The organism is Pseudomonas sp. UMAB-08, assembly GCF_900095225.1.
In the GTDB taxonomy this organism is placed as follows: domain Bacteria; phylum Pseudomonadota; class Gammaproteobacteria; order Pseudomonadales; family Pseudomonadaceae; genus Aquipseudomonas.
Map to the genome: position 1 here is coordinate 1 of NZ_LT607432.1, position 57,265 is coordinate 57,265.

Annotated in this window: 52 protein-coding genes (1 of these 52 cut by a window edge); 26 read left to right on the forward strand and 26 right to left on the reverse strand. The window is 58.6% G+C overall.

The features are described from left to right. Positions 1-282 precede the first annotated feature (282 nt). Positions 283-597 carry a 3-phosphoglycerate kinase gene (locus tag K0F75_RS22210; protein WP_219064111.1) on the reverse strand — a complete coding sequence of 105 codons (315 nt, stop codon included), beginning with the start codon at positions 595-597 and terminating at the stop codon, positions 283-285. A gap of 48 nt (positions 598-645) precedes the next feature. Between K0F75_RS22210 and K0F75_RS22215 the strand changes: the two genes are divergently transcribed. The 4 genes from K0F75_RS22215 to K0F75_RS22230 all read left to right on the forward strand — a co-directional run bounded on the left by K0F75_RS22215 (position 646) and on the right by K0F75_RS22230 (position 5,058). Continuing rightward, positions 646-1,569 (forward strand): LysR family transcriptional regulator, encoded by a 924-nt coding sequence (locus K0F75_RS22215; protein WP_219064112.1) that lies wholly within the window; start codon positions 646-648, stop codon positions 1,567-1,569. A gap of 14 nt (positions 1,570-1,583) precedes the next feature. Beyond that, positions 1,584-2,384, forward strand: coding sequence for an alpha/beta fold hydrolase (locus K0F75_RS22220; RefSeq protein ID WP_219064113.1), 801 nt, complete (start codon positions 1,584-1,586; stop codon positions 2,382-2,384). A 157-nt stretch (positions 2,385-2,541) separates the two neighbouring features. Then, complete coding sequence (locus tag K0F75_RS22225) at positions 2,542-3,111, forward strand: peptidylprolyl isomerase (protein WP_219064114.1); 570 nt, start codon at positions 2,542-2,544, stop codon at positions 3,109-3,111. 114 nt (positions 3,112-3,225) lie between these two features. Then, positions 3,226-5,058 (forward strand): ABC transporter ATP-binding protein, encoded by a 1,833-nt coding sequence (locus K0F75_RS22230; protein ID WP_219064115.1) that lies wholly within the window; start codon positions 3,226-3,228, stop codon positions 5,056-5,058. A 27-nt stretch (positions 5,059-5,085) separates the two neighbouring features. Here K0F75_RS22230 and K0F75_RS22235 read toward each other — a convergent pair whose 3' ends face one another. From K0F75_RS22235 to fadD2, 7 genes are all read right to left on the reverse strand, one after another. After that, entirely contained in the window at positions 5,086-6,210 is a 1,125-nt protein-coding gene (locus tag K0F75_RS22235) for a GNAT family N-acetyltransferase (protein ID WP_219064116.1), read from the reverse strand. Positions 6,211-6,313: 103 nt separating this feature from the next. Continuing rightward, complete coding sequence (locus K0F75_RS22240; RefSeq protein WP_219064117.1) at positions 6,314-6,553, reverse strand: anti-sigma factor; 240 nt, start codon at positions 6,551-6,553, stop codon at positions 6,314-6,316. Continuing rightward, complete coding sequence (locus tag K0F75_RS22245; RefSeq protein ID WP_219064118.1) at positions 6,547-7,158, reverse strand: RNA polymerase sigma factor; 612 nt, start codon at positions 7,156-7,158, stop codon at positions 6,547-6,549. Before K0F75_RS22245 ends, K0F75_RS22240 begins: the two co-directional genes overlap by 7 nt. 6 nt (positions 7,159-7,164) lie before the next feature. Next, positions 7,165-8,286: a beta-ketoacyl-ACP synthase III gene (locus K0F75_RS22250; RefSeq protein WP_219064119.1), complete on the reverse strand. Its 1,122-nt coding sequence runs from the start codon at positions 8,284-8,286 to the stop codon at positions 7,165-7,167. A gap of 266 nt (positions 8,287-8,552) precedes the next feature. Further along, the gene (gene hrpA / locus K0F75_RS22255) at positions 8,553-12,464 is read right to left on the reverse strand and encodes an ATP-dependent RNA helicase HrpA (protein WP_219064120.1); all 3,912 of its coding nucleotides are present in this window, start codon (positions 12,462-12,464) and stop codon (positions 8,553-8,555) included. Between the two features lie 186 nt (positions 12,465-12,650). Further along, a complete protein-coding gene (fadD1, locus tag K0F75_RS22260) occupies positions 12,651-14,342 on the reverse strand; it encodes a long-chain-fatty-acid--CoA ligase FadD1 (protein ID WP_219064121.1) in 1,692 nt (563 codons plus the stop codon). A gap of 347 nt (positions 14,343-14,689) precedes the next feature. Further along, on the reverse strand, positions 14,690-16,378 hold the full coding sequence (gene fadD2 / locus K0F75_RS22265) for a long-chain-fatty-acid--CoA ligase FadD2 (protein WP_219064122.1): 1,689 nt from the start codon (positions 16,376-16,378) through the stop codon (positions 14,690-14,692). Between the two features lie 201 nt (positions 16,379-16,579). On the opposite strand from fadD2, the gene K0F75_RS22270 reads away from it, so the two are divergent. Both K0F75_RS22270 and K0F75_RS22275 read left to right on the forward strand, forming a co-directional pair. Beyond that, positions 16,580-17,524: an alpha/beta hydrolase gene (locus K0F75_RS22270; RefSeq protein ID WP_219064123.1), complete on the forward strand. Its 945-nt coding sequence runs from the start codon at positions 16,580-16,582 to the stop codon at positions 17,522-17,524. A gap of 64 nt (positions 17,525-17,588) precedes the next feature. Then, positions 17,589-18,059: a MaoC family dehydratase gene (locus K0F75_RS22275; protein ID WP_219064124.1), complete on the forward strand. Its 471-nt coding sequence runs from the start codon at positions 17,589-17,591 to the stop codon at positions 18,057-18,059. 112 nt (positions 18,060-18,171) lie between these two features. Here the strand turns inward: K0F75_RS22275 and ccoM are convergent, their stop codons facing one another. The 3 genes from ccoM to K0F75_RS22285 all read right to left on the reverse strand — a co-directional run bounded on the left by ccoM (position 18,172) and on the right by K0F75_RS22285 (position 19,081). Then, positions 18,172-18,282, reverse strand: coding sequence for a cytochrome c oxidase subunit CcoM (ccoM, locus tag K0F75_RS26085; protein ID WP_306823069.1), 111 nt, complete (start codon positions 18,280-18,282; stop codon positions 18,172-18,174). A 155-nt stretch (positions 18,283-18,437) separates the two neighbouring features. Then, on the reverse strand, positions 18,438-18,599 hold the full coding sequence (locus K0F75_RS22280; RefSeq protein ID WP_219064125.1) for a hypothetical protein: 162 nt from the start codon (positions 18,597-18,599) through the stop codon (positions 18,438-18,440). Positions 18,600-18,742: 143 nt separating this feature from the next. Beyond that, a complete protein-coding gene (locus K0F75_RS22285) occupies positions 18,743-19,081 on the reverse strand; it encodes an aspartate-semialdehyde dehydrogenase (protein WP_219064126.1) in 339 nt (112 codons plus the stop codon). Positions 19,082-19,299: 218 nt separating this feature from the next. Here K0F75_RS22285 and rapA point away from each other — a divergent pair, with 218 nt between their 5' ends. Continuing rightward, positions 19,300-22,146: an RNA polymerase-associated protein RapA gene (rapA, locus tag K0F75_RS22290; protein WP_219064127.1), complete on the forward strand. Its 2,847-nt coding sequence runs from the start codon at positions 19,300-19,302 to the stop codon at positions 22,144-22,146. A 74-nt stretch (positions 22,147-22,220) separates the two neighbouring features. On the opposite strand, the gene K0F75_RS22295 is transcribed toward rapA, so the two are convergent. Beyond that, positions 22,221-23,567: an MFS transporter gene (locus tag K0F75_RS22295; protein WP_219064128.1), complete on the reverse strand. Its 1,347-nt coding sequence runs from the start codon at positions 23,565-23,567 to the stop codon at positions 22,221-22,223. A gap of 309 nt (positions 23,568-23,876) precedes the next feature. Continuing rightward, on the reverse strand, positions 23,877-24,182 hold the full coding sequence (locus K0F75_RS22300) for a DUF2288 domain-containing protein (protein WP_219064129.1): 306 nt from the start codon (positions 24,180-24,182) through the stop codon (positions 23,877-23,879). A gap of 339 nt (positions 24,183-24,521) precedes the next feature. Between K0F75_RS22300 and K0F75_RS22305 the strand changes: the two genes are divergently transcribed. From K0F75_RS22305 to K0F75_RS22325, 5 genes are all read left to right on the forward strand, one after another. Further along, positions 24,522-25,649, forward strand: coding sequence for a branched-chain amino acid ABC transporter substrate-binding protein (locus K0F75_RS22305; protein ID WP_219064130.1), 1,128 nt, complete (start codon positions 24,522-24,524; stop codon positions 25,647-25,649). Positions 25,650-25,874: 225 nt separating this feature from the next. After that, positions 25,875-26,804 (forward strand): high-affinity branched-chain amino acid ABC transporter permease LivH, encoded by a 930-nt coding sequence (gene livH, locus K0F75_RS22310; RefSeq protein WP_219064131.1) that lies wholly within the window; start codon positions 25,875-25,877, stop codon positions 26,802-26,804. Beyond that, the gene (locus K0F75_RS22315; protein WP_219064132.1) at positions 26,801-28,057 is read left to right on the forward strand and encodes a high-affinity branched-chain amino acid ABC transporter permease LivM; all 1,257 of its coding nucleotides are present in this window, start codon (positions 26,801-26,803) and stop codon (positions 28,055-28,057) included. Before livH ends, K0F75_RS22315 begins: the two co-directional genes overlap by 4 nt. Next, positions 28,054-28,821, forward strand: coding sequence for a high-affinity branched-chain amino acid ABC transporter ATP-binding protein LivG (gene livG, locus K0F75_RS22320; protein ID WP_219064133.1), 768 nt, complete (start codon positions 28,054-28,056; stop codon positions 28,819-28,821). The genes K0F75_RS22315 and livG overlap by 4 nt, the downstream gene beginning before the upstream one ends. Then, positions 28,822-29,523 carry an ABC transporter ATP-binding protein gene (locus K0F75_RS22325; RefSeq protein WP_219064134.1) on the forward strand — a complete coding sequence of 234 codons (702 nt, stop codon included), beginning with the start codon at positions 28,822-28,824 and terminating at the stop codon, positions 29,521-29,523. It abuts the gene before it with no gap. An 83-nt stretch (positions 29,524-29,606) separates the two neighbouring features. Here K0F75_RS22325 and K0F75_RS22330 read toward each other — a convergent pair whose 3' ends face one another. Continuing rightward, positions 29,607-30,515 carry a LysR family transcriptional regulator gene (locus K0F75_RS22330; RefSeq protein WP_219064135.1) on the reverse strand — a complete coding sequence of 303 codons (909 nt, stop codon included), beginning with the start codon at positions 30,513-30,515 and terminating at the stop codon, positions 29,607-29,609. 106 nt (positions 30,516-30,621) lie between these two features. On the opposite strand from K0F75_RS22330, the gene K0F75_RS22335 reads away from it, so the two are divergent. From K0F75_RS22335 to K0F75_RS22345, 3 genes are all read left to right on the forward strand, one after another. Further along, positions 30,622-31,221, forward strand: coding sequence for a short chain dehydrogenase (locus K0F75_RS22335; RefSeq protein WP_219064136.1), 600 nt, complete (start codon positions 30,622-30,624; stop codon positions 31,219-31,221). 59 nt (positions 31,222-31,280) lie between these two features. Continuing rightward, complete coding sequence (locus tag K0F75_RS22340) at positions 31,281-31,952, forward strand: COG3650 family protein (protein ID WP_219064137.1); 672 nt, start codon at positions 31,281-31,283, stop codon at positions 31,950-31,952. Positions 31,953-32,048: 96 nt separating this feature from the next. After that, positions 32,049-33,659, forward strand: coding sequence for an NAD(P)/FAD-dependent oxidoreductase (locus K0F75_RS22345; protein ID WP_219064138.1), 1,611 nt, complete (start codon positions 32,049-32,051; stop codon positions 33,657-33,659). A gap of 27 nt (positions 33,660-33,686) precedes the next feature. On the opposite strand, the gene K0F75_RS22350 is transcribed toward K0F75_RS22345, so the two are convergent. Further along, complete coding sequence (locus K0F75_RS22350) at positions 33,687-34,781, reverse strand: PLP-dependent cysteine synthase family protein (RefSeq protein WP_374029179.1); 1,095 nt, start codon at positions 34,779-34,781, stop codon at positions 33,687-33,689. Positions 34,782-35,081: 300 nt separating this feature from the next. On the opposite strand from K0F75_RS22350, the gene nhaA reads away from it, so the two are divergent. Beyond that, positions 35,082-36,263, forward strand: a complete 1,182-nt coding sequence (gene nhaA, locus K0F75_RS22355) for a Na+/H+ antiporter NhaA (RefSeq protein ID WP_219064139.1) — start codon at positions 35,082-35,084, stop codon at positions 36,261-36,263. A gap of 84 nt (positions 36,264-36,347) precedes the next feature. Here the strand turns inward: nhaA and K0F75_RS22360 are convergent, their stop codons facing one another. Beyond that, positions 36,348-36,812: a glycine zipper 2TM domain-containing protein gene (locus K0F75_RS22360; protein WP_219064140.1), complete on the reverse strand. Its 465-nt coding sequence runs from the start codon at positions 36,810-36,812 to the stop codon at positions 36,348-36,350. Positions 36,813-36,985: 173 nt separating this feature from the next. Between K0F75_RS22360 and K0F75_RS22365 the strand changes: the two genes are divergently transcribed. Continuing rightward, complete coding sequence (locus K0F75_RS22365) at positions 36,986-37,252, forward strand: hypothetical protein (protein WP_219064141.1); 267 nt, start codon at positions 36,986-36,988, stop codon at positions 37,250-37,252. Here the strand turns inward: K0F75_RS22365 and pdxH are convergent. The 5 genes from pdxH to dinG form a co-directional block, all read right to left on the reverse strand. After that, entirely contained in the window at positions 37,249-37,896 is a 648-nt protein-coding gene (gene pdxH / locus K0F75_RS22370) for a pyridoxamine 5'-phosphate oxidase (protein ID WP_219064142.1), read from the reverse strand. The two genes, K0F75_RS22365 and pdxH, sit on opposite strands and share 4 nt — an antisense overlap. Before the next feature lie 39 nt (positions 37,897-37,935). Continuing rightward, the gene (locus K0F75_RS22375; protein ID WP_219064143.1) at positions 37,936-39,057 is read right to left on the reverse strand and encodes an OmpA family protein; all 1,122 of its coding nucleotides are present in this window, start codon (positions 39,055-39,057) and stop codon (positions 37,936-37,938) included. 126 nt (positions 39,058-39,183) lie between these two features. Next, on the reverse strand, positions 39,184-40,329 hold the full coding sequence (locus tag K0F75_RS22380) for a serine hydrolase domain-containing protein (protein ID WP_219064144.1): 1,146 nt from the start codon (positions 40,327-40,329) through the stop codon (positions 39,184-39,186). A 131-nt stretch (positions 40,330-40,460) separates the two neighbouring features. Further along, positions 40,461-42,794, reverse strand: coding sequence for a beta-galactosidase (locus K0F75_RS22385; RefSeq protein ID WP_219064145.1), 2,334 nt, complete (start codon positions 42,792-42,794; stop codon positions 40,461-40,463). A gap of 119 nt (positions 42,795-42,913) precedes the next feature. Further along, the gene (dinG, locus tag K0F75_RS22390) at positions 42,914-45,058 is read right to left on the reverse strand and encodes an ATP-dependent DNA helicase DinG (protein WP_219064146.1); all 2,145 of its coding nucleotides are present in this window, start codon (positions 45,056-45,058) and stop codon (positions 42,914-42,916) included. Positions 45,059-45,169: 111 nt separating this feature from the next. On the opposite strand from dinG, the gene K0F75_RS22395 reads away from it, so the two are divergent. Beyond that, complete coding sequence (locus tag K0F75_RS22395) at positions 45,170-45,634, forward strand: CopD family protein (RefSeq protein ID WP_219064147.1); 465 nt, start codon at positions 45,170-45,172, stop codon at positions 45,632-45,634. Between the two features lie 76 nt (positions 45,635-45,710). Here the strand turns inward: K0F75_RS22395 and K0F75_RS22400 are convergent, their stop codons facing one another. From K0F75_RS22400 to K0F75_RS22410, 3 genes are all read right to left on the reverse strand, one after another. Then, positions 45,711-46,469, reverse strand: a complete 759-nt coding sequence (locus tag K0F75_RS22400) for a collagen-like protein (protein WP_219064148.1) — start codon at positions 46,467-46,469, stop codon at positions 45,711-45,713. Continuing rightward, positions 46,462-46,737 carry a DUF1145 domain-containing protein gene (locus K0F75_RS22405; protein ID WP_219064149.1) on the reverse strand — a complete coding sequence of 92 codons (276 nt, stop codon included), beginning with the start codon at positions 46,735-46,737 and terminating at the stop codon, positions 46,462-46,464. Before K0F75_RS22405 ends, K0F75_RS22400 begins: the two co-directional genes overlap by 8 nt. Positions 46,738-46,899: 162 nt before the next feature. Continuing rightward, positions 46,900-47,604, reverse strand: coding sequence for an OmpA family protein (locus K0F75_RS22410; RefSeq protein ID WP_219064150.1), 705 nt, complete (start codon positions 47,602-47,604; stop codon positions 46,900-46,902). Between the two features lie 170 nt (positions 47,605-47,774). Between K0F75_RS22410 and K0F75_RS22415 the strand changes: the two genes are divergently transcribed. Further along, positions 47,775-48,272 carry a DUF6231 family protein gene (locus K0F75_RS22415; protein WP_219064151.1) on the forward strand — a complete coding sequence of 166 codons (498 nt, stop codon included), beginning with the start codon at positions 47,775-47,777 and terminating at the stop codon, positions 48,270-48,272. A 3-nt stretch (positions 48,273-48,275) separates the two neighbouring features. Further along, complete coding sequence (locus K0F75_RS22420; RefSeq protein WP_219064152.1) at positions 48,276-48,749, forward strand: YchJ family protein; 474 nt, start codon at positions 48,276-48,278, stop codon at positions 48,747-48,749. 7 nt (positions 48,750-48,756) lie between these two features. On the opposite strand, the gene K0F75_RS22425 is transcribed toward K0F75_RS22420, so the two are convergent. Beyond that, positions 48,757-49,293 carry a hypothetical protein gene (locus K0F75_RS22425; protein ID WP_219064153.1) on the reverse strand — a complete coding sequence of 179 codons (537 nt, stop codon included), beginning with the start codon at positions 49,291-49,293 and terminating at the stop codon, positions 48,757-48,759. Positions 49,294-49,362: 69 nt separating this feature from the next. Further along, positions 49,363-50,322, reverse strand: a complete 960-nt coding sequence (locus tag K0F75_RS22430) for a cation diffusion facilitator family transporter (RefSeq protein WP_219064154.1) — start codon at positions 50,320-50,322, stop codon at positions 49,363-49,365. A 491-nt stretch (positions 50,323-50,813) separates the two neighbouring features. Here K0F75_RS22430 and K0F75_RS22435 point away from each other — a divergent pair, with 491 nt between their 5' ends. From K0F75_RS22435 to K0F75_RS22460, 6 genes are all read left to right on the forward strand, one after another. After that, entirely contained in the window at positions 50,814-51,011 is a 198-nt protein-coding gene (locus tag K0F75_RS22435) for an SEC-C metal-binding domain-containing protein (RefSeq protein WP_219064155.1), read from the forward strand. A 230-nt stretch (positions 51,012-51,241) separates the two neighbouring features. Next, positions 51,242-53,707 (forward strand): penicillin acylase family protein, encoded by a 2,466-nt coding sequence (locus tag K0F75_RS22440; protein WP_219064156.1) that lies wholly within the window; start codon positions 51,242-51,244, stop codon positions 53,705-53,707. A 311-nt stretch (positions 53,708-54,018) separates the two neighbouring features. Further along, complete coding sequence (locus K0F75_RS22445) at positions 54,019-54,801, forward strand: transporter substrate-binding domain-containing protein (protein ID WP_219064157.1); 783 nt, start codon at positions 54,019-54,021, stop codon at positions 54,799-54,801. Between the two features lie 81 nt (positions 54,802-54,882). Next, positions 54,883-55,611, forward strand: a complete 729-nt coding sequence (locus tag K0F75_RS22450) for an ABC transporter permease (protein WP_219064158.1) — start codon at positions 54,883-54,885, stop codon at positions 55,609-55,611. Then, entirely contained in the window at positions 55,608-56,318 is a 711-nt protein-coding gene (locus K0F75_RS22455; RefSeq protein ID WP_219064159.1) for an ABC transporter permease, read from the forward strand. The genes K0F75_RS22450 and K0F75_RS22455 overlap by 4 nt, the downstream gene beginning before the upstream one ends. A 10-nt stretch (positions 56,319-56,328) precedes the next feature. Further along, positions 56,329-57,265, forward strand: the 5' portion of a protein-coding gene (locus K0F75_RS22460; RefSeq protein ID WP_219064160.1) for a succinylglutamate desuccinylase/aspartoacylase family protein. It continues 182 nt past the right edge of the window; the window shows 937 of its 1,119 coding nt (coding positions 1-937); it begins with the start codon at positions 56,329-56,331; its stop codon lies beyond the right edge, outside the window.

Below are 57,265 nucleotides of genomic sequence, written 5' to 3' on the forward strand. Positions count from 1 at the left end.
CCACTTCAATTTAGGTGGACACCATCGCCTTTGGCTCTGGGGTCAGGAAGATGTGTTGGCCGGACGCATACGTCTTGCTGGCGGGCGCTGCTTTCAATGATCAGTACGCGGGACATAGGATGTTGCCTCCATCTAAGAGTGTCTTGAATCGATGGAGTTGAGGTTAGACAGGAACGTATCGATTAAAAAGCGTAAAAATCTGCTACAAACCATCTAATAAATTGTTTTATCGAAAACGGGGCACTATTCTCGTTTGAGAGCGAATCCGCCCCGCCCCGTCATTTATTTAGGCTCGCAGGTCAGCTTGATCCGCAGCTTGATGATGCTGCGACTGAACTTGGCGGAGACGTCCACGCTCTTTTTTGCAAGAACGCTGACCCGCCGGGTACGCGGGGCTTCAGGGCCATTGCTGAACACCACCACACACTGAGCATCAACGGTGCCGTAGTTGTTCAGCGTGATGGCGCCCATGTCGTAGTCGGTATCGTGGCTGGTGTAGTCGATCTGAACACCGGTGTATTCCTTTTCCACGTCAATCGGATACGCGAACGCACTGACGGGCAACAACGCCAACAACACACAACAGAATTTTTTCATTCGGCAGTCTCCAATTTGGAGTGCCAGCTTAGACAAGAGGAGCGAGTGATGAAAGCGCCCCGCGTGACCCTGGATCAATGGCGGACACTCCAAGCGGTGGTCGACCACGGTGGCTTCGCCCAAGCGGCCGAAGCGTTGCACCGCTCGCAGTCTTCCGTGAGCTACACCGTGGCCCGGATGCAGGACCAGCTTGGCGTGCCGCTATTGCGTATCGACGGGCGTAAAGCGGTGTTGACCGACGCTGGCGGGGTGCTCTTGCGTCGCTCCCGGCAGTTGGTCAAGCAGGCCAGTCAACTGGAGGACCTGGCCCACCATATGGAGCAAGGCTGGGAGGCAGAGGTACGGCTGGTGGTCGATGCTGCCTACCCTAACGCGCGACTGGTGCGCGCCTTGACCGCGTTCATGCCGCAAAGCCGTGGCTGCCGCGTGCGGTTGCGCGAGGAAGTGTTGTCCGGGGTCGAAGAAGTGCTCCTCGAGGGCGTCGCCGATCTGGCCATTAGCGGCTTCAGCATCCCAGGGTATCTGGGGACAGAAATGAGCGCCGTCGAGTTCGTCGCCGTCGCCCACCCGGAGCACCCGCTGCATCAAATGAATCGCGAGTTGAACTTCCAGGATCTGGAAAGTCAGCTGCAAGTCGTGATCCGCGACTCCGGCCGTCAACAGCCCCGCGACGTCGGCTGGCTGGGCGCTGAGCAACGCTGGACGGTAGGCAGCCTGGCAACCGCCGCAACCTTCGTCAGCAGCGGTTTGGGCTTCGCCTGGCTGCCACGGCACGTGATCGAGCGCGAACTCCAGGAAGGCACACTCAAAGCCCTGCCGCTGGACCAAGGCGGCAGCCGCCATCCGGTGTTCTATCTTTACTCGAGCAAGGACAAATCGCTGGGCCCCGCGACGCAGATTCTGATCGACCTGATCCGCACCTTCGACACGGCCCCGCTGAGCGCCGCATTTGCGGCCCCACAACAAGCCTGACAGGGAAATCGACCATGGCCTTTTTTGAGCATGACGGCTGTTCATTGCACTACGAAGAATATGGTCAGGGTTCGCCGCTGCTATTGGTGCACGGCTTGGGTTCAAGCTGCCAGGACTGGGAATACCAGATCCCGACCCTGGCCGCGCACTACCGCGTCATCGCCATGGACATGCGCGGCCACGGTCGCTCCGACAAGCCCAATGAGCGCTACAGCATTCCCGGTTTTGCCGCCGACGTCGAAGCGTTGATTGAACACTTGCAGCTGGGGCCGGTGCACCTGGTCGGGCTGTCGATGGGCGGGATGATCGGCTTTCAATTGGCGGTCGATCACCCGACCTTGCTCAAAAGCCTGTGCATCGTGAACAGCGCGCCACAAGTCAAACTCAAAACCGCCAACGACGGTTTGCAATGGGCTAAACGCTGGGGCCTGGGGCGGCTGTTCAGCATGTCCGCCATCGGCAAGGGCCTGGGCCAGACCCTGTTCCCCAAACCCGAGCAAGCCGACCTGCGCAACAAAATCGCCGAGCGCTGGGGGCAAAACGACAAACGCGCTTATCTCGCCAGTTTCGATGCCATCGTCGGTTGGGGCGTGCAGGAAAAACTGTCACGAATCAGTTGCCCGACCCTGATCGTCAGCGCCGATCACGATTACACCCCGGTGGCCTTGAAAGAAGCTTACGTGGGCCTGATCCGCCAGGCTCGACTGGTCGTGATCAAAGACTCCCGGCACGCGACGCCGCTGGATCAACCTGAAGCATTCAACCGGGAACTGCTGGCATTTGTCGATGACGTTGAAGCGGCTTCAGGCCGATGAATGAATCGTAGGGGGCACCTCCATCCGGGCGCTATCCGTTCGGACAGTGCGCCCGGCACTGTCCAAAAAAACCCAAACGTGCTTACCTTGTGCCCTTGATCGCACCCGCATGAATTGCTTTTTTGCAGTCGAAACCACTACCCAGGATCACTGACCCATGCTGAAAAAAATCGTCCTCGCCGCCTGTTCCGTGCTGTTCGCCGCCAACCTGATGGCCGCACAACCGCCCGCCAAGCCGACCCACGTCCTGCTGACCACCGACATGGGCGAGATCGTCATCGAGCTTGAAGACACCAAGGCGCCGATCAGTACCCAGAACTTCCTGGGCTATGTCGACAGCGGCTTCTACGCCAACACGATCTTTCACCGGGTCATTCCGGGCTTCATGATTCAGGGCGGTGGGTTTAATCAGTACATGGTACAAAAACCGACCAAAGACCCGATCAAAAACGAAGCCAACAATGGCCTGCATAACGTGCGCGGCACGATCGCAATGGCGCGGACGTCGGACGTAAACTCGGCCACTAGCCAGTTCTTCATCAACCACAAAGACAATGACATGCTCGACAACGGCGCTCGCGACTTCGGGTACGCGGTGTTCGGTAAAGTCATCAAAGGCATGGACGTGGTCGACCAGATCGCCCAGACGCCTACCGGCACCCAAAAAGGCATGCAAAACGTACCCTCAACCCCTGTGTTGATTAAGTCAGCCAAACGTATCGACTAAGTCGATGCACATCGGGCCGCCTGCAACCGCCGTGAGCAACGTCGGAGACAGGCGGTGTGATGAGGGAAGTTTTTCACCTGCAAGGAGAGCCTGCTGCGGCGGGCGTCAGAACCAATGTTCTATCGTCGTTTTGAACAACTGATCGATATTTTCCGCGACGCCCCCACTGCCGCCCCACCGAACAAAGTCCTGCCGTTTTATATCTATTACCTGCGTCAGGTGTGGCCGAGCTTCGTCGCGTTGCTGGTGGTCGGGCTGATTGGCGCCCTGATCGAAGTCGCGCTGTTCAGTTACCTGAGCCGGATCATCGACCTGGCCCAAGGCACGCCCAATGCCGATTTTTTCAGTGTGCACAGCACTGAGCTGATCTGGATGGCGGTGGTTGCGCTGGTGTTCCGACCGATCTTCGTCGGCCTGCATGACCTGCTCGTGCACCAGACCATCAGCCCCGGCATGACCAGCATGATTCGCTGGCAGAACCACAGCTACGTGCTCAAACAGAGCCTCAATTTTTTCCAGAATGACTTCGCCGGACGCATCGCCCAGCGGATCATGCAGACCGGTAACTCGCTGCGTGATTCAGCGGTGCAGGCGGTGGACGCGTTGTGGCATGTGCTGATCTACGCTATCGGCTCACTGGTGCTGTTCGCCGAAGCCGACTGGCGCCTGATGATCCCGCTGTTGGCCTGGATCGTCTGCTACATCCTCGCCCTGTGCTACTTCGTGCCACGAGTCAAAGAACGCTCGGTGGTGTCGTCGGAGGCCCGCTCCAAGCTGATGGGGCGTATTGTCGACGGCTACACCAACATCACCACCCTCAAACTGTTCGCTCACACTAATTTCGAGCAGCAATACGCTCGGGAAGCGATCAGCGAACAGACCGAAAAAAGCCAGCTGGCCGGTCGCGTGGTCACGGCCATGGACACGGTGATCACCTCCATGAACGGGGTGTTGATCGTCAGCACCACCGGCCTGGCCCTGTGGCTGTGGACCCAATCCTCGATTTCGGTGGGCGCCATCGCCCTGGCAACCGGGCTGGCGATCCGCATCGTCAACATGTCCGGCTGGATCATGTGGGTGGTCAACGGCATCTTCGAGAACATCGGCATGGTCCAGGACGGCCTGCAAACCATTGCTCAACCAGTCAGCGTCACCGACCGCGAGCCAGCGCCTGCATTGAAGGTCGAGCGCGGCGGTGTGAAGTTCGAGCATGTCGATTTCCACTACGGCAAAAGCAGCGGAATCATCCACGGCCTGAATCTGGACATCAAACCCGGCGAAAAAATCGGCTTGATCGGGCCGTCCGGCGCGGGCAAATCAACGTTGGTCAACCTGCTGCTGCGCCTGTATGACCTGCAAGGCGGACAGATTCTGGTCGATGGGCAGGACATTTCTCACGTTGCACAGGAGAGCCTGCGCGAACGCATCGGCATGATCACCCAGGACACCTCGCTGCTGCACCGCTCGATCCGTGACAACTTGCTCTATGGCAAACCCGACGCCACCGATGCCGAACTGTGGGAAGCGGTGCGCAAGGCCCGCGCCGATGAGTTTATTCCGCTGCTGTCCGACGCTGAAGGCCGCACAGGCTTCGACGCGCATGTCGGCGAGCGCGGGGTCAAGCTGTCGGGTGGTCAACGGCAGCGGATCGCTATCGCTCGCGTACTGCTCAAGGACGCGCCCATCCTGATCATGGACGAAGCGACCTCAGCTCTGGATTCGGAGGTTGAAGCGGCGATCCAGGAAAGTCTGGAGACACTGATGCAAGGCAAAACGGTGATCGCCATCGCCCACCGGCTCTCGACCATCGCGCGCATGGACCGTCTGGTGGTCCTTGAAAAAGGCCAGATCGCCGAGAGTGGCACCCACGCTGAACTGCTGGCCCATGGCGGTCTGTATGCGCGGCTATGGCAGCATCAGACCGGTGGGTTTGTCGGGATTGATTGAAGATGGCCCGATCAGGTGCCTTAAATCTCAATCCTGCCGATACGGCAACGCGGCCCGCGCCTCTTCGGCGTAGGCCAGGATGCCTTCGCGCTCCTGGTCGAGGAAATCGCTGACCGCCGCCTTCAACCCTGGATGCGCCAAGTAATGCCAGGAGTGGGTGATGACCGGTTCAAAACCCCGAATCAACTTGTGTTCGCCCTGAGCGCCGGCATCGAAACGCTGCACCCCATGGGCGATCGCGTAATCCATGCCTTGGTAAAAGCAGGTCTCGAAGTGCAACCGGTCGAACTCGGCCAGGCACCCCCAGTAGCGCCCATAGAAACTGTCGCCGCCGATCAGGCTGAACGCCATCGCCACCGGCCTTGAGCCCTGCTTGGCCAAGACCACACGAATCGCTTCAGGCATGCGCTCTGCCAGGAGGCTGAAGAACTCGCGAGTCAGGTACGGCGTTTGTCGGCGTACTGCATAGGTGTTGGCATAACAGGCATACACGAAGTCCCATTGCGCTTCGCTCAGTTGATGGCCTTCGAGCCATTCGAACTCAATGCCCTGCCCCGCCACTTGTTCGCGCTCTTTGCGCATCTGCTTACGCTTGCGCGAACTCAAGGCGTCGAGAAAGTCCTGGAAGTCGCGATAACCGCGATTCTGCCAATGAAACTGGCAACCCAACCGCTGCAACCAACCCGGCTGTTCCGCCAGCAGGGCGTCGGCCACCGGATCGGTGAAGTTGATGTGCGCGCTCGACAGCTTTTCGATGTCGATGTAACCGGGCAGGCACGCCAACAGCTCAATCCCGGCCTCCGGGGTCGCCGACAGTAAACGCGGCCCGCTCACCGGGCTGAACGGCACGGCGACCAACAGCTTCGGGTAATAGTCGATACCGGCGCGTTTGCAGGCATCAGCCCACGCGTGGTCAAACACGTACTCGCCATAGGAATGCCATTTACGGTAGCTGGGCAGCGCCGCAATCAGCTGGCCGTTTTCGTAGTGCAGCAGGTGTTCTGCTCGCCAACCTGAATGTGGCCCGAGGCTGCCGCTGTCTTCCAGTGAGCTGAGAAAGGCATGGCGTAAAAAAGGCTGGGCAGTGGGCACCAAGGCGTCCCACAGCTCAGGTGCCAGCGCTGAAAGGCTGTCCAAACGTTGTAGCGGCATCAGCATTCCCCACGCGTTATCGCACACAAGCCTGGCGAGTATCGCGCATCCGCCGAGTAAGCCGAAATAAAAAACCCCGACGAGGCGAGGCCTTTGCTATGTGCTAATCCTTGCCGAACACCTGCTGCTCATGCGCCAGGCGCAGGGCGATCTCATCCAGATCGGCAATCGGCGGTTCGGGCATCGCCCGCAACGTGGCGCGCATCAAGCGCATTTGCTTGATGAAACGTCGGCAATTAGGGCAGAACAGCAGATGATGGCGCGCCTGAAATCGCTCACGAACGCTCAACTGGCCGTCGAGAAAATCGCTGGATCGCGCTACCTGTTCCTTACACGTCAACATTCGCCCGTCTCCTCAAAATGCTCGACGGTCGCAAACACCTTCAAGCGCGCCCGATGCAGCAGGACTCGCGCATTAGAGAGCGATATCTCCAAAAGATTACAGATCTCTTCCACTTCCAGGCCCTGTCGCTCACGCAACAGCAATACGCTGCTCTGCAATTGGGGCAAGGTGAGCAAGGTGTGTTCGAGGCATTCGCGCAATTCGTTTTCGGTCAGCAGCGCTTCGGGCGTGTCCTCATGCCAGGCGAAGGGCGCCACGCGCCAGTGCCCGTCGCTGGCAAAACGCTCATCGCCAAGGGTGCCGTGAGGCGATGGCAGGTCGTCCAGCAGCACTTCGCGGCGGTCGTGTTTGTAGCGGGTTTTTGCCGCATTGGCAGTGATGGTCAGCAACCAGGTTTTCAGGCTGGAGCGCGCCTGAAATTTTGCCAGATTGCGCACCACGGCAAGCCAGGCTTCCTGCACCACCTCATCAGCGTGACGACTGCCGGCAATGGCGTACGCCACGGCCCGCATCGCACTCTGATAGGTGCTGACCAATTCGCGATACGCCCGCTGTTCGCCAGCCAGCAGGCGTTGAATCAGTAACGCGTCGTCAGCAGCAGACATCGTCGATCAATGCTTACGCAGGATTACGCTGCCGATTGAGTAGCCGGCACCGAACGAGCTGAGCACGCCCAGCGCGCCGCTCGGCAAGTCGTCCTGATACGTGTGCAGCGCGATCACTGAACCGGCCGAACTGGTATTGGCGTACGTGTCGAGAATCACCGGCGCTTCTTCCAGCGAGGCTTCGCGACCCAGCAGTTTCTTCACAATCAAGTGGTTCATGCTGAGGTTGGCTTGATGCAACCAGAAACGCTTGATATCGCTGACGCTCAGGTTGTTTTCCTGCAAATGGGTGCCGATCAGCTCAGCCACCATCGGGCACACGTCACGGAACACTTTGCGGCCTTCCTGCACGAACAGTTTGTCCGGGGCACCGATGCCCTCTTCCCCTGCGCGGTTGAGGAAGCCAAAGTTGTTGCGAATATTGTTGGAGAATTTGGTCAGCAGTTTGGTGCTGACAATGTCGAACTGATGCGGCGAGGTCGCGAGGTCTGCGCGCTCGATGACCACGGCCGTAGCGGCATCGCCAAAGATGAAGTGGCTGTCGCGGTCACGGAAATTCAAGTGGCCGGTGCAGATTTCCGGGCTTATGACCAATACCGCGCGGGCCTGACCCAACTGAACGGTGTTGCACGCTTGCTGGATACCGAACGTCGCGGACGAACAGGCAACGTTCATGTCAAAGCCGAAACCCTGAACACCCAGCGCGTCCTGAATTTCGATAGAGATCGCCGGATAAGCACGTTGCAGGTTGGAGCAGGCGACAATCACGCCGTCGATATCGGCAGCGGTTTTGCCTGCGCGTTGCAAGGCTTGTTCGGCGGCAGCGACGCCCATCTGGCAGAGGATCGACCACTCGTCATTGGAACGTTCTGGCAAACGCGGCGTCATGCGCAGCGGATCGAGTATGCCTTCCTTGTCCATGACGAAGCGGCTTTTGATGCCGGAGGCTCTTTCGATAAAAGCAGCGCTCGATTCTGTCAGCGCCTGAACGTCTCCGCGCTCAATCGCTGACGCGTTTTCGGCATTGAACAGGGCGACATAGGCATTGAAAGACTGCACCAGCTCATCGTTGGAAATGCTGTTGGCCGGGGTATACAGGCCAGTGCCACTGATGACGACGTTATACACGGTCGTTCCTCTCTTATTGATCGTTGCAAGCAACGACTTGCTGGGCTTGAAGATTGGCACAAACGTACCAATACGTACGGAAAGTTATCCCGTTAAGGCACGGGTTTCAGGTTGGATTACTTGGCAGGCGGGCCGATCTCCGGCACCTGGGCTGGCGTCTTCGCGAATTCAATCGCGAAGACGTCGGCGCTGTCAGCGACAGCTCTATCAGACAGTCTGCGAACAATGGCGCGAAGTGTGCCATATCGGCCCGATTTTCGCGCTATTCAGCCATCCACCTGGCTCCATTGCTTACTCAGACGCTTGTCCGAGACCGGAATTTTTGTCCCCAACTGCTGGGCAAACAGCGACACGCGATACTCCTCCAGCCACCAGCGATACAGCACCAACTCCGCGTCGCGCTTACCTTCCTGGGCATGCTTGCCGGCGCGGGCCTGATACTGAGCCCACAAGCCCGCCAGTTCGATGCTCCAGACCCGGTCTTTCTGCACTTGGCCGGGCAGTTTTTCCAGGCGCATTTCGATGGATTTCAAATAGCGCGGCAACTCCTTGAGCCACTGCGCAGGCGTTTCGCGGACAAAGCCCGGATACACCAGATACTTCAGCTGCGACTTGATGTCGTTGAGCGCTACCGCCTGCGCCAGATCAATCTTGCCCTTGAAGCGCTTTTGCAGGCCATGCCACAGGGTAAGGATATCCAGTGTCAGTTTCGCCAGGCGCTCAGCATGCTCGGTCCAGCCGGCACGTTTGCGTTCGGCCAGTGCCGCCAGCCCGGCACCGTCACGCGGCAGGCTGTCTTCGCCATCAAGAATGCAGCTGTCGAGGCTGGCCAACAGAATGTCTTCGATCAACCCATCGACCCGGCCCAGTTCGCGGTGGAGCAACGCCAGTTCGGTCTGCCCCGGCAATTTGCTGCGCAGGAACTTGGCGGGTTCGGCGAGTTGCTGCAACAGCAGGCGCTGCAAGGCCCGACGGTGTTGATACTCCGCTTCAGCAGGCGTCGAGAAGCGCCCTTCCTTGACCGTGCCAGACTCTTCGACCAGCGCCGGGTAAACCGTCATCGACAGGCCCGCGATGTTTTGTTGGGTTTTTTCGGCCACAGGGGCGAAGATTTTGGCCTCGACAGGCAGTTGGCTTTTCGAGGTTTGCGGCGCGGCCAATGCCGCTTGGCTGGCCTCGGCGAAACGCGCCGTCAACTCGGCCAGCTCACGTCCTTCACCGAGGAACTTACCGCTGCCGTCGAGGATTTCCAGGTTCATCTTCAGGTGGTTTTCAAGCTGCTGGGCCGCTTCAACCCAGGCTTCGTCCGTCACCCGTGCGCCGGTCATGCGCAACAATTCACGACCCAGCGCATGGGGCAACGAGCCCTCGCCGAAGGTGATGCGCTGCAGGGCGGCCTTGATGAAGTCAGGCACCGGCACAAAGTTTTTGCGAACCACCTTGGGCAGGTTGCGCACCAACGCGATGCATTTGGTTTCCAGCAACCCCGGTACCAGCCATTCCAGACGCTCGCCAGGCAATGCCGGCAGCAATGGCGCGGGCACCCGCAGGGTCACGCCGTCGCGCGGATGATTGGGCTCGAAGTGATAACTCAGCGCCAGGGTCAGATCGCCCAGGCGCAGGGTGTCCGGGTAATACGCTGCCGTGATTTCGCTGGCTTCGCGGGCCAGCACGTCTTCTTCGCGCATGATCAGAAGCTGTGGGTTTTTCTGGCTTTCGACCTTGTACCAACTGTCGAAGGTCGCGGTTTGATGAATCTCCGCCGGGACCCGTGCTTCGTAGAAACTGAACAGCGTGTCTTCGTCGGCCAGAATGTCACGACGGCGGGCCTTGGCCTCCAGCTCGTCGAGTTGCTCCAGTAGCTGAGTGTTGGCGGTCAGGCATTTGGCCCGCGAAAGAATCTCGCCGCGCACCAGCCCCTCACGGATAAACAGCTCACGGGACACCTGAGGATCGATCGGACCGTAATGCACCGGACGCCGACCGACCACGATCAGGCCGAACAAAGTGATCTGTTCGAACGCCACGACCTGGCCGCGTTTTTTCTCCCAATGCGGCTCGAAATGGTTCTTCTTGATCAGATGCCCGGCCAACGGCTCGATCCAGTCCGCATCGATCTTGGCCACCATGCGCGCGTAGAGCTTGGTGGTTTCCACCAGCTCGGCGGCCATCAGCCATTGCGGGCGTTTCTTGCCCAGGCCGGACGACGGATGAATCCAGAACCGCCGCTGGCGCGCGCCCAGGTAATCACCGTCTTCGGTCTTCTGCCCGATCTGACTGAGCAAGCCCGACAGCACGGCCTTGTGCAACTTGGTGTAATCGGCCGGTTCCTGGTTGACCGTCAACTGCAGGTCGCGACAGATCAGGCTCAATTGCCGATGGGAATCGCGCCACTCGCGCAGGCGCAGGTAATTGAGGAAGTTTTTGCGGCACCAGTTGCGCAGCGGGCTGGCAGTCAGGGCCAGGCGTTGCTCTTCAAAACCGCGCCACAGATTGACCAGCCCGGCGAAGTCGGAATCGATGTCCTTCCATTGCGCGTGGGCCTGATCCGCCGCCTGTTGCCGCTCGGGCGGACGTTCGCGAACGTCCTGCACCGACATGGCACTGGCAACGATCAAGACTTCCTGCAAGCTGCCTTGTTTGGCCGCCTCCAGCAACATGCGCCCCATGCGCGGGTCCACCGGCAAGCGCGCCAACTGGCGACCCAGCGGCGTCAGCTGGTTCTCGCGGTTGACCGCCGACAACTCTTGCAACAGGTTGAAACCGTCGCTGATGGCCTTGCCGTCGGGTGGCTCGATAAAGGGGAAGTCGGTGATCTCGCCCAGACGCAAATGCAGCATCTGCAGAATCACGGCCGCCAGGTTGGTCCGCAGGATTTCCGGATCGGTAAATTCCGGTCTGCCGTTGAAATCTTCCTCGCTGTACAGGCGCACGCACAGCCCCGGCTCGACCCGGCCGCAACGACCCTTGCGTTGGTTGGCGCTGGCTTGGGAAACCGCTTCGATGGGCAGGCGCTGAACCTTGGCGCGATAGCTGTAACGGCTGATCCGTGCAGTACCGCTGTCAATCACGTAGCGAATGCCGGGCACCGTCAACGAGGTTTCGGCAACGTTGGTCGCCAGCACCACACGCCGTCCCGGATGGGACTGGAAAATCCGCTGCTGTTCGGCAGGCGACAGGCGTGCGTACAACGGCAGGATTTCAGTGTGTTTGAGTTGAGCCTTGCGCAGCATCTCGGCGGCATCGCGGATTTCCCGCTCGCCCGGCAAAAACACCAGCACATCGCCGGGGCTCTTGCGTTCACTGCGCTCGAACGCCTCCAGTTCATCGAGGGTCGCCAGAATCGCCTGATCGACCGTCAAGTCATCCTCGACCGCATTGCCCTCTTCGTCCTGCTGGGACGTCAGTGGGCGATACCAGGTTTCCACCGGGAATGTGCGGCCAGAGACTTCGACAATCGGTGCATCATTGAAATGCTCAGAGAAGCGCTGCAGGTCGATGGTCGCTGAGGTGATGATGAGTTTCAGGTCAGGGCGACGCGGCAGCAGGGTTTTCAAGTAGCCGAGCAGGAAGTCGATGTTCAGGCTGCGTTCGTGGGCTTCGTCGACGATGATCGTGTCGTAGCGTTCCAGGTAGCGGTCGTGCTGGGTTTCAGCCAGCAGAATACCGTCGGTCATCAGCTTGATCAGGGTGTTGCTGTCACTTTGATCTTCGAAACGCACTTGATAGCCAACCAGCGCGCCCAGCGGCGTCCCCAGCTCTTCGGCGACCCGGCTTGCCACGCTGCGGGCAGCGATCCGGCGCGGCTGGGTGTGGCCGATCAGGCCGTGCTGGCCACGACCGATTTCCAGGCAGATCTTCGGCAACTGCGTGGTTTTGCCTGAGCCGGTTTCGCCCGCAATGATCAGCACCTGATGCTTGAGCAACGCCGCTTTGATCTCGTCGCGCTTGGCGGCAATCGGCAGGCTGTCGTCGTAGCGAATCACCGGCAGGCTGTCGCGCCGGGCCGTGACCTGGGCAAAAGACGCCTGCACGCGCGCCGACCACTGCGCGAGCTTGGCCTCGTCGGGCTTCTTTTGAAGCTCATGCAACTGACGACGAAAGCGATGACGATCAGAAATCATCGCGTGGTCGAGGTTTCTCAGCAATTGGTCGATGGAGGGCGATTCGTCAGTCATCAGGTGCGCAGAGTCTTTTGATGGGTGCAAAGGCGGGGATTGTCGCACAACACAATCCCTGTAGGCGCTGCCGGAGACTGCGATTGGCCGCGAAGCGGTCATACGGACCTTATCGCGGGCAAGCGCGCGCCTGCAAAAACAATCAAGCCCCGCATCGGCGGGGCTTGGGGTGTAGCGCTGCTTGGCTTATTTTTTCAGGCCAAGTTTTTTCAGTTCTTCATCACGCAGTTCCCGGCGCAGGATCTTGCCGACGTTGGTCGTCGGCAACGCGTCGCGAAACTCAACCGACTTCGGCACTTTATAGCCGGTGACATTGGCACGCATGTGTTCCATGACCTGGTCTTTGGTCAGGGTCACACCCGGTTTGACGACGATGAACAGCTTGATCGCCTCGCCAGATTTTTCGTCAGGGATACCGATGGCGGCGCACTGCAGGACGCCGGGCAACATCACCAGCACGTCTTCAAGTTCGTTGGGGTAGACGTTGAAACCGGAGATCAGAATCATGTCTTTCTTGCGATCGACAATGCGCAAGTAACCGTCTGGCTGGATGATCGCGATGTCGCCGGTTTTCAACCAGCCCTCAGCGTCGAGCATTTCATCGGTGGCTTCCTGATTGTGCCAGTAGCCTTTCATGACTTGCGGGCCTTTGACACACAACTCACCAACCCCGCCCAATGGCAACTCATTGCCTTCGTCGTCGATCACGCGGCACAACGTGGATGGCACCGGAATGCCGATGGTGCCCACCTGAATCTTCTGGATCGGATTGACCGTGGCCACCGGGCTGGTTTCGGTCATGCCGTAACCTTCACAGATCGCGCAACCGGTCACTGCTTCCCAGCGCTCGGCTGCGGCCAATTGCAGGGCCATGCCGCCGGAGAGGGTGACTTTCAAACCAGAGAAGTCGAGCTTGCGGAACGCTTCGTTATTGCACAGCGCCACGAACAAGGTGTTGAGGCCGACAAAGCCACTGAACTTCCACTTCGACAGTTCCTTGACCATCGCCGGCAGGTCACGCGGGTTGCTTATCAGGATGTTGTGGTTGCCGATCAGCATCATCGACATGCAGTGAAAGGTGAAGGCATAGATGTGATACAGCGGCAGTGGCGTGATCAGAATCTCGCACCCTTCATGCAGGTTGGAGCCCATCAGCGCCTTGCATTGCAGCATGTTGGCGATCAGGTTGCGGTGGGTCAGCATGGCGCCCTTGGCCACACCGGTGGTGCCACCGGTGTACTGCAACACCGCAACGTCGCTGCTGACAGGCGAAGCGTCCTTCACCGGCTGACCATGGCCCTTGCTCAGCACGTCATTGAATTTGATCGCCTTGGGCAAGTGATACGCCGGGACCATTTTCTTCACGTACTTGATCACGCTGTTGATCAGCAGACGCTTGAGCGGTGACAGCATATCCGCCACTTCGGTAACGATGACGTACTGAACCTCGGTCTTGGGCACCACTTTTTCGGCCAGATGCGCCATGTTCGCCAGGCACACCAACGCCTTCGCGCCAGAATCGTTGAACTGATGCTCCATCTCCCGCGCGGTGTACAGCGGGTTGGTGTTGACCACGATCAAGCCGGCGCGGATAGCTCCGAACACAGCGATCGGGTATTGCAGCAGATTGGGCAACTGCACGGCGATACGGTCGCCCGGTTGCAGGTTGGTGTGTTGCTGCAGATAAGCCGCAAACGCACCCGACAATTCATACAGCTCACCGTAAGTGAGGGTCTTGCCCAGGTTGCTGAAAGCCGGTTTGTTGGCGAAACGCTCACAAGACTGCTTCAATACCGCCTGAATATTTGGATACTCGTCAGGATTGATATCGGCAGCAATGCCAGACGGATATTTATCCTTCCAGAAATTTTCGATCATGGAAGCCGACTCCTCAGCGACAGCGAATTCTACACACCGCTTGAATGCGATTATTTTTTTGTGTTTTGTTGCGGGCTTTTTGCTTACCAATGGGGCAAAAAGCGGGCCGAGAGTAGCAGCTTTGCCAGGGGTCGACTAGAGCCAATAGTGGCCCGTACAGTCATAATAGTGACTTATAAACATATATTGGTCACATTTAGAGTAAAAATACTACTCGGCGGAAAATGGGGTGTCGGTGACTCCGTGTGGAGCCATTCGCAGACACGTCAGCGCCTGAAAATTGATCAAGGCGCTGACGTGTCTGCGAGAGCGGTGTGTCTGGCACAACGCTCTACAGAACTAATGACTCAGGCGATATCACGCAACTCACGGCGCAGGATTTTGCCCACTGGGGTCATTGGCAATGAGTCGCGCAGCACGATGTGTTTGGGCACTTTGTAGGCGGTGAAGTTTTCTTTGCAGTAGGCCTTGAGCTCTTCAACACTCACGCCCGACTCGCGCGCCACCACGAACAGCTTCACCGCTTCGCCCGAGCGATCATCCGGCACGCCGATCACCGCGCAACTGGCGACCTGGGGGTGTGCCATGACGACATCTTCGATTTCATTGGGGTATACGTTGAAGCCGGAGACGATGATCATGTCTTTCTTGCGGTCGACGATGCGTACAAAGCCGTCCGGATCAATCACGGCGATGTCGCCGGTCTTCAACCAGCCGTCAGCATCCAGCACTTCGGCGGTGGCATCAGGTCGGTGCCAATACCCCTTCATCACCTGTGGGCCCTTGATGCACAGCTCGCCACGCTCTCCAATCGCCAGCTCGACACCGTTGTCATCGATGATTTTCAACGCCGTACCGGGTACAGGAATCCCCACCGTGCCCAGCCGCGCCTGATCGCCGTATGGGTTGGTGCAGGCCACCGGGGAGGTTTCGGTCAAGCCGTAACCCTCAACAATTCGGCAACCGGTGAGTTGCTGCCAGCGTTCGGCCGTGGCCTTGACCAGCGCGGTACCTCCGGAGTTGGTGAGTTTGAGGTTGGAGAAGTCCAGGCTTTTGAAATCCGGGTGTTCCATCAAGGCCACGAACAATGTGTTCAGCCCCAATAATGCAGAGAAGCGCCACTTTTTCAGCTCTTTGATGAAGCCGCCGATGTCCCGTGGGTTGGTGATCAGCACGTTATGGTTGCCGCTGACCATCATGCACATGCAATTCGCGGTGAAGGCATAGATGTGGTAAAGCGGCAACGGCGCGATCATCACTTCGCTGCCCTGCTTGAAGAGTTGGCTACCGTCCGGGCCATGCTGCGACATGCAGGCATAGACCTGCTGCATGTTCGCCACCAGGTTGCCATGGGTGAGCATCGCGCCTTTGGGCAAACCGGTGGTGCCGCCGGTGTATTGCAACACCGCAATATCGTCACTGCCGACCTTGACCCCTTGCAAATGATGGCCGCGCCCCAGCTTCAATACGCTCTTGAACGACACGGCCTGTGGCAGGCTGAACGCAGGGACCATCTTTTTGACTTTGTCGACCAGGGTATTGACCAGCCAGCCTTTGGCCGCAGGTTGCATATCGCCCATCTTTACTTCGATCAGGTACTGGATATCGGTGTCGGGCAGAACGTCCTGCACCAGCTTGCCGAAAATATTCAGGTAGACCAGTGCACGGGCACCTGAGTCCTTGAACTGATGGCGCATTTCGCGAGCGGTGTACAGTGGGTTGGTGTTAACCACGATCAGGCCGGCACGCAACGCACCAAACACCGCAATCGGGTATTGCAGCAGGTTGGGCATTTGCACCGCGATGCGATCACCCGGCTGCAAGTCGGTCTGTGTTTGCAGGTAGGCGGTGAACGCCGCCGAGTAACGTTCCAGCTCGGCGTACGTGAGGGTTACCCCCATATTGCTGAAGGCCGGGCGATCAGCGAACGTCTTGCAGCAGCGTTCGAATACCTCGTTCACTGACCTGTAAGCGCCGAGGTCCACCTCAGAGAGCACGCCTGCGGGCCGTTTGTCGTTCCAGAATTCAGGTTGCATTGTTTTTTTGTCCTTTTACCTGAGTGTGTCTGGCCCGCTGCATTAAAAGCGGGGCTTGCCGGACGTTAGCAGCTAACACCCACAAGGCAAATAGCGCGCAGTGCGTCATCAACAACGTGAATCTTACTGCTGGTCGGACTGCAATTTGTCGATGCGCTATACACTGCAAACAGTAGGTCACGCAGGGCATAAGGAATCGCCATGAGTCATGATGCTTTCTGGCTTGATACCCACGATCACAGTCGCCTCTACGTCAGCCATTGGCAGCCCTCTGTCACGCCCAGGGCGGTGATGATGCTGTCGCATGGCATGGCCGAGCACAGCGCTCGCTACGAGCGGTTCGGCACAGCCTTGACTGCCGCGGGTTTCGAGCTCTATGTCCCTGATCAGCGGGGGCATGGTAAAACCGCCGCCCACGGCGTGCTCGGGCACTACGCCGATAAAAACGGCTGGAACAAAGTGGTGGGTGATCTGGCCTGTCTGAGGCAGTACATTGCCCAGACGCATCCAGGCCTGCCGGTATTCCTGATGGGCCACAGCATGGGCAGCTATATTGCCCTGGCGTATTTGTTGCTTCACAGCGCCGGCCTGCAAGGCGCAATTCTCAGCGGGTCGAACTTTCAGCCGGTTTCGCTTTATCGCAGCGCCCGCCTGATCGCCCGGCTGGAGTCCTGGCGCCAAGGGCCTACCGGGCGCAGCGCGCTGATCGAATGGCTGTCGTTCGGTTCGTTCAACAAAGCGTTCAAACCCATGCGTACCGCGTTCGACTGGCTCAGCCGCGACCCGCAAGAAGTCGACCGCTACGTGAACGATCCGTTATGCGGCTTCCGCTGCACCAACCAATTCTGGCTCGACATGCTGGCCGGATTGCAGTACATCAGCAATCCGGAGAACCTCGAACAGATTGACCCGGGCATGCCGCTGCTGGTGATGGGTGGCGAATGTGATCCAGTCAGCAATGGCACGCGTCTCAAAGACCTTGCCGACGCCTTGATTTCGGCGGGCAATCTAGCGGTAGAGCTGAAAATTTACCCACAGGCGCGGCACGAACTGCTCAATGAAACCAACCGCGATGAAGTCACTCGTGATTTACTCACGTGGCTGGAGCACGCTCTGGCCAATCCACGACCACCGCGCACCGAATGAATGAATCGGTTTTTTCAAAACATCGATACGTAAATCGTCAACCAACACGCCACAGGATTATTCAATGACTCAAGTCACCAATACGCCTTACGAAGCTCTCGAAGTCGGCCAGACCGCCAGCTACAGCAAAACTGTCGAAGAGCGTGATATCCAGTTGTTCGCTGCGATGTCGGGCGATCACAACCCGGTGCACCTTGATCCTGAATTCGCAGCCCAAAGCATGTTCAAGGAGCGTATCGCTCATGGCATGTTCAGCGGCGCACTGATCAGCGCGGCAGTCGCGTGTGAGTTGCCAGGACCGGGCACTATTTATATCGGTCAGCAAATGAGCTTTCAGAAGCCAGTGAAAATTGGCGACACCCTGACCGTACGCCTGGAAATTCTGGAAAAGCTGCCAAAGTTCCGCGTGCGCATCGCTACCCGTGTATTCAACCAGCGGGATGAACTGGTGGTAGATGGCGAAGCCGAGATCCTCGCCCCTCGCAAGCAACAGACTGTCACCCTGCCGACCTTGCCGCCTATCAGCATCGGCTGAGGTCACCGCGCCCGCACTTTGGTGCGGGCACGACTAAAGTCGAGACGAAAAAAAGGCGACCGAAGTCGCCCAAAGTGCCTTGCGTGCTCATGTACCGAAACGACTCTCAGCCTTACTTGCGCTTGTGCGAGTCCTTCCAGATAAAAACTCCCAGGCCTGCGAAAAACAACACCATCAAGCCCACGGTGACAACACCGGCGATAACCACATTATCGAGAAACATAACCGCCTCCCCTGACCTGCCTTGTTCGATAGGGCTAGGTTAGCCAAGGTGACGTTGGGGGAAATTGACCCAGATCAAGCGCCACCGCGACAGCGCGCGGCAGGTGGCTAATAACTGATCTGTGTCAAATAACGGAAGGGGGGGGAAGCGAGCGATCAGGGCTTTTTCGGTTTGCCCTTGGGCTTTTTCTTGGCTTTGCCCATCGGCAGCGCCTGCTCGAAAGCCTTGCGCACTTCGTTGAGGCGCTTGTCATTGAGGTCATGCGTGCGCTTGGCGCGTTCAGCGCCCAAGTCTATCAATTTGTCGTCTTCGCTCATGGTCTGCACGTCTTGACTACGGGAGTGCTGTCAATAATGCGGGGTGACGGCGGCCATGACCAGTGGTGATCTGCCTTCTTACACGACAAAAACATTCAGCGCGACCAGGCATGCAGAGAACCTGTGAAGGACGCCTGAACAACTCATACCTCGACATCCACCCATAAGCCCTGCCTTGGCTCATCATCCATCAACGCCACCACCGGCACGGTGTTGTCGGCGTTCAATGAATCGCCTGGAACGGCCAAGGGTTCGTCCTGCACATCCTGATGACCCTTGCCACGTTGCCGTTCGTGCTGACGCCGCTGCTCTTCACGCAACATGATCGCGGTCTGTTCGGGGTCGCGCTTGCGCAGGTCGATAGTGCTTTCGTTGGAACTCGGCTGTACCGGCACCACAGGCGGGATTTCCGGCCTTTGCTTGACGGGGTCGAGTTGCGAGGTGACTGGCACTGCACTCAGCGGAATCATTGGTGGCAGCATGGTGGTTGTTCTCCTTATCAGCAGGCTGTCGGCTGCCAGTTCGTCGACTTGAGCCGCTTGACGCAGGACTTTCGACTCTGTTCTGGCCAACAAGTGCCTTGCACGGCCCTGTGCGAGGGCCCGTATCCAATGAATACGGGCTGATTTGACGGGGCCCTTTGGTTTGGGTGCCCTGATCCGTTAATATAGTCGGCTTTTCACGGCGGGAGTCAGGCAGCATGGCGCAGCAGTATCAACCGGGGCAACGCTGGATTAGTGACAGCGAAGCCGAGCTGGGTTTAGGCACCGTTCTGGCGCAAGACGGCCGCTTGTTGACCGTGCTCTACCCGGCCACTGGCGATACCCGCCAGTACGCACTGCGCAATGCACCGCTTACACGCGTGCGTTTTTCGCCAGGTGACGTGATTACGCACTTCGAAAGCTGGAAAATGACCGTGCGCGAAGTCGACGACGTCGACGGCTTACTGGTTTACCACGGCCTCAACGCCCAGAATGAACCTGTCACCCTGCCGGAAACCCAGCTGTCGAACTTCATTCAGTTCCGTCTGGCCTCTGACCGCCTGTTCGCCGGGCAGATCGACCCGCTGGCCTGGTTCTCGCTGCGTTACCACACGCTTGAGCACACCAGCCGTCAGTTGCAGTCCTCACTTTGGGGCCTGGGCGGTGTCCGTGCGCAACCCATTGCTCACCAATTGCACATCGCCCGCGAAGTGGCTGACCGTATCGCGCCACGGGTTCTGCTGGCCGACGAAGTAGGCTTGGGTAAAACCATCGAAGCCGGTCTGGTGATCCATCGTCAATTGCTGTCTGGCCGTGCCAATCGGGTGCTGATCCTGGTTCCGGAAAACCTCCAGCACCAATGGCTGGTGGAGATGCGTCGCCGTTTCAACCTGCAAGTGGCATTGTTCGACGCCGAACGCTTTATCGAAAGCGATGCCAGCAACCCCTTCGAAGACACGCAACTGGCGCTGGTCGCGCTGGAGTGGCTGGTCGACGACGAAAAGGCCCAGGACGCGCTGTTTGCCGCGGGCTGGGATCTGCTGGTGGTCGACGAAGCTCACCACCTGGTCTGGCATGAAGAACAAGCCAGCCCTGAATACTCGCTGGTCGAGCAACTGGCAGAAGTCATACCCGGCGTTCTGCTGCTGACCGCCACCCCGGAACAACTGGGTCAAGACAGCCACTTCGCTCGTCTGCGCCTGCTCGATCCGAATCGTTTCCATGACCTGCACGCATTCCGCGCCGAAAGCGAAAACTATCGCCCGGTGGCCGAAGCCGTGCAGGAATTGCTCGATCAGGGCCGCCTGTCGCCTAAGGCACACGAAACCATCCACGGATTTCTGGGTGCCGAAGGCGAAGCCCTGCTGGGCGCGGTGGCTGATGGCGATACCGAAGCCAGCGCACGCCTGATCCGCGAGTTGCTTGACCGCCATGGCACCGGCCGCGTGCTGTTCCGCAATACCCGGGCTGCCGTGCAAGGCTTCCCGGAGCGCAAACTGCACCCGTATCCGCTGCCCTGCCCGGCCGAATACCTGGAATTGCCGGTGGGCGAGCATGCCGACCTGTACCCTGAAGTCAGCTTCCAGTCGCAGCCAGACGTCACTGAAGAAGAACGCTGGTGGCGCTTTGACCCGCGCGTCGACTGGTTGATCGACACCCTGAAAATGCTCAAACGCGTCAAGGTGCTGGTGATCTGCGCCCACGCCGAAACCGCGATGGACCTCGAAGACGCGCTGCGCGTGCGTTCCGGGATCCCGGCCACCGTGTTCCATGAAGGGATGAACATCCTCGAACGTGACCGCGCCGCTGCGTATTTCGCCGATGAAGAGTTCGGCGCACAAGTGCTGATCTGTTCGGAAATCGGTAGCGAGGGCCGCAACTTCCAGTTCGCCCACCATCTGGTACTGTTCGACCTGCCGGCGCACCCGGACTTGCTGGAACAACGGATCGGTCGTCTCGACCGGATCGGCCAGAAGCACATCATCGAGCTGCATGTACCGTATCTGGAAACCAGCCCGCAAGAGCGCCTCTTCCAGTGGTATCACGAAGCGCTGAATGCCTTCCTTAATACCTGCCCGACCGGTAACGCCCTGCAACACCAATTCGGCCCGCGCCTGCTCCCGCTTCTGGAAAGTGGCGATGACGACGAGTGGCAAGCCCTGGTCGACGCGGCACGCGAAGAACGCATCCGCCTGGAAGGTGAACTGCACAGCGGTCGCGACCGTTTGCTGGAACTCAACTCTGGCGGTGCTGGCGAAGGCCAGGCACTGGTTGAGGCGATTCTTGAACAGGACGATCAGTTCACGCTGCCGATCTACATGGAAACCCTGTTCGACGCCTTTGGTATCGACAGTGAGGACCATTCGGAAAACGCGCTGATCCTCAAGCCGAGCGAAAAAATGCTCGACGCCAGCTTCCCGCTGGGCGATGACGAAGGCGTGACCATCACCTACGACCGCAATCAGGCGCTCGCGCGTGAAGACATGCAGTTCATCACCTGGGAGCACCCGATGGTCCAGGGCGGCATGGACCTGGTATTGGCCGGTTCCATGGGCAACACCGCAGTGGCACTGATCAAGAACAAGGCGCTGAAACCCGGCACCGTATTGCTGGAACTGCTCTACGTCAGTGAAGTGGTTGCGCCGCGCTCGTTGCAGCTGGGTCGCTACCTGCCTCCTGCGGCACTGCGCTGCTTGCTCGATGCCAATGGCAACGATCTGTCGGGCCGTGTTTCGTTCGTGACCTTGAACGAGCAGCTGGAAAGCGTGCCGCGTGCCAGCGCCAACAAATTCATCCAGGCACAGCGCGATGTGCTTAACCCGCAGATCAATGCGGGCGAAGCCAGGATCGCGCCGAAACACGCCGAACGCGTGGCTGAGGCGCAACGTCGACTGGCCGCCGAGACCGACGAAGAGCTGGCACGCCTGACCGCTCTGCAAGCGGTCAATCCGACCGTGCGCGACAGCGAACTGGTCGCGCTGCGCAAACAACGCGAACAGGGCCTGGCCATGCTTGAGAAAGCAGCGCTGCGCCTGGAAGCCATTCGGGTGCTGGTAGCCGGTTGATCTGCTGACTGCTTGACCGACAAAGCCCGCTGATGCGGGCTTTGTTGTTTCCAGCGCATCACTAACGGGGGGTGTCAGGCCGTCACCGCAGGCATATCCGGCTCATCCGCCGCCATCCCCACTTTCATCCGCTCGGCATCTCGAGCAAAGCAGCGCGACGCCTGGAGCAGGAACAACAGCGTCAGGAACAGCGCCACCGGAATCAGATACATCGCGTCGTGCAAGCCATCGGCCTTGAACACTTCGCTCATCTGCCCTGCACCTGCCGACAACATCGCCGAATGGGCAAAATAATCGGACAGCAGTCCGACTACCACCGGCCCAAGCCCTCCTCCCAACAGATACAACCCGGCGAAGAACAACGCCATGGCCGTGGCCCGCAGGCGCGGCTCGACCACATCCTGAATCGCCGTGTAGACGCATGTGTAAAAGTTGTAGGAAAACAGCCAGCCCACGCTGAACACGACGACGAACAGGCCGATTTCAATGCGTCCTGAATGCAGCGCGTACCCCGTAGCGATAGCCGCTATCAGCATGCTGACGGCGGCAAACAACAGGCGTCCATTGGCAACGCGCTGATGAATCTTGTCGGCAACCCAGCCGCCAAGAGTCAGGCCGAACAACCCCGTCACACCCACAATCAGCCCGGTCGCCATGGCGGCGTCCTGCAACGGCAGCAGAAAATAGCGCTGCAGCATGGGCACCATGAACGAGTTGCAGGCGTAGGTGGCGAAGTTGAACGTCAGGCCCGCCAATACCAGCCAGCCAAAGGTAGGAATCGATAACACTCGACGAATCGGTTTGTCGATCTTCTCTTCAGAGATCCGCATGCTTTCGGCCGCGCCGCGCTTGGGCTCGCGGATAAAAAACATGAATATCGCCAGGAGCAAACCGGGCACTGCCGCGATGAAGAACGGCGCACGCCAACTGCCGAATGCCTGGACCAACGCACCGGTGGTGAAGAACGCCAATACCAGCCCAAGCGGCAGACCGAGCATGAAAACGCCCATGGCCCTCCCGCGACGGTGGGCCGGGAACAGGTCCCCGATCAGCGAGTTGGCCGCCGGTGCGTAGCTGGCTTCACCGATACCGATGCCCATGCGCACCAGCAGGAACGCCCAAAAACTCCCCACCAGGCCGTTGGCCGCTGTCAGCCCGCTCCATATTGCCAGGCCCCAGCCCATTAATTTGCGCCGCGAACCGGTGTCGGCGATGCGACCTAACGGCAGCCCGGCAATGGCATAAACCACGGTGAATGCGGTACCGATGATGCCGATCTGAAAATCGCTCAGGTGCCATTCCATACGGATTGGCTCGATGATGATCGCCGGAAGGGTGCGGTCAAAAAAATTGAACAGATTTGCCAGGAACAGCAGGAACAGAATGCGCCAGGCATTCTCCGCTTCGGTCGAGGTCTGCATGTGGGGTCCGTCTCTTTTATTGTTATTCAATTGGCTTTCAACACACCCAACCGACAACGAGCTTGCGAACTTCAAGCCTGCCGCAGCCGAGCCTGGAAGCTCCAATCTAGAACCCGCAAACACACCTGTCTGTAAACATTCGTCACGCTGATAGGGGGTAATGGGAAAACATCTCAAGGCCTGCTTTCCTCAACGAAGAAGCCACCATCTGGCGTGGGACTTTTCGCTACGGCACAGCGCCAACTGCCGGCTTGCAGGTTACCTACCTACTCATCTCACACTTGCCGCGCACCAATATGGCGCACACAATCAGGCCTGCGCCCTGTCCTGGATCAACACCCAAGGTGCCACGACAACCGCCCACAGAGGTGGATCTCGCTCAAGAAGATCCAACGCCCGCGATTCAGCTACCTTGCTGACGTCCCCCGCAGCAAGCCAGGCAGCTACTTTATCGGCCTGATTTTCGGCCACTGCGTGCGCCACTTCGATCAAATCCAAGGGGGCTTCGACCCACAACAGGGCACCCCTCGCAAAGAATGGTTGCAATTCACTCCAGGTGATTGCGGCGGTTTCGCCAAGCAGTTTGGCATAGAGGGTGCTAGCTTCTTTCGTCATGGGTTTCACCAAAGAGAAAATCGGCGCAATCATAACGCCGCAATTTCGACAGACAAACCCAGATTTAAGTGGTTGATTGCACGAAAGGTTCAGAAACGATCGGGGGTGCGGACGGACATGTGCAGCTCACATGCTCAAGAAGCTGGTTAGATTCTGTATCTTTCTTTCAATTAAGCGACATCATGCGGTTTTCCCCCCAGTAGCCAGCTTTTCAAGCGACAAACCGGCGCTCTACACTGTACCGGTACAGTTGCCAGGGGGATGACCGGGCGTTTCTAATCCGGTCCTGCAGCTTTGGCCGCCAGGATTATAAAAATTAAAACACAAGAGTGGAGCATCATGACTAAGGGTACTAAGCAGATTTCCAAGCTGTTTGCCGCATTGGTTCTGGCAGGGGTTGCCAGCCATTCGTTCGCTGCAGATACCATCAAGATCGGTATCGCCGGCCCTAAAACAGGTGCTGTTGCCCAATACGGCGATATGCAGTTCAGTGGCGCAAAAATGGCCATCGAGCAAATCAACGCCAAAGGCGGCGTTGACGGCAAGAAACTCGAAGCTATCGAATACGACGATGCCTGTGATCCGAAGCAAGCGGTCGCGGTTGCCAACAAAGTCGTCAACGATGGCGTGAAGTTCGTTGTGGGCCACCTGTGCTCCAGCTCGACTCAACCGGCTTCGGACATCTACGAAGACGAAGGCATCATCATGGTGACCCCGGCCGCTACCAGCCCGGAAATCACCGCACGTGGTTATAAAATGGTCTTCCGCACCATTGGTCTGGACAGCGCTCAAGGCCCTGCGGCCGGTAACTACATCGCCGATCACGTCAAACCGAAAGTCGTTGCTGTCATCCATGACAAGCAACAATACGGTGAAGGCATCGCGACCGCAGTGAAGAAAACCCTCGAAAGCAAAGGCGTGAAAGTCGCCCTGTTCGAAGGCATCAACGCTGGCGACAAAGACTTCTCGTCGATGATCGCGAAGATGAAGCAAGCCAATGTCGACTTCGTTTACTACGGCGGCTACCACCCGGAATTGGGTCTGATCCTGCGTCAGGCGAAAGAGAAAGGCCTGAAAGCCGGCTTCATGGGTCCAGAAGGCGTGGGTAACGCGTCGATCTCCCAGATCGCTCAGGATGCGTCCGAAGGCCTGCTGGTGACCCTGCCTAAATCTTTTGACCAGGACCCTTCCAACAAGGCACTGGTAGAAGCATTTGCGGCGAAGAAAGAAGACCCAAGCGGTCCGTTCGTATTCCCGGCTTACGCAGCGGTTGAAGTGATCGCAGACGGCATCAAGAACGCCAAGAGTGAAGACACCGCCAAAGTCGCTGCAGCGATCCGTGCCGGTACCTTCAAGACCCCGACTGGCGACCTGAGCTTTGATGAAAAGGGTGACCTGAAAGACTTCAAATTCGTGGTCTACACCTGGCACAAAGACGGCACAAAAACAGAAGCTCCGCTGAAATAACCGGCACGCTTGTGACTCACCCAAAGCCCACTGCATCCACAGTGGGCTTTGTTTTACAAGGTAACGGGAAGAGCGCTGCGCTATAGCAACTCTTCCTCCCTGAAAATCTTGAAACCGTCACCAGTGATTCACTGGGCTCACGTGAAACGTGGACAAATACCACGACGCGCGGGCGGGAAACGACTTCACCAGTGGAACACTCAGTAGGTTTTTAGGAGCGCTGTAATGCCTGAGATAGATGTCTATCACTTTTTCCAACAGCTGATTAATGGCCTGACCATTGGCAGCACCTATGCCTTGATCGCCATCGGCTACACCATGGTTTACGGGATCATTGGCATGATCAACTTCGCCCACGGCGAGGTGTACATGATTGGCTCGTACGTGGCGTTCATCGCCATCGCCGGCCTGACCATGCTCGGTCTGGACAGCTTGCCGCTGCTGATCACCGCCGCATTCGTCGCAAGCATCGTCGTCACCAGTGCTTACGGCTACGCCATCGAGCGTGTTGCCTACCGCCCTTTGCGCGGCAGCAACCGGTTGATCCCGCTGATCTCGGCCATCGGGATGTCGATCTTTCTGCAAAACACGGTCTTGCTCGCTCAAGACTCGAAAGATAAATCGATCCCCAACCTGATCCCCGGCAACTTCGTGTTCGGCACCGCCAGTACCCATGAGGTGGTGATTTCGTACATGCAGATTCTGATTTTCATCGTCACCCTGGTCGCCATGCTCGCACTGACCTGGTTCATCTCACGCTCTCGTCTGGGCCGCGCCTGCCGGGCCTGTGCCGAAGACATCAAGATGGCCAACCTGCTCGGCATCAACACCAACAACATCATCGCCCTGACCTTCGTCATCGGCGCCGCGCTGGCTGCGGTCGCTGCGGTATTGCTCAGCATGCAATACGGCGTGATCAACCCCAACGCCGGCTTCCTCGTCGGGATCAAGGCATTTACCGCCGCAGTACTGGGCGGCATCGGCAGTATTCCCGGCGCGATGCTGGGTGGATTGGTATTGGGCGTAGCTGAAGCCTTTGGTGCCGATATTTTCGGCGACCAATACAAGGATGTGGTGGCCTTCGCTCTTCTCGTCTTGGTGCTGTTGGTCCGGCCGACCGGCCTGCTTGGCCGTCCGGAGGTTGAAAAAGTATGACCAGGAATCTTAAATCGGCGTTTTTCAGCGCCTTGCTGGTGCTGGCAGTCGCCTACCCGATTCTCGGCCTCAAGCTGGAAATCGTCGGCGTTAATCTGGCCGTCATTGGCACCAGCAACACAACGTTGTTCGCTATTTTCGCCTGCGCTGTGGCGATGTTCCTGCGGGTGTTGTTCCACGAACCTATCGCCGCGGCCTGGCGTTCGACGCCAAGCATGCCGCTGATTCCAGCCAAGGCCAGCAACTTCCTGACCCTGCCTTCGACTCAGCGCTGGATCATCCTTGGCTTGATTCTGGTGGCACTGGTCTGGCCGTTCTTCGGCTCGCGCGGCGCGGTGGATATCGCCACACTGATCCTGATCTACGTGATGCTCGGCCTCGGCCTGAACATCGTGGTCGGTCTGGCCGGCCTGCTCGATCTGGGTTATGTCGGCTTCTACGCCGTCGGCGCCTACACCTATGCCCTGCTCGCGCATTACTACGGACTCGGTTTCTGGATCTGCTTGCCGATTGCCGGGATGATGTCAGCGCTGTTCGGCTTTCTCCTCGGTTTCCCGGTGTTGCGTCTGCGCGGTGACTACCTGGCGATCGTGACCCTCGGTTTCGGCGAGATCATCCGTCTGTTGCTGCGTAACCTGACAGGCCTTACCGGTGGCCCGAACGGCATCAGTAACATCCCGAAACCAACCCTGTTTGGCCTGACGTTCGAGAAAACGGCGGCTGAAGGCATGCAGACCTTCCACGAGTTCTTCGGCATTGCCTACAGCTCGGTGAACAAGGTGATTTTCCTGTATCTGGTCGCGCTGTTGCTGGCCCTATTGGCGCTGTTCGTCATCAACCGCTTGCTGCGCATGCCCATTGGTCGTGCCTGGGAAGCGTTGCGTGAAGACGAAATCGCCTGCCGCGCATTGGGTCTGAACCCGACCATCATCAAGCTCTCGGCCTTCACCCTTGGCGCCTGCTTTGCCGGTTTCGCCGGTAGCTTCTTCGCGGCTCGCCAGGGTCTGGTGACCCCGGAATCATTCACCTTCATCGAGTCGGCGATCATCCTCGCCATCGTCGTGCTGGGGGGTATGGGCTCGCAACTGGGGGTAATCCTCGCCGCCGTGGTGCTGATCCTGATGCCTGAATTGATGCGTGATTTCAGTGAGTACCGAATGTTGATGTTCGGCGCCTTGATGGTGCTGATGATGATCTGGCGTCCACAAGGTCTGCTGCCCATGCAACGTCCCCATATGGAGCTGCAGCGATGACCCGTCCGATTCTGCAAGTCAGCGGCCTGTGCATGCGCTTTGGCGGCTTGTTGGCGGTCAATGGCGTCGGCCTGACCGTTAATGAAAAACAAGTGGTGTCGATGATCGGCCCGAACGGTGCTGGCAAAACCACCGTGTTCAACTGCCTGACCGGTTTCTACAAACCCACGGCGGGCAGCATCCTGCTCGACGGCGAAGCGATCGAAGGCCTTGCTGGCCATCAAATCGCCCGAAAAGGCGTGGTACGTACCTTCCAGAACGTGCGGTTGTTCAAGGAAATGACGGCTGTGGAGAACTTGCTGGTTGCCCAGCATCGCCACCTCAACACCAATTTCCTGGCAGGCCTGTTCAAAACCCCGGCGTTCCGCAAGAGCGAGCGCGAGGCGATGGAATACGCAGGGCATTGGCTGGAGCAGGTCAATCTCAAGGAGTTCGCCAACCGCCCTGCCGGCACCCTGGCCTACGGTCAGCAACGCCGTCTGGAAATCGCCCGCTGCATGATGACCCGCCCGCGCATCCTGATGCTCGACGAGCCGGCAGCCGGTCTGAACCCACGTGAAACCGAAGACTTGAAAGCCCTGATCGGCGTGTTGCGCAATGAGCACAACGCCACGGTGTTGCTGATCGAGCACGACATGAAGCTGGTCATGAGCATCTCCGACCATATCGTTGTGATCAATCAGGGCTGTCCCCTGGCGGACGGCACGCCTGCACAGATCCGTGACAATCCTGAAGTGATCAAAGCCTACCTGGGGGAAGCGTAAATGCTGCAATTCGAAAACGTTTCCACCTTCTACGGCAAGATCCAGGCCCTGCACTCGGTCAACGTCGATATTCGTCAGGGCGAGATTGTCACCCTGATCGGTGCCAACGGTGCTGGCAAATCCACCTTGCTGATGACGTTGTGCGGTTCTCCGCGCGCTCACAGCGGCAGCATTCGCTACATGGGCGAAGAGCTGGTCGGCCTGGACTCATCGCAGATCATGCGTAAAAGCATCGCGGTGGTGCCCGAAGGCCGTCGTGTGTTCGCACGGCTGACCGTGGAAGAGAACCTGGCCATGGGCGGGTTCTTCACCGCAAAAGGCGACTATCAGGAGCAGATGGATAAAGTCTTGCACCTGTTCCCGCGCCTGAAGGAACGGTTCAATCAACGCGGCGGCACCATGTCCGGCGGTGAACAGCAGATGCTTGCCATCGGCCGTGCACTGATGAGCAAACCCAAGCTGCTGTTGCTCGACGAACCGTCGCTGGGTTTGGCGCCGATCATCATTCAGCAGATTTTCGAGATCGTCGAACAACTGCGCCGTGATGGTGTAACGGTGTTCCTGGTGGAGCAGAACGCCAACCAGGCCTTGAAGATCGCTGACCGTGCCTACGTGCTGGAGAACGGCCGTGTGGTCATGCAAGGCACCGGTGAAGAACTGCTGGTCGATCCGAAAGTGCGGGATGCCTATCTGGGCGGTTAACGTGTTGATGCTCTGAAAAACGGCCTGCGGGCCGTTTTTTATGCACGATGAGTTGTTGGGCACCCGCCACTCGGGCGGCTACTTCAGAGCCGTTCCAATGCAGCGCTGCTGCGCTCGAACCAGCCCATGAGGTAATCCGCCAGTACTTTCGTGCGCCGGGGCAAACCGCCTTCATAGGGGTGTACCAGATACAATGGTGAGCTGCGCGTCTGATAATCGCGCAGCAGCCAGCGCAGGCGCCCGTCATTGATCTCGGCATGCACCATGTAGGAAGGCAGTCGCGCTATTCCTGCCCCCACCAGTGCACCCTTCTTCAACAGGCTGTAGTGGTTACTGGCAAAAGGACCCGCCACCTCCACGCGCATCAATTGATGCTCTTGGTGATAAAGCCACTCCTCGCGCCCCCTGTAATGGCTGTTGAGCAGGCAACGGTGCTCACTCAACGCAATGGGATGAGTCGGCTCCCCGCAACGCTCAATATAGGCTGGGCTGGCACAGGTCAATTCCTGCATGGCCAGCAGCGGCTTGGCGACCAGGCGCTCATCACTGCCCACGCTGGAACGAATGGCCAGATCGAATCCGTCCCGGTGCAGGTCGCGAAAACCGTTATTCAGCTCCAGTTCGACCTGCACCAGCGGGTGCTCCTGGGAAAACTCCGTCAGCAAACCTTCGAAAAACGTTTCACCCAACGACACCGGCACCGTCATCCGCACTGCACCGGATACTTCATCCTGCAATCGGGCCAGTGCTTGCCGGGCTCGCTCGACCTGTGTGATCAGCGCCCTGGCTTGGGGCAGCAGGGCAGCACCCGCTGCGGTCAGGCTCAAGCGGCGCGTGGTGCGATGCAGCAGCACCACTGAGTAACTGGTTTCCAGGAACTTGATGCGTTTGGACAACTGGCCTTTACTGCACCCAAGCCGTTGTGCGGCCAAAGTGAAACTGCCCGCTTCGATCAGGACTGCAAACGCCGCCAGATCATCCATTTCACTCATTCAATTGTTTCCTTTTGAAAACCAAAGGTTGCCTATTAGCACGCTTATCGACGGGAAAAAGCCACCTTACACTGCTGCTTCATCCACTCACTTAAAGGACTGTACGATGAAAATTCTCTTGATCGGCGCCAACGGAACCATCGGCTCAGCGATCTACCAGGAGCTGGCCTCGCGTCACGAGGTCGTAAAAATCGGCCGTACCAGCGGCGATTTCCAGGTAGATATTAGTGACAGCGACTCAATCAGAAAACTATTCGAACGGACAGGTTCATTCGATGCGCTGGTGTGCGCGGCCGGGAATGTGAACTTCGTGCCCTTGGCAAAAATGACTGAAAAAGACTTTGCATTGGGTCTGCAGGACAAATTGATGGGCCAGGTCAATCTGCTGCTGATCGGCCGCGACGTTGCCAATGACGGCGCCTCGTTCACCTTCACCACCGGCATTACCAGCCACGACCCGATCCGTACCGGCGCGTCGGCCAGCCTGGTCAATGCTGCAATCGATGGTTTTGTTCGCGCAGCGGCCATCGAACTGCCTCGTGGTTTGCGGGTGAATTCAGTCAGCCCGAACGTGGTGCTGGAGTCGATGGCAGGTTATGCGCCCTACTTCCGCGGCTTTAAGCCGGTTCCAGTAGCTGATGTGGCGCTGGCTTACGCGAAGAGTGTCGAGGGGTTGCAGACGGGGCAGACCTATCACGTCGGCTGAAGCCCTTGTGATCAGGCAGCAGGGTCAGTACCGTGGCGCAACTTGTCTGGAGACCCGCCATGTTCGCCGCCCGTTCCGTTTTGATGTTTGCCCTGCTGCCAGTCTTTGCCGGGTGCCAGATGTTCAACGCAAAGTCCGAGACACCTAATGCCGGCCTGCCTCGTATGCAAGGCGACCTGATCGGCGAAGGCGGTCAGTTGCTGTTCCAGCCGTGCAATGAACAGCGCCGGTTTGTGGTCAAGGATGGTGGCAATACTGGCGTTCTCCAGGAAGCCGCAGGTCTGGCGGCTCGCAAAGGCAAGCTGTTCGCTGACCTGCGTGGCAGTTTCGTTGCGGGCACAACGCCCGGCACCGATGGGCAACTTAATCTGCAACAACTCTATCGCGTCGAACGTTCGGGCGCGGCCTGTGACGATGCCAACTTCAAACGACTGACCCTGCACGCCAATGGCAATGGCCCGACGTGGAACGTCAACGTCAGCGGCAAGGGCATGGTCCTTGAGCGCGAAGGCAAAGAGCCGTTAGCCGTGCCCTTCCTTGAAGAACAATTGCCGGATGGCCGTTTCAACCTGAGCAGTGAAGCCAATAACCAGCACATAGAGCTGTGGGTTGCGCCCCAGCGTTGCGTCGATCCTGTCGACGGTTCTGTGCAGCATTTAACCGCCGAACTGCGCATCAATGGGCAAATCCAGCGTGGTTGCGCCTATTACGGCGGTTTACGCAACGACTGATTCCGCTGGCTGGCCGTTTTTTGCCTGACGGAAACCCCTCGAACCGGCTTATAATTGCCGGTTCGCGTAAAGCTGGCCCGGATACTGGACCCTGTCATGTTACGAATCACCGAACTCAAGCTGCCAATCGATCACCCGGAAGAAGACCTGCGACCTGCACTCTTGCAGCGCCTGGGCATCGACAGCGATGAACTGCTCGACTTCACCCTGTTCAAGCGCAGCTACGACGCGCGGAAAAAATCCTCTGAGCTGTGCTTTATCTACACCGTCGATTTCGCCGTGCGTGATGAAGCCGCCCTGCTGCACACGTTCGCCGATGATCGTCACATCGGTCCGGCGCCGGATGTCAGCTACAAGGTCGTAGGACATGCGCCAGAAGGCTTGAGCGAACGCCCGATCGTGGTCGGCTTTGGCCCCTGCGGGATTTTCGCCGGATTGCTGCTGGCGCAGATGGGCTTCAAACCGATCATTCTGGAGCGCGGCACGGAAGTCCGTCAGCGCACCAAGGACACCTGGGGTCTGTGGCGCAAAAATGTGCTCAACCCTGAGTCCAACGTGCAGTTCGGTGAAGGCGGCGCCGGGACATTCTCCGACGGCAAGCTTTACAGCCAGATCAAGGACCCGAAATTTCACGGACGCAAGGTGCTGCACGAGTTCGTCAAAGCCGGTGCCCCCGAGGAAATCCTCTACGTCAGCAAACCGCACATCGGCACCTTCCGTCTGACCGGCGTGGTCGAACACATGCGCCATCAGATCGAAGCACTCGGCGGCGAAGTGCGCTTCCAGCAGCGAGTCACCGACGTCCTGATCGATAACGGACAGTTGCAAGGCGTGGTGCTCGACAGTGGCGAGCAAATCAACTCGCGGCATGTGATTCTCGCGCTGGGGCACAGTGCGCGTGACACATTCCGGATGCTGCACAGCCGTGGCGTGTACATGGAAGCCAAACCGTTTTCGGTCGGGTTCCGTATCGAACACCCACAATCGCTCATCGACCGGGCACGCCTGGGCAAATACGCAGGGCACCCAAAACTGGGGGCGGCCGACTATAAACTGGTGCACCACGCCAAGAACGGTCGGTCGGTGTACAGCTTTTGCATGTGCCCTGGCGGCACCGTGGTGGCCGCGACTTCCGAGCCCCACCGCGTGGTCACCAACGGCATGAGCCAATACTCACGCAACGAGCGCAACGCCAACTCCGGGATTGTGGTCGGCATCACGCCGGAAGACTATCCAGGCGGCCCGTTGGCAGGGATCGAGTTGCAGGAGCGACTAGAGTCCCACGCCTACATTCTGGGCGGCAGCACCTATGAGGCACCCGCGCAGCTGGTGGGCGACTTCCTTGCCGGCAAGGCCTCCACCGCGCTGGGCAGTGTTGAACCGTCTTACAAACCCGGTGTAAAACTGGTGGACCTGGCCGACGCCCTGCCCGCTTACGCCATCGAGGCGATTCGTGAAGCGTTGCCAGCGTTCGACAAGCAGATCAAAGGTTTCTCGCTGCACGATGCGGTGTTGACCGGGATCGAGACCCGCACCTCGTCGCCGCTGCGCATTACCCGTGACGCCACCCTGCAGAGTTTGAACGTCAAGGGCCTGTTCCCGGCCGGTGAAGGCGCCGGGTACGCTGGCGGCATTCTGTCTGCCGGGGTCGACGGCATTCGCATTGCCGAAGCGCTGGCGCGGGATATGTTGGGAATCGTGGAGTAAACACCCATACAGGGGGCGGGTCTGGATTCAAATCCCCGCCCGCAATACCCCTTCCGGCAAGGCCTCGCCCCGTTCGGCGCAGGCCTTCACGCTGTCGATCAATCCGGCCAGATCATAGCCCTGAGCCTGCAACCAGTCCTGATCGTAATAGGTCGTCGCGTAGCGTTCTCCGCCATCACACAAAATTGCCACGATAGACCCGGACTCTCCGGCGCTGACCATTTCCCGGGCCGCCAGCAGTGCGCCTATCAGGTTGGTCCCACTCGAACCTCCGACCCGTCGGCCTAAACGCTGCGCGAGGTAATGCATGGCCGCCAGCGACAAGGCGTCCGGCACCTTGACCATCGCGTCGATCACCTTGGGCAGGAACGAGGCTTCGACCCGAGGCCGACCAATGCCTTCGATCCGCGAGCCGCAGTCCAGGCGCAAGCTCGCATCACCGCTCTGGTAATAGTCAAAGAACACTGACCGCTCGGCATCGGCGCACAACACCCGCGTGCAGTGCTGGCGATAGCGCACGTAGCGCCCCAGCGTCGCGGTGGTGCCCCCTGTGCCAGGGCTTGATATCAACCAGCTGGGTTCGGGATAACGCTCGAAGCGCAGCTGCTGGAAGATCGACTCGGCGATGTTGTTATTCGCCCGCCAGTCGGTGGCCCGTTCGGCATAGGTGAACTGATCCATGAAGTGCCCGCCGCTTTCATGGGCCAGACGCTCGGACTCGGCATAAATCTGCGTCGGGTCCTGCACCAAGTGGCTTTTGCCCCCATAAAAGGCAATTTGCGCGATCTTTTCCTGAGACGTGCTGGCGGGCATGACCGCAATGAACGGCAAACCCAGCAAGCGCGCAAAGTAGGCCTCGGAAATCGCCGTGGAACCGCTGGACGCTTCGATCACCGGGGCCCCGGCCTTGAGCCAGCCATTGCACAACGCATACAGAAACAGCGAACGCGCCAGGCGATGTTTGAGGCTGCCAGTCGGGTGACTGGACTCGTCCTTGAAGTACAGTTCGATGCCAGGCAAGCCGGGCAATTCCAGAGGGATCAAATGGGTGTCGGCGCTGCGCTGAAAATCCGCTTCGATAATGCGGATCGCTTCACGGGCCCAGTGACGGTTATCGCTCATTATCAGGTTCTCTTTGAGTCAAACATGTTCAAGGGCACACCCACACGTTGCACCTTGAGCCACAGAGTAAATGAAGTGGCTGCAGGCTGACTTACAACCTGAATCTGGACACTAATTCTAAGAAAGTTCCTACAAGCGCAACAGGTACAGTCGCGACGCAATTAGTTACATAACTGCTAGGCTTTTTTGACTTCCATTATCACGCACACATATATAACAAAAAAGAATATAACTTTTGTTTTAACAACTAACAGTAAGGGTTAGGGTGTCAGTCCTTTTGAACCATCATGGAGAGTGACCTTGCCTCTGCGTAGCACATTCACGCGTTTCTTTCAGATGGAAGCGGCCAGCGGCCTGTTACTGATCGCTGCGGCGGCGCTGGCCCTGATCATCAACAACTCACCCTTGGCCTGGTTGTACAACGGCCTGCTCGACGTACCCGTGGTTGCACAGGTCGGCGCACTGAAAATCGCCAAACCTCTGCTGCTGTGGATCAACGACGGACTGATGGCCCTGTTCTTCCTGCTGATCGGGCTTGAGGTCAAACGCGAGGTACTGGAAGGCCATCTGTCCAAAGCGTCGCAAATTGTCTTGCCGGGTGCGGCAGCGATCGGCGGCATGGTAGTGCCCGCCCTGATTTTCTGGGCCCTGAACAAGGATGATCCCTCAGCGCTCAGCGGGTGGGCAATCCCGATGGCCACCGACATCGCTTTCGCCCTGGGCGTGCTGGCGTTGCTCGGCAAACGGGTGCCGGTATCGCTCAAGCTGTTCCTGATGACCCTGGCGATCATCGACGACCTGGGGGCGATCATCGTGATCGCGCTGTTCTACTCTGGCGAAATGTCGAGCCTGTCGCTGATGTTGGCAGCGCTGTCCATCGTCGCCCTGATCGCGATGAACAGACTGGGGGTGATCAAGCTCGGGCCGTATCTGATTATCGGATTGCTGCTCTGGATCTGCGTACTCAAGAGCGGCGTGCACGCGACATTGGCCGGTGTGGTACTGGCTTTCTGCATCCCGTTGCGAACCAAAAATGCGGAGTCCTCGCCGCTGCTGACCCTGGAGCATGCGCTGCACCCGTGGGTCGCCTTCGGCATCCTCCCGCTCTTCGCCTTCGCCAATGCGGGCGTACCGCTCAGCGGCGTGACACTCGAGAGTTTCACCCATCACGTGCCAATGGGCATCGCTGCGGGCCTGTTGCTGGGCAAGACGCTGGGCGTGTTCGGCCTGACCTGGCTGGCGGTGAAAACCAGCATGGCCACGCTGCCGACCGGGGCGAACTGGGGGCAAGTGTTCGGCGTGTCGATTCTGTGCGGGATCGGCTTCACCATGAGCCTGTTTGTAGGCTCCCTGGCGTTCGCACCAGGCACCAGCGAATACGCCGGCATGGACCGCATGGGCATCCTCACCGGCTCGATTCTCGCCGCGTTGATTGGTTACGCGGTAACCGCCATGGCCAGTGGTAAAAACCACAAAGCCTGATACCCGGCGTTCACCCGCTCAAAAAAAGACCCCGACCAATAGCCGGGGTCTTTTTTTGAGGTCACATTAACAACGCTTCAATGCTTAGTGAGAAACACGGCTCGTGCCATTCACGCTCATGATGCGTACGCGCTCGCCGACCCGGAAAATTTCGTTTTCCGCAACGGCCTGCACATAGGCGCGCATGGTGCCGTCGTCTTCACGCACGGTGATTTCCACACCTTGCGTACGGGTCAGCCCCTCTTCCGAGGCTGCACCCAGCATGCCACCGGCTACCGCACCAATGACTGCTGTGATAATACTCCCGCGACCACCACCGACCGCACTCCCTGCCACGCCACCGACGACTGCGCCAGCACCCGCGCCGATTGGGGTTTTGGTGCCTTCGATTTTCACTGGGCGCAATGATTCAATGGTGCCCATACGTACGGTCTGTACTGTTCGGGCCTCATCGCGAGAGTAGGAATCCCCGGTCAGACTTGAAGAACAGCCGCCCAGTGTCAATGCCAAGGCAGTGAACGAAGCAACCAGCAGAACAGACTTACGCATAAGATCATCTCCAAAAGGACAGATAGCCATTAGACTCCGCGACAAGAACGCTGTCACGACCCCGCAGAGAGAAATTTACGTTCGTTCAGCGGGAATACAGTAACGCGTTGTTCCTGATTGATAGACGGCTGTGCTGACATTTAATTCAACGTACTACCGTGAGAAAGGATGTTATGGACTACTTCATCATCGCAGTCGCCACCGTGTCTGCCCTGTACTTCCATTGGTGGCTGCACAGACGTATCAAGCGCTGGATGGATCGCGATCTGGCGTTATCCCTGGCGGGCAGTGATCCCGAAAAGAGGACGCTTATGCTGCAGCGCCTGGAGCAGGCGCAGCAGCAGAAAATCAAACGCCGCGATTTAGCCGCTTGGCTGCAAGCGGCTGCCGGGCAGGCTCCAGAGGTCCAGGCAGCGCAGAAAACGCCGCAAGGCGATTAAGGAGCCAGTCGCTCGCGGATCCACTGCTGGTTATCCAGACGATAATTCAGGCGGTCATGCAGACGGTTTGAACGACCCTGCCAGAACTCGATTCGTTCGGGCAACAAGCGATAGCCACCCCAGTGTTCGGGGCAATGCGGCTGACTGTCGCTGAAGCGTTGTTCGGTGGTCTTGAGCAACGCTTCAAGCTCGGCGCGATCGGCAATGACCCGGCTTTGCGGGGATGCCCAGGCGCCCAGGCGGCTGCCCAGCGGACGAACCTGGTAGTAAGCGTCCGAGTCTTCAGGGCTGACCTTGACCACACGGCCCTCGATGCGGACCTGGCGTTCCAGGGTCGGCCAGAAAAACGTCATCGCGCCGAAAGGACGCGCTGCCAATTGCTGGCCTTTGTCACTGTCGTAATTGGTGAAGAAGGTAAAGCCCAGCTCATCCAGCCCCTTGAGCAACAGAACCCGACAATGCGGTCGCCCGTCTTCATCAACGGTGGCCACGGTCATGGCGTTGGCTTCCACCGGCGCCTGCTCGGTTTTCACCGCCTCGTCGAACCATTGGCGGAACAAGGTAAAAGGTTCGTCCGGTGCCTGGGCCTCGGTCAAACCATCACGGACATACTCACGGCGCATATCGGCCAACGCTCGGGTCATGACGTGCATCCTTCGCTAAAAAATCCTGGAACTGGGGCCTTAATTGGCCTTGGCTTGATCAGTCGGCTGAGTTTTCTTAACTGGCGCTACAGCTTTGGCTTTGGCCTTGGCTGGCGCGGCCTTGGCAGCCTTCTTCACCGGTGCTTTCTTGGCAGTCGAGGCTTTCTTCACCGGCACAGCTTTTTTGGCGGGTACATCGGCGTTGGCGACAAGCGCCACAGGCATCGGCTGCACCGTTTTAACCGCGATCCGGGTTGCAGCCGGCGCTGGCATATTGTATTTGCTGAGCAAGGCAAGCATGGTGTTTTGCGGGGTCATGAAGATCTCGACCCGACGGTTCAACGATCGGCCTTCCACGCTGTCATTCGCCGCTCGCGGCATCAACGACCCCATGCCACGCAGGTTCAGACGGTCACGTTCCAGACCACTCAGGCGAAAAATCGACGCCACTGACTGGGCGCGATCCTGACTCAATTTTTCACTCTCAGGCCCAGCGCCGGCGGTATCGACATGGCCCAGTACCAGCACTGAGGTTTTAGGATCGCTTTCGATCGCTTTGGCTAGACGAGTAATCGGACCCAGGGTCACCGGCAGCAACATGGTCGGGCGCTTCGGGTTGAAGGAACTGTCCGCCGGTGCGGTAATCACCAGCACGTTGTCACGGCGCTCCAGCTCGAAGGGGCTGTCTTTGATGGCCAAACGCAGGCGTGGCTCGTAATCATCAAGCCAGGCCTGGGTGATTTTCGGGTCTGGCATCGGGATCGGGGCGAGCTTGGCCTCGTCCTTTTTACCTTCGAAAGGCCACCACCAATGGCTAGCGGAATCGGCCTTGGCAACGACGGGCGCAGCGTTCGCCTGGGCACTGGCCTTGGCCGCCGCAACGTCGGGTTTTGGTGCAACGGAGGCCGTCGGTGCCGCAGCGGCGCCGGAGGCGAATGGCCACCACCAATGAGTTGCACTGTCAGCCTGGGCTGCAGGTGCACTGGCAACCGCTTTCACGTCTGCTTTCGGTGCGGCGGCCTTGTCAGGGCCGGACTGAGCGACCTTGTCGGAACCAAAGGACCACCAGTGGCCGCCCTCGGCAGAATCATTCTGTGGCGATTGAGCACAGCCGGTGACAGCCAGGCACAGCGCGAAAGCGAGACTTTTGTTAGATGACATTGTTGACCCACAAAAATAATAATTAAGCAGAAATTGAGCTTTCGGAAGCCCGCTTAAACAGACGGTTTGATAACAAATACAGCCTTCAAGTTCCCTGATCGCGGCCTTAACAGACAGTCGGCCGAGCTACAGGCATTCGCCCAACACGCGCGCCAGCTTCTGCGCACGAGGGTCCATCAATACGTAGGGGCCGAGCGTATTCGTCACGAAGCCGAAGGCCACCTCTCGCTCGGGGTCGGCAAAGCCAACGGAGCCGCCTGCGCCAGGATGGCCAAAGGCTTTAGGGCCCAGGCCAAACGTGGCATTCGGCACGTGCGGTTGGTCAAGCATGCACCCCAGACCGAAACGGGTCTGGGTCAACAAGGTCTTGTCTTGCCCGACACTGTGCTCGCGGGTCAACTCACTCAACAGTTCGGCTTCCAGCAAACGACCATCAAGCAGGCCGCTGTAGAAACCCGCGAGGCTACGGGCATTGCCATGGCCGTTAGCGGCAGGCTGTTGCATACGCCGCCATTCCGGCTTGTTGGTGCTGGTCATGATCGACGGTGGATTGGTGAAGGCCCGTGCGGTCATGGACGTCGGTTCGCGCATCACCGCGTGCAGCAAACGCTGGGCGGCTTCATCGCCTGCGCCGCCCTTGCCGCGAGCGATGTACGCGACACGGTGGAACTCTTCATCCGCCAGCCCGACATGAAAATCCAGACCCAACGGACGCGCAACGCGAGCCACGATCGACTCTCCCGGGCCGCGCCCGTCCGCACGGCGCAGCAACTCGCCCACCAGCCAACCATAGGTGATGGCGGCATAGCCATGGCCGTGGCCAGGTGTCCACCAGGGTTCTTCCGCCGCGAGCGCATCCGTCATGGCTTGCCAGTCGTACAGCGCTTCGGCCGGCATGATGTAGCGCAGCGCTGGCAAACCCGCCTGATGGCAGAGGAACTGGCGCAACGTGATTTTCTCTTTGCCAGCGGCAGCAAACTCGGGCCAGAGTTTGACCACAGGTTCGTCCAGACTCAGCTTGCCTTCGCCCACCAGTTGCAAAGCGGTGACCGCGGTGAATGTCTTGGTGCACGAGAACAGATTGGCGATGGTGTCGCTGTGCCAGGCCTCAGCGCCATCCCTGTCGGCCGTGCCAGCCCAGAGATCGAGGACGGTTTCCCCGCCGATCTGAATGCACAATGCACCCCCGCGTTCCTGGGGATCATCGAAGAGCGCAGCGAAGGCTTCACGCACTGCTTCGAATTTAAGCTCGAAATGACCCTGAATCTGCACCCGCTCGCTCCCAGACAACTAAATCTACAAAGTGGCGTGCATTGTTCCAGCGATTGAGCGCTTTGGGAACAGACTCAGGCAAGAGGATGGCGTTTAGCAGCTAGCGAGTAGCCTCCTCCCCCCCTTGATCACTATTGCTTGCCGCCGTCGCCTTTATCGGACGCTGCCGGAGCCGAGGGTGTTTTGGCTTTTGCCGCAGCGCTGGCCCGAACCTCTTTCTTCAGGACGTCGGCCACCTGCCCGTTGCTTTTGCGCACCGCCTCGACAAAACCCTGAAACGGCACATCGGTGATGCCGACCAAGCCCACGTGACCATTCTCGCCATCGAGCAAACGGCCCGTGACGGGTTGATCGAGGTACTGGAACCAGTGCACGCCGACGATTGAAGGCTCTGCCAGCGCTTGTTTGAGGAAGTTGGCGTAAGCCGGACCGCGATCTTCTTCTTTGGCAACTTCCATCATGCCGCCCCAGAACGGGCCGCGATCACGCGAGCCAAAATGGAATTCGCCAACCAGCACAGGCTTGCCCAGTTCGCGCAGTTGGGCGAAGTCATAACCGTCTTGAGGTTTTGGCGTGTAGAAGTTGAAGCTCAGCACGTCGCAATACTGGGCGCACGACGCCACGGCTTCCGGGGTGCTGACACCAAAACGCCCGCCCAACAACAGGTGATTGGGCGCGTGCCATTTCAACGCATCGGAAATGGTCTTGAAGTACGTGTCGGCGAATACGCGCTGGAAGTATTTGAAGTCAGCTTCTATCTCGGGGTGTTCCGCGCTTGGCAGCGGCGGCTCGAACCCTGGGTCTTCCATCAGCTCCCAAGCGGGCAGTTCAACACCCCAGGCTTTGGACAGGCCCTGCTGATTGCGGTACTTGTCGCGCAGTTGCTTGAGAAATGCCCGTTTGGCCGGAGCATCGGTGGTCATTTTCAAGGTGCCGTACGCTAAGGCGTAGCGCGATTTCGGGTCATCGCCGGGGCCAGCCCAGGCCAGTTCATTATCGGCAAAATAGCCCACCAGCCACGGATCATCACGATGATCGCGGGCGGCGATGGCCACGGCACGCTCGGTGGCCATGGCGAAACGCGGATCGAACGGATCCGGCATGCCACCCCACCAGTCCTTGCCCGTGCTGATACTGCTGTAATCGCCCACGATGGACAGCGGCAAGGTATACGGCACGCGTTCATTCACACCCAGTTCCGGAGCACTCCAGTTGCCGATCGTGTTAAAGCCCCAGGCTTGCAGACGATCCAGCGTGTGGTGGGTCCAGCGTTTGGCATCGACGGGCGGCGAAACGCAATCAGCAGGGGTCGCTGCGGCCACTGGCTGATCCTGCGCAACCCCGTGGGCGTCGGCCTTGGCGCATTTTTCCTGGCCATACGTGCGTTGCAGGTTAGCGCCATAGAAATCGAACCAACGACCCTGATTGAAACTGCGGTCCTTGTTGGCACCTGTATTACTGCGGTTGTCGGCCTTGCCATAAAACACGGCCAGGGAATCGGTATCTGCCGGCAAGCTCGAGAACATCCGCTCGCGGCCTTCAACGTAGGTCCGGCTGTCTTCCGCCGTCACGGCGTTCACACCCAGGGAGTAGAACGGATGACCTTCGGGGGTGACCAGGTACCAGCGTCCGTCGAGTTTCTCGGTGCGGAAGAAGCCCTTGGCCTCAAAGGCCGGACCACCGAGCCAACCGCCAAACGTATCCTGCTTGGGCCGATCGGCCAGCCAGGTCTTGAGCTGCTGCTGCTCCTTGACCGATGAGGCTTTCAGTTGCTCATCGCTGACAATTTTTTCCGGCCATTTGGCCCGGGTGAACTGACCATAGGCATCGACGATATTGGCGTAGGCCGCTTTCTGAATCGCGTCACCTTCCTGCACGCCGAAACGCTCAAGCAGGATGCTTTGCGCAACGTTGGGTTGGCTCATCGCCACGGTAACCGAGACGACATGGCTGCGGTCCAACTCACCCGCCGCACTGGCCAAGAGCACGCGCTGCCCTTCGTAGGTCCACGGCATCGGCGGTCCAGCACGCATGCCCTGACTCAGGGGCGAGCTGGTTTGCAGGGGAATGAATAAGGTCTGAGCAGGTCCGGCGGGCAAATCGACGCGACTGGTGATCACTTTGCCATCAGCGCTTTGAATCTGCACATCAAGGGTCAGCGCCCAATCCATAGCGTTCTGGATGCGTAGCGTCATGGCGCTGTCATCGGACCAATCCCACACGCCGGTCTGCGGCGTCAGGCTCAGGCTGGGGCGAGCCACTGGATTGAAGGTAACGCGGCGCAACACTTCGCCTTCAGCCGTCTGCTCGGCGTTGGATTGCGGCAGGCTGGCATCCTGCGTCGCTACCTGAACCACATCGGCGGGACGAACGAAGTTGAATAACGTCTGTTGTCCATCCGTGGCCGCAAACAGCGGACCGGAACACAACAGCGCAAAAACCGTGGACAGCGAACGGCGAATCATTTGATTAAGTGCTCCTAAACGACCCGTTGATGGCCAGACTTCAGAGTGACAAACAACGTGGCAAACATGGACCGGACCGGGATAAGACCCGATCCGGTGCAAATGATGCCCAACAGCTGTCAGGAAATTTCGCGGCGGAACGGCGGCAGCGCGTTGAGGATCGCTTTGCCGTAACGCTGGGTGACGACACGTCGGTCGAGCAGCGTGATGGTGCCTCGGTCTTCTTCAGTCCGCAGCAAACGTCCACAGGCCTGGACCAGACGCAACGACGCGTCAGGCACGGCGATTTCCATGAACGGATTGCCGCCACGGGCTTCGATCCATTCCGCCAGCGCCGCTTCCACCGGATCATCAGGGACCGCGAACGGGATTTTGGCGATGACCACGTGTTCGCAGTACGCGCCGGGCAAATCCACCCCTTCGGCAAAACTGGCCAGGCCAAACAGTACGCTGGACTCACCACTGTCGACCCGCGCTTTGTGCTTGTTCAGGGTTTCCTGCTTGGACAGGTTGCCTTGAATGAAAACCTGCTTACGCCAGTCGCGCTCAAGGCCGTCGAATACTTCCTGCATCTGTTTACGCGAGGAGAACAGCACCAGGGTGCCACGCGAGCCCTCTACCAGTTTCGGCAGCTCGCGGATGATGGCAGCGGTGTGCGCCACGGCATCGCGGGGGTCTGCCTTGAGGTCCGGCACGCGCAACACACCCGCATCGGCGTGATGAAACGGGCTTGGCACCACGGCGGTTACTGCGCCTTTGGGCAGGCCTGCACGCATGCGAAAACGATCGAATTTACCCAGTGCGGTCAAGGTCGCCGAGGTCACCAGAGCGCCATAGGCAACGTTCCACAGGTTACGCCGGAGCATTTCCGCCGCGAGAATAGGGCTGGCGTTGACTTCGATATCGAACAACGAACCGCTGTCGGCCAGGGTCAACCAGCGCGCCATGGGCGGGCTGTCTTCCGGGTCTTCAGCGGTAAAGGCCGTCCACAACTCCCAGTTGCCATGGGCGCGGGCCAGCAAGCTGCCGAACAGCGGGTACCACTCTTCGGCTTGATGGCTGGCGATGCCAATGTTGACCTCGCCATCCATCCCTTCCTTGAGCAGCTCGGTCAGGCGCGTGAACAGGTCATCCAGCCGGGAAAAGCCCTTCTTCAACTCGATGCCCATGTCGCGCATGTGCTCGGGCACCACGCCACCGATGAAGCGGTGACGTGGGCGCTCGCGGCCTTCCATGTCTTCACCGGCCTTGAAATCGGCCAATTGTTCACAGGCGGCGAACATGAACTGTTGCTGGGTCTTGATCTCACGGGCCAGTTCCGGCACCTGCTCGATCAACTTGCCCAAGTCGCCCGGCAAAGGGTGCTGGGCCAGCAGTTTGGCGAGGTTCTTGGCGGTCTGCTCCAGCCAGTCCGACGTCGAGCGCAGGCGCGTGTAATGGGCAAAGTGGCCGATGGCTTTATCCGGCAGGTGATGGCCTTCATCGAATACGTACAGGGTCTCGCGCGGGTCAGGCAACACCGCGCCGCCGCCCAACGCCAGGTCTGCCAGCACCATGTCGTGGTTGGTGACGATGACATCGACTTTACTCATGCCCTCACGGGCCTTATAAAAAGCGCATTGGCCGAAGTTCGGGCAATGGCGATTGGTGCACTGGCTATGGTCGGTGGTCAGGCGCGCCCAATCCTGGTCTTCCAGCGCTTGCGGCCAGCTGTCACGGTCGCCGTCCCATTTATTGCCGGCGAGCTTTTCGATCATGCTGGTAAACAGCTTCTGACTGGCCTCATCGACTTCGATTTTGAAGCCTTCTTCTTCGAAAAGCTGGGCAGTGGCGTTGGTTGCATCACCTTCCTGCAGCAGCATGTCGAGCTTGGACAGGCACATATAGCGGCCGCGCCCCTTGGCCAGGGCGAAGCTGAAGTTCAATCCACTATTGCGCATCAGGTCCGGCAAGTCTTTGTAGACGATCTGCTCCTGCAGAGCGACGGTGGCCGTGGCGATTACCAGGCGCTTGCCCGCCGCCTTGGCAGTCGGAATCGCTGCAATGGCATACGCCACGGTCTTGCCGGTGCCGGTGCCCGCCTCGACGGCGACCACTGCCGGGTCGCCCGAACGCCGGCCTTCCTCGTCAGTGTCGATGTCGCCCAGCACTTTGGCGATCTCGGCGATCATCAAACGCTGGCCATAGCGCGGCTTGAGGCTCTTGGCTTCGAGGAAACGCGAATAGGCGCCCTGGATCTGGGATTTGAGTTCGTTACTGATCATTGGCTTAGGGCGCTACGAATGCTGGATGAGGGTGCTGGATAAATTTTCAGTGTTTCTGAGAGGCCGCTATCATACCGTGCTAATTCCTCTCGCGCAGAATGGAGTACCCGAATGACCGCTTTCGCCCTTGTCTACCCGTTGCACGTGCTGGCCGCCCTGATCTGGGTCGGCGGTATGTTCTTCGCCTGGATGGTCTTGCGCCCGGCAGCCGGTGTCGCTCTGGAAGGTCCTGCGCGCCTGAAATTGTGGGTCCAGGTGTTTCCGCGCTTCTTTCTCTGGGTCTGGGTGGCGGTGGTGGTATTGCCCGTCACAGGCGTAGGCATGATCCATCTGCAGTTCGCCGGTTTTGAACTGGCGCCGCGTTATGTGCAGGTAATGATGGGCTTGTACGTGGTGATGGTGGCGCTGTTTATCCGCATCCAGGCACTGCAATTGCCTGAACTGCGCCGTGCGGTGGCAGCCGAACAATGGCCAGAGGGCGCTGCTGTATTGGGCCGTATTCGCCGCCTGGTGGGGATTAATCTGATCGTGGGGCTGGTGCTGGTGGCCGTGGCTGCGGCTCGGTTCGGGTTTTGACAAGCAATCGGTGAAGCGCGCCTGATCAGAGGCTCAGCCTCGGGCGGTGTATCGGATACACCGCCCGAATACCGGCTTACAAACGCTGCAAGGTCAACGCACCATTGGGACCTGCCGCGCCGGGCTGGCCCGGTTGACCTGGCTTACCGGCTTTTCCGCCGTCAGCACGATAGACCACGCAGCCCTTTGAAGCGCCACCCTTGCCGGGATGGCCGCCCTCTCCTGCCAGACCACCCGCGCCGCCGTTGACCTGCACGTTCACACGCTCTGCCGGAAAGCTTTGTGGCAGTTCGATACGCACCTGCGCACCCGCTGCACCGTCGTGACCGTTGCCCCCATTGTCGCCATCATGCCCGCGACCCGCCTGACCCCAGGTGCAACCCGGAGCCTGACCATTCGCGCCGTCCAGGCCGACAAAACCGGGCGCGCCCGAACCACCACGGGCATCGACCGATAACGCTTCTGCCGTCAGGTTTTCCAGGCGCAAGGTCAGGTTACGGCCGGGCAATGCGGGTTTGAGGAATGTGCCGGGAGCGCCACGGGCAGTGATCTGGCTACCTGACGCCAACTGACCACGGCCTACCACCAGATTGAAGCCCTGTTCGCTGGGCACAATCGCAATCCGCGCTTCGTGGCCCAGTATCAATTCACCGACCTTTACTTCGACCAGACTGGAGGGAATCAGCAAGGTGCCGTAATCGGCGACTTCCAGACGTTCCAGTTGCAAGACGCTGGTTTTACCGGGCAGACGCATCAGCGAATGCGACTCGACCGTGACCACTTGGGCGATGGCCATCGGGCTGCACAATAAGGCCAACAGGCAAAGCTTACGCATGAGCAACCTCCGCCGATGGGCGGGAAATGGACTGGATGTGAAAAATACCGAACACAAGAATTTGCAGGCGGTCGCGCCATGGATGAACACGCCCGCGCAGGTTGCTATTGAATAGCATCAGTTCAAGCAGGTGGGTCAGCAATGCCAGGCTGCCGGCCAGACTGAGCAACACATCGAAAGGACTTGGCAGCACAGTGACCCTATTGACCAGCACCATCAGCCAGAATCCCAGCGTCATCACCTTCCCCAACCCCCAAAACAGCTTCATACATGCCCCTGGCAATTATTCTTTCGCGCACAGTAACGGCTTCTGCGCGAGATTTGCCAGCGGCCATTTAAAAATGTTCGAGCGCCCCGATTAGAGATGCTGTCTGCACCGTTAAAAATGTCGAGGCGACACACACGCATCGACCCGACATGTGTAAGCGCATCAACGATTGATTTTAATTTCCACACGACGGTTCAAGGCGCGCCCTTCAGCCGTTTTGTTATCGGCGACCGGACGACTTTCGCCTTCACCCACTACGGAGACGAAGCTGCTGCGTGCAATGCCCGTACTGACCAGATAATCAGTAACCGACATCGCCCGTTTTTTCGAGAGCTTCTTGTTGTAAGCGTCACTGCCGACACTGTCGGTGTGCCCGCTGACATGCAGTTGAGCGCTGGGCGCTTCTCTTTTCAGTCGCGTACTGATGAGGTCGAGTTTCGATTTATCAGCGGGGGTCAGTTTCGCCGAGTCGAACTTGAAGTACACGTCGTTGATAACAATCGTTTCTTCTTTAGGCACAACCGCTTCTACGACGACCGGTTCAGGCGCCGGGGCCACAACAGCTGGGCAGCCATTGGCATCGACCTGCACGCCTTTAGGCGTACCAGGGCACTTGTCGCGGCTGTCCGGTACACCATCACCATCTTCGTCGCCATCGCCGTGCACCCAGCAATAAGCGGCAGCCACGCCACCGCCGATCAACGCACCATAGCCCGCGAAAGTGGCGTTTTGAATCGCCCCTAATCCCGCACCGGTTACGCCACCGACTGCGGCACACATAGGCCAGTCGGTTTTTTGCAAACCTGCACAACCCGTCAATACACTGGTCAGCAGAATAAGAGGTAACGCTACCCGAAACATGCTCATTGAGTTCATCTCCTATGGGATCGGTCCAGAACCGATGCATTTGGAGTAAAGACCCCACTTTCAGAGTGCGCCAACCCACTGCAATAAAAGCGTCCCGCAAACGTGATACGCATAGGACTAGGCCATCTCGCTACAGCAGGCTAGTCTTGCAACTCAATTGAGGATTTTCGATGACCGAAGGCTTTTCTGTGCGCACGCCCCAACAGGCGCTGGCCGCATTACTTGATCGTTACGCACCCAAGCGTTTGTTGTTGATCGGTGCCGGAAGTTTTCCTGCACTTGAGGCGTTTCAGGCTGCTCACCCGGAAACCGAACTGGCCCATGCCGCACCCGGCGCCTTGCCGGCCGAGCTGGCGGCGCAACGCTTCGATCTGGCACTGGTGGTCGATTGCCTGGAGCATTTGCCCAAACGCCTCGGCCTGGAACTGCTGGGCGGGATCCGCAACCTGAACGCCAGCCGCATTGCCGTGCTCGCAGATCTGCATGCGTGCGGCTGGCAGGACACGGACTTTTATTCACTGGCACTGCAAGCCAGTGAACGCTTTGCCCGTGACGAGCAGATTCTGACCTTGTTCACTTACGACCTGCGTGAATACAAACAAGTCCCCGACTGGCTGAACGCCAAGTTCTGGGCCAATCCAGAGAATTTCGGCAAGTACTGGTGGTAAATCATGAGTAGTTCGATCTGCCCGTGTGGCAGCGGCAATTTACTGGACGCCTGCTGCGGGCATTATCACGCGGGCCTCCCCGCCCCAAGCGCGGAAGCCTTGATGCGCTCGCGCTACAGCGCCTATGTACTGGGCTTGATCGACTACCTGCTGGACACCACGCTGCCCGCGCAGAAGGAAGGTCTGGATCGCCAATCGATCAGTGACTGGAGCGCACACAGCACCTGGCTGGGCCTGACCGTCGAAAACGTGGAAGTGTTCGGCGGTAAACCCGAGCATGCGTTTGTAACCTTTGTTGCTCGCTGGCATGACGGCAGTGGCGAGCACAGCCATCGTGAGCGCTCGGCGTTCGTGCAGAATGAGGGTCGTTGGTATTTCATCGATCCCACCGTGCAGCTCAAGGCCGGACGCAACGACGCGTGCCCCTGTGGCAGCGGGCAAAAATTCAAGAAGTGTTGCGCCGGTTATCTGGGCTGAATCGGGTTCAGCTCAACGATAGGTACGACGTGTCTGGCGCAGGCCCTGGCTTGGGCCTCTCTAGCTGGCCCATGTCACTGCCCACTGGTGCCAGGCTGATTTGTGACAAATCCAGACGCGGCGCTGGCGTCTCGGCTTTTGGGTCCTGCATATCGCTACCCACCTCTGCGATCGAGAAATCAGGGGCATCTACCGCCGAAAAAGCCGCCATGTAGGCGTCTCTTGGGGCCACGTGTGATCGGTGACCAGGTTGAACCGGGCGGTTAAAGCCAGGCGCATCGGGCGGCGGCGCCAGCTCCACTTCCTCCATATCAACCTGCATGTCGACCTTTTCGACCAGGGCCCCGGCGCGCTCAAGCGTCGAGCGATATTTCTCTGCCGCAGCCTCATCGAGATTGTTCTTGAGCACCAGACGACGTCCGGAAAACAGCAGCTCGATGCGCTGGGCATCCGCCTGAAACAACTTCGCCAGGTTCGCCTCGACCCGCTCGCGCTGGGCGCCGGGGACCAATTGGCCCGTAAAGACAATTTCGTAAAGGTTCATTGGCCATACTCCTACTGCACATGCCCAGAGTATGGCGCAAGCCCACGCTCACAGGTCAAGAGGAAGTGCTCAGAGCCCTGCTGGCTTGGGGAGATCGACGTGATCGAGGTCTGGCTTGCTCCAAGGGTCGACATGCGTCATCAGGTTCAAGACTCGATGACGTTGCATCACATTCTGACGCGCCTCAACTGCAATCTCATGCCCCTCTTCAACGGTAATCGAAGCGTCCACCTCTATATGGGCGTCAACAATGATCATGTCGCCCATTTTACGCGTGCGTATATCGTGAACACCCTTGATACCAGGCGTTTCAATGAGCGTATTGCGAATCATGGCGACTTCTTTCTCGTCCGCAGCGCGGTCCATCAGGTCATGCAACGCATCCCAACTAAACGACCAGCCCATCTTGGAAACCATGCACCCGACAATCAGTGCCGCGATGGGATCAAGGATCGGATAACCCGCAAGGTTACCGACAATGCCAATCCCCACTACCAGCGATGAGGCGGCGTCTGACCGGGCGTGCCAGGCATTCGCAACCAACATGCTTGACTTGACCTTCTTGGCAACAGCCAGCATGAAACGAAACAGCAACTCTTTAGCGACAAGTGCTCCGGCAGCGACCCATAAAGCAATGACATGCACGGTTTGCACCGTCTCGGGTGCTTCGAGCTTACCGACGGCCGACCAAATCATGCCGACACCGACGGCCAGCAACAGTAAACCCAGCACCATTGATGCGGCGGTTTCAAAACGCAAATGCCCATAAGGATGGTCTTCATCCGCGTCCTTCTTACTGTTGTGGCTGGCGAACAGCACAACAAAGTCTGCCACCAGATCCGACAGCGAGTGAATACCATCGGCGACCAGGCCTTGAGACTTTGACAGTAGTCCCACCGCAATCTGAGTGAAGGACAGAACAACGTTTACCCCAACACTTACCCATGTGCAGCGAGAGGCAGCCGCTGCCCGTTCAGCAGGGCTATGGAGCTCGTCCTCTGGATCGTCAGCGAACTCTGGATGACTCATGTGTAGCTTCTCCTGTATCGGTAGAGGACGGCGCGCTGCCCACGTTGAGTTCACTGTGAATTCAGGAGTCTCCAAAGCGGATATAACACGCGTTGAACGAACAGCGTGAATGAACAACGCATTCAATACTCAGGGCAGACCATTAAATAGGCATTTAACAGGGTGTACATGCGAACGATTCAAAGTATGCAAACATTCTTATTTAGCAGGGTGCTATTTTAGATGACCCGTTTCTGTTGAGACAAGCGCATTACTTCATACAAAGCTTAAGGTTTCCTGAACACACGTTAATTTTACATTCATAAGAGGGGACTGTAATAACAGGTGTTGTTTATCAAGTTACCGTCCCGCAAGGCGGCTCTTTTTACTTCAGCGTCCGGGCCTCTTTGACGTCCGCCCGACCCCACAAGGATGACCGCCCTCCGGGAAAATATGACGCTACGCAGGAATTGGGCGATAATTCCTGCCGATTTTATTCTGGAGCGACCTCGATGAACCAAGAAACCCACGTTCATGGCCCTGACTGCAACCACGACCATGATCACCACCACCAGCACGCACACGTCCATGGTCCGGACTGCGGCCACGCGCCCCAGGAGCCAGTGCGCAACACCTTGAAGGATGTTGGCCGCAACGACCCATGCCCTTGCGGCAGCGAGAAAAAATTCAAGAAATGCCACGGCGCTTAATGTAACCAGCGCATCGCCAACCGCGCTACGAGCCAACGTGTGTATGCGTTGGTCTAAACGGTCAATCCGCCGAAGCCTTGAATGCCCGGCGCCTGAAAGGGCGCCTTCGCAGGCAACGTAGTCCACATCCCTGGATAAATCCGCACATTAGCCGCGATGGCTGCTTGCGTGGCGCGTGCCTGCTCACTAACGTAGCGCCTTTCCACGCCAACCCCCGCAGGAGCTTTGCCATGGCCTCGCCAGCCCTCTCACATTTTCTACCCCGGTTCGGCGTTGCCGCAGCAGTCGCTGGAGCCCTGAGCCTGGCCGGTTGTCAGCTCAACGGCGGCGGTAGCGACACGCTGCCACCGACCTCTGGCGTGTACCCGCTCAAAGGGTTGGCGCAAAACGTTTCGGTACGCCGCAACAACCTCGGCATGCCGCTGATTGAAAGCAACACCTTTCACGATGCGCTCTTCACCCTGGGTTATGTTCACGCCAGTGACCGTATCAGCCAGATGGTCGGCATGCGTTTGTTGGCCCAAGGTCGCCTGTCCGAAATGGCCGGCCCCAGCGCGCTGGAAATCGACCGCCTGATGCGCTCGGTCAACCTGAAGAAAAGCGCCAGCGAGCTGTACAACGGTTCTTCGCCACGCCTGAAACGCTTCTTTGAAGTCTATGCGCGCGGCGTTAACGCCTACCTGTTCCGCTACCGCGACAAGTTGCCGGCGGATTTGGCTGCGTCTGGTTACCATCCTGAGTACTGGAAACCGGAAGACTCTGCGCTGATCTTCAGCCTGCTGAACTTCGGCGTGTCAAAAAACCTCCAGGAAGAACTGTCATCCCTGGTGTTGGCGCAAAAAGTCGGCGCGGACAAACTCGCCTGGCTAATCCCGACCTACCCCGATGAAGAGTTGCCGTTCGCAGAAGCCGACAAGCTCAAGGGTTTGAACCTTGGCCAGGTGTCCGGGCTGAGCGATCTGAATCGAGTCGCCAGCCAACTGTCCGACCTGAACATGCTCGGTGTGGCGGCCTCCAACAACTGGGCGATCTCGCCACAGCGCAGCAGGAGCGGCAAAAGCCTGCTGGCCAACGACATACACCAGAGCGCAAAACTGCCTTCTGCGTGGAACTTCGTGCAGATCCGCGCCCCGAAATATCAGGCTGCCGGCGTCTCCATTGCAGGCCTGCCCTTAGTGATGGCGGGCTTCAACGGCAAGCTGGCGTGGAGCATGAACGGGGTCATGGGCGACAATCAGGACCTGTTCATCGAGAAGCTCAAACGCGAAAACAACACACTGTTCTACATGGCCGATGGCAAATGGCAGCCCGCCATCGTTCGCAATGAAACCTTCTTCGTCAAAGGAGAACGCCCCGTTCGCGAAGCCATCTACGAAACGCGTCACGGGCCGCTGCTCAACAGCGCGCTGGGCGAACGAACAAGCCCGCAACAACCGGTGCAACTGAACAGCGGTTTTGGTTTGGCCCTGCAAACACCAGACTTCAAAGACGACAAAAGCATGGACGCGTTCTTCAACCTGTCCCGCGCTCAAAGCGTCGAAAAAGCCTCCGATGCCAGCCGCGAAATTCGCGCCATAGCCCTGAACATGGTGTTCGCCGATGCGCAGAACATCGGCTGGCAAGTCACCGGCCGCTTCCCGAATCGCCGTGAAGGGCTTGGCTTGCTGCCGTCTCCGGGCTGGGACAGCCGTTTTGATTGGGACGGTTTCGCCGACCCGATGCTGCACCCCTACGATCAAGACCCGGTACAAGGCTGGATAGGCACCGCCAACCAGCGCACCGTGCCTAAAGGTTATGGCATGCAGCTGTCGAACTCCTGGAACTACCCGGAGCGCGCCGACCGCATCGCAGAAATGGCGGGCAGCGGTAAGCAGGACACCCGCAGCATGATCGCCATGCAGTACGACCAGACCACGACCTTCGCCGCCAAACTGAAAAAGATGTTCGAAACGCCGGGCATGGCTCAATCGCTGAAACAGGCAATCGAAGCCCTGCCTGCGGCTGATCGCGCCAAGGCACACGAAGCGTTCACGCGCCTGATGGCATTCGATGGCAAGCTCTCCGCCAACTCGGCCGATGCGGCGCTGTATGAGCTGTTCCTTCAGGAAAGTGCCAAGCAGATATTCCTCGACGAGCTGGGTTCTGAAACCAGTCCGGCCTGGAAAGCCCTGGTCGAAAGCGCCAACCTCTCCTACTCAGCCCAAGCCGATCACCTGCTGGGACGTGAGGACAGCCCGTATTGGGATGACACCCGAACGCCGCAAAAAGAAGACAAACCGACCATCCTCGCCCGTAGCCTGGCAGCGGCCATCACAGCAGGCGAAAGCCAGCTGGGCAGCGATCACAAGGCTTGGCAATGGGGCAAACTGCACCATTACACCTGGACCTCGGAAGGCAGCCAGCGCAGCCCCGTGCCCGCCGGCGGCGACCACAGCACGCTCAACGAATCGGCTTACAACTGGGGTCAGAACTTCGATACCCGGCTGATTCCGGCCACGCGCATCATCGTCGACTTCGGCCAGCAGGAGCCGATGATGGGGCAGAGCACCGGCCAATCCGCCAACCCCGCCAGCTCACATTACGCCGATGGCATCGACCCTTGGCTCAAAGGCCAATACATGAGCATCCCGATGCAGCCGCAGAACTTCGACAAGGTCTATGGCAAGCAACGACTGACGCTGACACCCGGCAAATAATGGGAGGCGGCGTGTCTGGCACGCCGCATCGCCCCACGATGGGGCGTCGTCCGCACGTGTGCTCGACGGACGATTCCAGCGTGCTCGTTTTAGTGGCATATTGGCCCGCGAAGAAACTCGTCTATTCTGTAGCTCGTTCTGAGCTCGCAATGAGCGCGCATCGATCAAAGTCATCATTGCGACAACTCTGTACATTTAAAACGCACGTTCGTCTCTTTGGTTCAAAAATTGCTATCTTCTTCGGGTCTGGCGCTCGCCGGTAGCAAGCCTCGCGTGTTCCCAACGCTCATTTTGGTTTTAAGGACTGATCAATGAAAAAAGCATGGCTGACCCTTTCCGCATTGGCTATTTGTCTGGCCGCTGGTAATGCAATGGCCAAGGAATACAAGGAATTGCGTTTCGGCGTCGATCCTTCTTATGCGCCTTTCGAATCAAAAGCCGCCGATGGCAGCCTGGTGGGCTTCGATATCGATCTGGGCAATGCGATTTGCGCCGAGCTGAAAGTTAAATGCAAATGGGTCGAGAGCGATTTCGACGGCATGATTCCGGGCCTGAAAGCCAACAAATTCGACGGCGTTATCTCGTCGATGACCGTTACAGATGCGCGGATGAAGGTGATCGACTTCTCCAATGAGCTGTTCTCCGGCCCGACTTCGCTGGTGTTCAAGAAAGGCGCTGGCGTAACCGCCGACCCTGCAACACTCAAAGGCAAGAAAGTTGGCTATGAGCAAGGCACCATTCAGGAAGCCTACGCCAAGGCCGTATTGGACAAAGCGGGTGTAACAACCCAGGCCTATGCGAACCAGGACCAGGTTTATGCTGACCTGACTTCCGGCCGTCTCGATGCCGCAGTGCAAGACATGCTGCAAGCTGAACTGGGCTTTTTGAAGTCGCCAGCAGGTGCCGGCTTCGAAGTCAGCGAGGCTATCAACGATCCACTGTTGCCGGCAAAAACGGCAATCGGTATCTCGAAAGGTAACAAAGACCTGAAGGCACTGCTGGATAAAGGTATCAAAGCGTTACACGACGATGGCAAATATGCAGAAATCCAGAAAAAACACTTTGGCGATCTGAACCTGTACAGCGGTAAATAACATCCCAACGCCCGTCGATTTCAGGTGAAAATCTGTCACCCGATTCGATGGGCGTTTTTTTGACCGCAAAAGGTTTGATCCATGTTTGACGAAATGCTGCAAACCCTTGGATTGTCCGCCTTCAGCTTGAAAGGCTTCGGCCCGCTGCTGCTTCAAGGCACCTGGATGACCATCAAATTATCGCTACTGTCGCTGCTGGTGAGCATCGTGCTCGGCCTGATCGGCGCCAGCTGCAAACTTTCGAGTCTGCGCATAGTGCGCATACCGGCGCAGCTCTACACCACATTGATCCGCGGCGTGCCCGATCTGGTGTTGATGCTGCTGATTTTCTACAGCTTGCAAACCTGGCTGACCGGTCTCACAGAAGCCATGGACTGGGACTACATCGAAATCGACCCGTTCGCGGCCGGGGTCATCACCCTCGGGTTTATCTATGGCGCCTATTTCACCGAAACGTTCCGTGGCGCGATTCTCTCCGTCCCACGCGGGCAGGTCGAAGCCGCCACCGCGTATGGTTTGAAACGCAGCCAACGCTTCCGTTTCGTGGTGTTCCCGCAAATGATGCGTTTCGCCCTGCCAGGCATCGGCAACAACTGGATGGTGATGCTCAAGGCCACCGCGCTGGTGTCGATCATCGGCCTCGCCGATCTGGTCAAAGCCGCTCAGGATGCAGGCAAAAGCACGTATCAACTGTTTTTCTTTCTGGTCGTGGCCGCACTGATCTACCTTCTGATCACCAGCATTTCCAACGTTGCTTTGCGCTGGGCCGAACGACGCTATGCCGCAGGTAGCCGGGAGGCACAACGATGATCGAACTTCTCCAGGATTACTGGCGGCCCTTCCTTTATAGCGACGGCTACCACATCACCGGCCTGGCCATGACCATGTGGCTGCTCAGCGCTTCGATCGCTATCGGCTTTGTGGTATCGATCCCGCTGTCTATCGCCCGGGTGTCGCGCAAGTTCTGGGTGCGCTTGCCGGTACAGTTCTACACCTACCTGTTTCGTGGAACACCGCTGTATATCCAGCTGCTGATTTGCTACACCGGTATCTACAGCATCGCCGCCGTGCGTGCCCAGCCATTGCTGGATGCGTTTTTCCGCGACGCGATGAATTGCACGATTCTGGCGTTCGCCCTGAACACGTGTGCTTACACCACGGAGATTTTCGCCGGGGCGATTCGCAGCATGCACCATGGTGAAGTCGAAGCGGCCAAAGCCTACGGGCTCAGCGGCTGGAAACTCTATGCCTACGTGATCATGCCATCGGCACTACGACGTTCGCTGCCGTTCTACAGCAACGAAGTCATTCTGATGCTGCACTCGACCACCGTGGCCTTCACCGCGACCGTGCCGGACATTCTCAAGGTGGCGAGGGACGCCAACTCGGCGACCTTCATGACCTTCCAGTCCTTTGGTATCGCCGCCCTGATTTACTTGACGATCACCTTTGCCCTGGTCGGCCTGTTCCGATTGGCCGAGCGCCGTTGGCTGGCGTTCCTGGGGCCGGCTCACTAGGACTTTTTTCATGCGCCACCACACGCACAATCTGCTCGCCCCGCTGCCCGGGACCGCGCGGCAGATCCACAGTTTTCATTACGGCCCGGAAAACTCTGGCTGCAAGGTTTATATCCAGGCGTCCCTGCATGCGGACGAATTGCCCGGCATGCTGGTGGCCTGGTACCTGAAGCAGCGTCTGGCCGAGCTGGAAAGCGCCGGCCTGCTGTTGGGCGAAATCGTCATCGTCCCGGTCGCCAACCCCATCGGCCTGGAACAAGTGCTGATGGACATCCCGCTGGGTCGCTACGAGCTGGAGAGCGGGCAGAACTTCAATCGCTGGTTTGTCGATTTGAGCCTGCAGGTCGGTGACGATGTCGAAGCGCGGCTCAATGATGACCCGCAGCACAACCTTGAACTGATCCGCAGCAGCCTGCGCGCGGCGTTGTCAGCCCAGGTCGTTGATACACAGTTGCAATCGCAACGGCTGACCCTGCAACGTCTGGCGTGTGATGCCGACATAGTGCTGGACCTGCATTGTGATTTCGAAGCGGTGGAGCACCTTTACACCACTCCCGAGGCCTGGCCTCAAGTCGAGGCGCTGTCACGCTACCTGGGCGCTCAGGCCAGCCTGTTGGCCACCGATTCCGGCGGGCAATCGTTCGATGAATGCTTCACCCTGCTTTGGTGGCAATTGCAGCAGCGCTTCGGCGCACGCTTTGCAGTCCCCATGGGCAGCTTTTCGGTGACCCTGGAATTGCGCGGCCAAGGCGACGTCAATCACGCCCTGGCCAGCCGCGACTGTCAGGCACTGATCAACTATTTGACGCAGCACGGCGTGATCGCCGGAGATCCGGCCCCCCAGCCAGAGCTGTTGTACCCGGCAACACCGCTGGCCGGTGTCGAGCCGGTCGCAACGCCGGTCGGCGGTCTGCTGGTGTTCTGTGCCCAACCCGGTGAGTTTCTGG

Bases quoted from the DNA above. Each gene is read 5' to 3' on its own strand.
- K0F75_RS22330 (WP_219064135.1), bottom strand. From the start codon at position 30,515: ATGAGTGAAATGGATGATCTGGCGGCGTTTGCAGTCCTGATCGAAGCG.
- ccoM (WP_306823069.1), bottom strand. From the start codon at position 18,282: ATGTTTCTCGATAATGTGGTTATCGCCGGTGTTGTCACCGTGGGCTTG.
- K0F75_RS22300 (WP_219064129.1), bottom strand. From the start codon at position 24,182: ATGACGAAAGAAGCTAGCACCCTCTATGCCAAACTGCTTGGCGAAACC.
- K0F75_RS22405 (WP_219064149.1), bottom strand. From the start codon at position 46,737: ATGAAGCTGTTTTGGGGGTTGGGGAAGGTGATGACGCTGGGATTCTGG.
- K0F75_RS22385 (WP_219064145.1), bottom strand. From the start codon at position 42,794: ATGATTCGCCGTTCGCTGTCCACGGTTTTTGCGCTGTTGTGTTCCGGT.
- K0F75_RS22440 (WP_219064156.1), top strand. From the start codon at position 51,242: ATGGCCTCGCCAGCCCTCTCACATTTTCTACCCCGGTTCGGCGTTGCC.
- K0F75_RS22350 (WP_374029179.1), bottom strand. From the start codon at position 34,781: ATGAGCGATAACCGTCACTGGGCCCGTGAAGCGATCCGCATTATCGAA.
- K0F75_RS22270 (WP_219064123.1), top strand. From the start codon at position 16,580: ATGAGTCATGATGCTTTCTGGCTTGATACCCACGATCACAGTCGCCTC.
- K0F75_RS22220 (WP_219064113.1), top strand. From the start codon at position 1,584: ATGGCCTTTTTTGAGCATGACGGCTGTTCATTGCACTACGAAGAATAT.
- K0F75_RS22400 (WP_219064148.1), bottom strand. From the start codon at position 46,469: ATGCGTAAGCTTTGCCTGTTGGCCTTATTGTGCAGCCCGATGGCCATC.
- K0F75_RS22395 (WP_219064147.1), top strand. From the start codon at position 45,170: ATGACCGCTTTCGCCCTTGTCTACCCGTTGCACGTGCTGGCCGCCCTG.
- K0F75_RS22325 (WP_219064134.1), top strand. From the start codon at position 28,822: ATGCTGCAATTCGAAAACGTTTCCACCTTCTACGGCAAGATCCAGGCC.
- livG (WP_219064133.1), top strand. From the start codon at position 28,054: ATGACCCGTCCGATTCTGCAAGTCAGCGGCCTGTGCATGCGCTTTGGC.
- K0F75_RS22345 (WP_219064138.1), top strand. From the start codon at position 32,049: ATGTTACGAATCACCGAACTCAAGCTGCCAATCGATCACCCGGAAGAA.
- K0F75_RS22230 (WP_219064115.1), top strand. From the start codon at position 3,226: ATGTTCTATCGTCGTTTTGAACAACTGATCGATATTTTCCGCGACGCC.
- K0F75_RS22305 (WP_219064130.1), top strand. From the start codon at position 24,522: ATGACTAAGGGTACTAAGCAGATTTCCAAGCTGTTTGCCGCATTGGTT.
- livH (WP_219064131.1), top strand. From the start codon at position 25,875: ATGCCTGAGATAGATGTCTATCACTTTTTCCAACAGCTGATTAATGGC.
- K0F75_RS22375 (WP_219064143.1), bottom strand. From the start codon at position 39,057: ATGTCATCTAACAAAAGTCTCGCTTTCGCGCTGTGCCTGGCTGTCACC.
- K0F75_RS22360 (WP_219064140.1), bottom strand. From the start codon at position 36,812: ATGCGTAAGTCTGTTCTGCTGGTTGCTTCGTTCACTGCCTTGGCATTG.
- K0F75_RS22340 (WP_219064137.1), top strand. From the start codon at position 31,281: ATGTTCGCCGCCCGTTCCGTTTTGATGTTTGCCCTGCTGCCAGTCTTT.
- K0F75_RS22410 (WP_219064150.1), bottom strand. From the start codon at position 47,604: ATGAGCATGTTTCGGGTAGCGTTACCTCTTATTCTGCTGACCAGTGTA.
- K0F75_RS22280 (WP_219064125.1), bottom strand. From the start codon at position 18,599: ATGAGCGAAGACGACAAATTGATAGACTTGGGCGCTGAACGCGCCAAG.
- hrpA (WP_219064120.1), bottom strand. From the start codon at position 12,464: ATGACTGACGAATCGCCCTCCATCGACCAATTGCTGAGAAACCTCGAC.
- K0F75_RS22210 (WP_219064111.1), bottom strand. From the start codon at position 597: ATGAAAAAATTCTGTTGTGTGTTGTTGGCGTTGTTGCCCGTCAGTGCG.
- K0F75_RS22365 (WP_219064141.1), top strand. From the start codon at position 36,986: ATGGACTACTTCATCATCGCAGTCGCCACCGTGTCTGCCCTGTACTTC.
- pdxH (WP_219064142.1), bottom strand. From the start codon at position 37,896: ATGACCCGAGCGTTGGCCGATATGCGCCGTGAGTATGTCCGTGATGGT.
- K0F75_RS22240 (WP_219064117.1), bottom strand. From the start codon at position 6,553: ATGTTGACGTGTAAGGAACAGGTAGCGCGATCCAGCGATTTTCTCGAC.
- K0F75_RS22215 (WP_219064112.1), top strand. From the start codon at position 646: ATGAAAGCGCCCCGCGTGACCCTGGATCAATGGCGGACACTCCAAGCG.
- K0F75_RS22430 (WP_219064154.1), bottom strand. From the start codon at position 50,322: ATGAGTCATCCAGAGTTCGCTGACGATCCAGAGGACGAGCTCCATAGC.
- K0F75_RS22435 (WP_219064155.1), top strand. From the start codon at position 50,814: ATGAACCAAGAAACCCACGTTCATGGCCCTGACTGCAACCACGACCAT.
- K0F75_RS22245 (WP_219064118.1), bottom strand. From the start codon at position 7,158: ATGTCTGCTGCTGACGACGCGTTACTGATTCAACGCCTGCTGGCTGGC.
- K0F75_RS22295 (WP_219064128.1), bottom strand. From the start codon at position 23,567: ATGCAGACCTCGACCGAAGCGGAGAATGCCTGGCGCATTCTGTTCCTG.
- K0F75_RS22415 (WP_219064151.1), top strand. From the start codon at position 47,775: ATGACCGAAGGCTTTTCTGTGCGCACGCCCCAACAGGCGCTGGCCGCA.
- K0F75_RS22455 (WP_219064159.1), top strand. From the start codon at position 55,608: ATGATCGAACTTCTCCAGGATTACTGGCGGCCCTTCCTTTATAGCGAC.
- K0F75_RS22450 (WP_219064158.1), top strand. From the start codon at position 54,883: ATGTTTGACGAAATGCTGCAAACCCTTGGATTGTCCGCCTTCAGCTTG.
- fadD1 (WP_219064121.1), bottom strand. From the start codon at position 14,342: ATGATCGAAAATTTCTGGAAGGATAAATATCCGTCTGGCATTGCTGCC.
- K0F75_RS22285 (WP_219064126.1), bottom strand. From the start codon at position 19,081: ATGCTGCCACCAATGATTCCGCTGAGTGCAGTGCCAGTCACCTCGCAA.
- K0F75_RS22275 (WP_219064124.1), top strand. From the start codon at position 17,589: ATGACTCAAGTCACCAATACGCCTTACGAAGCTCTCGAAGTCGGCCAG.
- K0F75_RS22225 (WP_219064114.1), top strand. From the start codon at position 2,542: ATGCTGAAAAAAATCGTCCTCGCCGCCTGTTCCGTGCTGTTCGCCGCC.
- fadD2 (WP_219064122.1), bottom strand. From the start codon at position 16,378: ATGCAACCTGAATTCTGGAACGACAAACGGCCCGCAGGCGTGCTCTCT.
- K0F75_RS22315 (WP_219064132.1), top strand. From the start codon at position 26,801: ATGACCAGGAATCTTAAATCGGCGTTTTTCAGCGCCTTGCTGGTGCTG.
- K0F75_RS22235 (WP_219064116.1), bottom strand. From the start codon at position 6,210: ATGCCGCTACAACGTTTGGACAGCCTTTCAGCGCTGGCACCTGAGCTG.
- K0F75_RS22335 (WP_219064136.1), top strand. From the start codon at position 30,622: ATGAAAATTCTCTTGATCGGCGCCAACGGAACCATCGGCTCAGCGATC.
- K0F75_RS22420 (WP_219064152.1), top strand. From the start codon at position 48,276: ATGAGTAGTTCGATCTGCCCGTGTGGCAGCGGCAATTTACTGGACGCC.
- K0F75_RS22445 (WP_219064157.1), top strand. From the start codon at position 54,019: ATGAAAAAAGCATGGCTGACCCTTTCCGCATTGGCTATTTGTCTGGCC.
- dinG (WP_219064146.1), bottom strand. From the start codon at position 45,058: ATGATCAGTAACGAACTCAAATCCCAGATCCAGGGCGCCTATTCGCGT.
- K0F75_RS22425 (WP_219064153.1), bottom strand. From the start codon at position 49,293: ATGAACCTTTACGAAATTGTCTTTACGGGCCAATTGGTCCCCGGCGCC.
- rapA (WP_219064127.1), top strand. From the start codon at position 19,300: ATGGCGCAGCAGTATCAACCGGGGCAACGCTGGATTAGTGACAGCGAA.